Raw genomic sequence first — 56886 nt, 5'->3', positions numbered from 1 at the left:
CCAGGGGGCGCTCCGCCGCGTCACGCCGGTCAGCTGGAGAGCCCGGCGGCGCGTGCCAGGAAGGACAGCACTCCGAAGACGATGCCGATGACACCGGTGATCAGGCCCGCGGTGGCGAAGCCGCGGCCGCCGAGCTGCGCGGAGGCGGCCCGGCCGCGGACGCCGAAGACGATCGCGAGGATCGACGGGACGAGGAGCGGGTTGATCAGGATGCTGGCGATGCCGAGGACGAGGCTCGCGATCGCGAGGGAGTTGCGGCGTGCGGGGGCGGCGCCGTAGCCGGCGGCCGGGCCGTAGCCGGGGGCCGGTCCGGAGCCCGGGGTGACCGGGTACTGCGGCGCGGCGCCGTAGCCGGGAGCGGCTCCGTACTCGGGCGCGGCTCCGTAGCCGGGGGTGGCGGGCTGCTCGGGCTCGGGCGTCCCGTAGGCGGGAGCGGGCGGCACGGCGGGGCGCGAGCGATCCGTCCAGGCCGCTCCGTCCCAGTAGAGCTCGGCACCGAGGTCGGCGGGGTGCGGGTACCAGCCGGGCGCGGGAAGAGGGGCGGAGTCGTCGGGCATGCGCTGATTCTAGGACGGCGGCGCGGAGCAGTGCGGCCGGGCGGCGGGACCGGGAGCGCCGTCCCGCCGGGTCGCCGCGGGGCGCGGGACCGCGGCGCAGGGCAGGATGGAGCCGTCGAGCGGGCTCGCCGCGCGGTCGCCGGAGGAGGAGCCATGGGCTGGAGCATCGTCGAGGTCGAGTGGGCGGACCCCCGGGCCGAGAGCCTGCGGGCGGCGCAGCGGGTCGAGCTGGACGAGCGCTACGGCTCGGACGACCACGAGCCGGGGACGCCGCCGTCCGCCGACGACGTGCCGGTGTTCCTCGTCGCCGTCGACGAGGGCGGCGCCGCCGTGGCCTGCGGCGGGCTGCGCCCGCTGCCGGACTCGGTGCTCGGGCCGGACGTCGTCGAGGTGAAGCGGATGTTCGTCGACCGGTCCGCCCGCGGCTCCGGAGTCGCCGCGGCCGTGCTCGCCGCGCTGGAGGACAGGGCCCGCGAGCGCGGGGCGGTCCGCCTGGTGCTGGAGACGGGCACGCTGCAGCCGGACGCGATCCGGTTCTACACGCGGCAGGGCTACGCGCCGATCCCGCTGTTCGGCTCCTACCTCGGCTCGGAGCACTCGGTCTGCTTCGGGCGCTCGCTGCGGCCGGCGCGCGTCGAGGCGTCGGCGGACGTCGATCCGCGCGCCGAGGTCGGCGACGGGACGCTGGTCTGGCACCTGGCCCAGGTGCGCGAGCGGGCCCGGGTGGGCCGGGACTGCGTGATCGGCCGGGGCGCGTATCTCGGCCCGGGTGTCGTGGTGGGCGACCGCTGCAAGATCCAGAACCACGCGCTCGTCTACGAGCCGGCCGTGCTCGGCGACGGGGTGTTCGTCGGCCCCGCCGTGGTGTTCACGAACGACCTGCGGCCCCGCGCCGTCACTCCGGACGGGGCACTGAAGTCGGCGGACGACTGGCACGCCGTCGGGGTCGTGGTGGAGGAGGGCGCGGCGATCGGCGCCCGAGCCGTCTGCGTCGCTCCGGTGCGCATCGGCGCCTGGGCGATGGTCGCGGCCGGCGCCGTGGTGGCCGCCGACGTGCCGCCCTTCGCCCTCGTGGTCGGCGTGCCCGGCCGGCGGGTCGGCTGGGTCGGGCGGGCCGGTGCGCGACTCGAGGCGGCCGGTGACGGTCCGGACGGCGCTCTCTGGCGCTGCCCGGAGACCGGCGAGGAGTATGTCGAGCGCGACGGGGTGCTGAGCCGGGTCTGAGTCCCGGGCCTGCCCGGCACCGGGCCCGGCCCGCACGGCGTCCGGCGCCGCGGCCCGCTCAGCCGCGGTGCGGGGTGAGCCCGCTCCGCTCGGGGACGGGGTCGCGGTGCCGGACCAGGGCGGGCGGGGTGCTGTGCCCGGCGTGCGGGGCGGCGCGGAAGGCGGGCGGGGCGTCGTGCGCGGAGGTCGTCGTGCTCGGCGCGGCGATCGGGAGGCGCGGAGACGGTGCCGCCGCCGTCGAGGTGCCGGCCGGGGCGCCCCGTCGTCCCGCGCGCCGGCCGTCGACGGCGCGGGCGATCGAGATCGCGCCGAAGAGCAGCACCACGCCGCCGACGGCGACCATGATCACCGCGCGGAGCCGGTCCGAGATCTGCTCGACCGCCTTGCCGGGCGTCTGCACCTCGAGCGCGGTGAAGAGGTAGCGGTCGTCCGCGCCGTTGATGGTCTGCATGCTGCGCAGCGTGTCGACGAGCCGGTCGCCGAGCGCCGTCGTCGTGGCGAGCGAGCCGTCGGCCGTCGGGGCGTCGGCGGTCACGCTCAGCAGCAGCCCCTGGCCGGCCCAGGCCGACCGCTCGACGGCGAACTGGGTGCTGAGACCCTGCGCGGCGATCGCTTCGGCGGTGTCGTCGCTGTTCATCACGGTGACGAGCACCTGGGCGGCGAGCGAGTTGTCCGAGGAGCGCAGGTACGGGTTGTCGGAGTTCAGCGCGGCGAGGGCCGGGTCGGCCTCCAGCTCCGCGGTGGAGGGCAGCTTCGGATTGACCAGCGCGTAGGTCGCGGTCGAGGCGTAGGTGCGCGGTGAGAGCACGAGGACGTACGCCATGGCGGCGACGGTGAGCACGAGGACGACGCCGGCGAGGAGCCGGTGGCGCCAGAGGGTGCGGAGAACGGAGACGGGGTCCATCAGGACAGCCTTTCTGGGACGTGATCGATCGCGCCGCGGGCGGGGACGGTGGTGTCCGCGCTCAGGGCGGAGGGGAGTCCGAGCTCGGCGCGGACCAGGAGCCAGCAGCTCCCGGACAGGCCGAGCACGAACGGGTACAGCAGGGCGAACACCGGGAAGCCCAGTGAGTCGAAGGTGGCGGAGGCGACCGCGGCGACCGTCGCGGAAGCGGCGACGCTCCCGGTCAGGGCGCGCAGGCGCGGGTCCCGGGCGAACTGGGCGGCGATCAGCCCGAAGAGGGCCGGGACGCCGAAGTAGGCGAGCACCGCGACGGCGCCGAGGAGGCCGAGCGTGATGGCGGCGCCGAGGTACTGGTTGTCGAGGATGAGCAGGGCGCTGTCCGGGAGGTAGGTGCCCGGGCCGGTGCCCAGCAGGGGCTGGTGCGCGACGAGGGCCGCCACGCGCGGGTAGTTGTCGAGGCGGTTGGTGATCGAGGAGTCGCTGGTGCCCGCGCCGATCGAGCCGGTGAGGGTGCCGAGCAGGCCCGGGGTGGTCACGAAGAACGCGGCGACGGCGACGGGCGCGATCACGTAGCCCCACCTCCTGGCGTAGGCGGGCAGGAAGACAGCGCAGACCACAGCGCCCACCACCAGGGAGAGCACTCCCGACCGCGAGACCGTCAGCGCCAGGGCGACGACCAGCAGCACGCAGGAGGCGGCGCGGAGGAACCGCGGGGTCGTCCGGTCGTACAGCAGCCGCCAGACGGCGAGCGGCAGCAGCATCGCCGAGACGACCGCCAGCTCGATCGGGTGGAAGGTGGTGCCCGCCACCCGGGTGAGCCCGTCCCGGTCCTGGAACGGCGTGCTGCCGCCGTTGTCGACGAAGCCGACCATGACGCTCCGGATCCACTCGACCGGGTCGACGTGGGTGGTGAACTGGATGATCGCCACGATCGCGCAGATCGACGCCGCGTTCACGAGCGAGCCGAGCAGCACCCGCGCGTCCTCGAGGGTGCGCACGCTCTGGGTGGTGACCAGGGCGATCCCGGCGGAGGCGAGCAGCAGCAGCAGCCAGCGGTCGGCGCTGAGCTGCCCCTCGCCGGTGCGCGGGATGGTGTCGTTGACGGCGTAGCGGACGTAGGACGCGATGCTCACGAGCAGCAGCAGGGTGAGCGCGGCCCGCCCCGGGTGGCGCATCGGGATCGGGTCGTGCAGCCCCAGCAGGGCCGACGCCGCCCACGCGCCGGTGAGCAGCAGTGCGAGCACCATCGCGACCGAGCCGGACGCGCCCAGGGGAGCGAGCACCTGATCCGCGGGGAAGAGGAACAGCGCGTAGGCGACCAGGCGCAGCAGCGTCGGGGGCCCGGTCCGCTCGATCATCACGGCCACGGGTCAGGCCCCCGACTGCGCGGAGGAGGCCCGGCGGGTGGTCTCGTCGCGGGTCCAGCCCGCCGCCTGCCGCTCCGGCAGCCGGCTGGCGAGGGCGAAGCAGAGGTAGACGGCGGCGTCGGCGAGCTCGAGCGGACCCTGGGCGGCCCGCAGCACCTGAACGGCGGTGCGGGACGAGCGGCGCTCGCCGCCGGGGGTCGCCGCCGCCAGCTGCGCGCTGCCGCGCTGGGTGCGGCGCAGGACGCCGAGCAGGCTGGTCGCGCTCCGGGGCACCTGCACCACCGCGGGGGCGGTGGCGACGACGGCGCGCTCGGCGACGGAGAACCGGCCGTCGACGAACTCGTCGTCGGCGATCAGCGCGGGGAAGGTCCCGATCCGCTCGTGCCCCGGGCCGCTGACGGCGTAGCCGCCGGCCCCCCAGAGCGCGGTGTGCAGCGAGGCCGTGCGCGAGCGGGCGCGGTAGTAGGCGCGGACCAGCGGGTCGGCTCCGGTCGCGTCGTAGACCGCCGTCGGCCGGGCGGCGAGCAGCCCGCCGCGGGTGACCGCGTCGAAGACGTTCCAGACCGCGTCCGCCGTGACACCGACGTCCGCGTCGAGGTAGAGGCGCGGCCAGGTGGCGGCCACCGCGTCGCCCGCGTTCAGGGCCGCGGTCTTGGACGCCTCGGCGATCTCGACCACGGTGACGCCGGCGAAGCCGCGCGCGATCTCGGCGGTGGCGTCGGTGCAGGCGTTGCAGACGACGATCACCTCGAGGGCGCCGCTCGCGGCCGCGGCGGCCAGCGGCGCCAGAGTGCGGGCGATCACCGCCTCCTCGTCGTGCGCGGGGACGACGACCGAGCCGCTCGGGTGCGGTGCGGCGAGCGGGCGGGCGAGCGCGCCGGAGGGGAGCGAGGCGAGCCGGGCACCGACCGCGAGCGCGAGGGCCGCGTGCCGGTGCTCGCGGCCTCGGGCGCCGGGGAGGGCGCTGCGGGCGGACTCCGCCGCCAGCACGACGAGGCGGAAGGTGCTCGAGTACAGCGCGCCGTGGAACTTCTGCACGTAGCGCACCCGGTTCACGGCGAGCAGCGCGGCGAGGGCGGTGGAGGAGCCGGAGCCGCCGCCGTCGTGCACGACCTGCGCGGCGGGCTCGAACCAGGCCTCGGCGCCGAGGTCGCGGGCGCGGCGGAAGTAGTCCGTCTCCTCGGAGTAGAGGAAGAACCGCTCGTCCCAGTCGCCGAGGCGGGCGGCGACCAGCGCGTCGATCAGCATCGCGGCGCCGGTCGCCCAGTCGATCCGGTGGGCGTGGCGGTAGCTCTCCGGATCGCTGTCGGTCTCGCTGGAGAACGCGGGGCGGTCGAGGACCTTGTCGCCGAGCAGTGCGTCGCCGAGGGCGCGCAGCCGGGTCGGCTCGCGGCGGAGCGAGCGCGACGGGGCGCCCGCGGCGTCGAGCAGGAGCGGCACGACGATGCCCGCGGAGGAGGAGTCCATCCGCGCCAGCAGCGTCGAGACCGCGCCGGGCAGCACGACCAGATCGGGGTTCAGCACGAGCAGCGCGCCCGCGTCGCCCGCGTGCCGCCGGGCGATGTTGATCGCGGCGGCGTAGCCGACGTTGGCGCCCGCGTCGACGGCGACGACGTCGGAGTGCGCCGCCGCGAGGGCGAGCGAGCCGTCGTCGGAGGCGTTGTCGACGACGACCACGCGGATCCGGACGCCGGTCGCGGCCTCCGCACGCAGGCTCGTCAGCAGGCGCTCCATCGTCGCGGCCGAGCGGTAGCTGACGACGAGGGCGGCGACGTCGGCGCGCTCGCCGGCTCCGACGAAGCGGGCGCTCCCGCCGGGCAGGATCACGGGCAGCACGGGGGACGGCGCGGCGGGCTGCGCGGCCCTGCCGAGCACGGGGCCTCGGTGCGGGGTGGTCGAGCTGTGCCGGCGCAGGCTCGCGTAGGCGAGCGGGCCCTCGACGAGGTAGCGGCGCGCGAGGCGGCGCGGCTCGAGCGCGAGGCGCCAGAGCCACTCCACGCCGCGGTCGGCGACCCACTGCGGCGCCCGGCGGACGGAGCCGCCGAGGAAGTCGACGGCCGCGCCGAAGGCCAGCAGCACGTGCGCGCCGGTGCGCGGGCCGTGCTCGTCGATCCAGAGCTCCTGGCGGGGCTTGCCGAGTCCGACGATGAGGAGGTCGACCCGCGCACCGCGGATCGACTCGACCAGCGCGGCGTTGGCGGCGGGGTCGGCGAGCTCGGCCCGGGACGGCGACCAGAGTCCGGCCATCACCAGGTCGGGCCGCTCCTCGGACAGGCGGGCGCGCAGCCGGGACTGCGCGGCCTCGGAGCCGCCGAGCACGCCGACGCGCACGCCGTCGGTCGCGGCGCGGTCCAGCAGCGGACCGATCAGGTCGCTGCCGGCCAGGCGCGGCCAGGAGACGCCGGTGAGCCGCTCGGCCTGCTTGGCGATCGGGCTGCCGTCGATGAGCGAGAGCCACTCGACCGGGCGGGCCGGGACGTCCAGCGGCGCGTCGGTCCACTCGGTCTCGCCCTCGGCCACCGGGACCAGGACGAGTGTCGGCGCCTCGGCGACCGGCAGGGCGCGGCGCTCGAGCACGTGCTGCCAGCGTCCGCCGTGGCCGAAGTGGTTGACGTGGTCGACGTTCACGGAGAGGACGCCCAGCGGTGCGTCGTGCAGGGCGGCGGCGCGGTCCGCGATGGTGCGGACCGCCTCCTCGTGCCGGGCGAGATCGACGGGGCTGCCGCCGAGGACGACCCGGCGGTGGGTTTCGAGGGTCATGGGTCAGCTCTCCGATCGAGCGGGGGCGAGTGAGGGGACGAGTGCGGGGGCGGGGGCCGCGGCCGCGGTGCGTGCCGGGCCGGCGAGGGTCGTCCGGGCGAGCTCGTCGAGGACGACGCGCTCGACGACCTCCTGGGCGACGCCCCAGCCGTGCCGGACGCCGGTGGCGACCTCGCGGCCGGGACGGGCGGCGTCGACCGCGCGGCCGAGCGCCTCCGCGATGCCCGCCGGAGTCGGGCGGGCCCAGCTCGCGCCGGGGTGCGGCAGGTCCGCGCGGGCGTCGACGGCGTCGTTCACCACGGCGACGGCGCCGCAGGCGAGCAGCTCCTCCGCCACCAGCGAGATGTTGGTGAAGGAGAGGGCGATGCCGGCCGAGCAGCGGTTGTAGAGGGCGGCGAGCTCGCTCGGCGCGAGGGTGCCGTGCTCGATCACCGGCACGTCCCACGCTCCGGGCGCCGTGCCGTAGACGTGGATCGGCACCTCGGGGTGCTCGGCGTGGAAGAGCGCGAGCGCCCGCCGGCCGAGCAGGTAGCCGCGCCGGTCGGCGGCGGGCTTGGCGTAGAACACCACGCCCGAGCGCTCGCCGTCGGGGTTGTCCAGCGTGTAGGTGGTGGTGTCGCAGCCGAACGGGGCGAGGTCGCTCGCGACGCCGAGCGCGTCGAGGTGCGAGCGCACCATCTCGCCGAGGGCGATGGTGCGGAATCCGAATCGGTAGCTGTCCTCCGCCAGGGCCGCGAGGGTCCCGCGCGGGTGGAAGAACGGCTCGTAGTCCTGCACGAAGTACAGCCGGGCCATCGGCGCCGTCCCGCGAGTGGCGAGCACGTGCGCGGTCTCCCAGGAGGTCGCCACGGCCGCGTCGACGCCGGTGACGCCGTCGTCGGCGCTGCGGATGTCCACGTCGAGCCACGGCCAGCCGGCGCGGATGATCGCGGCGCGGGTCTCGAAGTCGGCCCCGTGCCGGTCGTAGAGGAAGAGGGTGCAGCGGTGGCCGCGCTCGACCAGGCCCTGCACCATCCGGAACAGGGTGGTGTGGCCGCCGGAGCCGCGGTCGGGCGGGGTGCAGATCCAGCCGATCGATGCGGGGCCCTCGGCGCGGACAGGGGCGCCGGGCAGGTGGAGGAGACCGGAGTCGGCGATGTCGCCGGGGAGCAGCGGCATGTCGAGCTCGCGGACGCCGACGCGGTCGCCGAGCGAGCGGACGGCGCGCTGCAGCAGATCGCGGCCGCCGGTGCTGCGCAGGCGCCGGACGAGCTCGCGGGGGACGCGGGAGGCGCGCATCAGAAGCTCCCCTCGTGGTGCCAGCGGCGCCAGGACCGGTCGGTGCGCAGGCGCCGCAGCACCCGCTCCAGCAGGAAGCGCGGGGAGAAGCGGTCGCTCGGCGCGCTCAGCAGCCGCGACTGCAGGCGCTCCCACTCGGGCAGCCGGGCCGCGTCGCCGTAGACCTGGTGCGCGAAGCCGAGGTGCTCCTCGAGGTCCGCCGCGGTGGCGCCGCCGCTGTCGAAGCGCTGCGCGCCCTTGACGAGGGCGTCGCGGGCGAGGGCCCGCCGGGCGAGGTGCTCGAGCTCGTCGCGCCGGTCGAGCGGTCCGCCGGGATCGGCGAAGAAGGTCTCGAAGGCGAGCAGGCGCTCGCGCAGGTCGTGCAGCGGCGTCACGGTGTCCGAGCGGCTGCCCGCGTGCTCGCGGTGCCAGGCCTGGTCGACGCCCTGGATGTAGGCGACGTCGGACGCGGCCGAGAGGCGCAGCCAGAGCTCCATGTCGTAGGTGTGCGGCAGCGGCCGGGGCCAGCCGACGCGGTCGAGGACCGAGCGGCGCACGAGCACCTCGGGCGAGGTGATCACGTTGAGCCCGGTGCGGCAGCGCTCGTGCAGCCAGTCGCCGCCGGACCAGAGCAGCCACGACGTCGGAGTCGTCCGCGCGGTCGGCAGCACCGACCCGTCCGGGAAGTGCACGGGGTGGCCGTAGACCAGCCCGACCGACGGGTGCGCGCGGGCGACGGCGACCGCGCGGGCCAGGGCGCCCGGCGCGATCACGTCGTCGGCGTCGAGGTACCAGGAGAACTCGCCGGTCGCCACGGCCAGCGCGGCGAGCACGCTGCCCACGGGCCCGAGGTTCCGCGGGTCCGCCAGCACCAGGACGCGGTCGTCGCCGGCCGCGATCGAGCGGGCGACCGCGAGCGAGTCGTCGGTGGAGCGGTCGTCGACGATCACCAGCTGCACGCGGACGCCCGTCTGGCCGAGGGCGCTCGCCGCGGCGGCGGGCAGGAACTGCGCGTAGTCGTGCAGCGGGATGAGGACCGAGACGGTGGCGTCGGAGGTGTCGATCTCCTCGACCGGCACCGTGCGACTGCGCCGGGTCCCCGCGGCGACGGCGGTCGTCACGACAGCACCCCCGCCGGGCTCGGGGCGGCGGAGGTCGTGCTCCGCAGCGCGGCGATCAGCGACTCCGCCACGTACTCCTGCTGCGCCGCCGTGATGCCGGGGAACAGCGGCAGCGTCAGCAGCTGCCCGGCGAACGCCTCGGCGCGCGGCAGCGAGCGCGGGCGGCCGGAGGCGGGGAGGAACGGGGCCAGCAGGTGCACCGGTGTCGGGTAGTGCACGCCGGTCGCGACGCCGGCCTCCGCGAGCGCGGCGCGCAGGCGCTCCCGCTCCGGGGTGCGCACGACGTAGAGGTGGTGCACGTGCTCGTTGCCCGGCGCGGTGCGGGGGAGGACCAGCCCGTCGATGCCGTCGAGGAGCTCGGCGTAGCGGGCGGCGGCGTCCCGGCGCTGCTGGTTCCACTCGTCCAGGTGCGCGAGCTTCGCGCTCAGCACGACCGCCTGCAGCGAGTCGAGCCGCGAGTTCGTGCCGACGACGTCGTGCCGGTAGGCGCTGAGGCCGCCGTGGTTGCCGAGCCGGCGCACGGCCGCGGCGAGCTCGTCGTCGTCGGTCATCACTCCGCCCGCGTCGCCGTAGGCGCCCAGGTTCTTGCCCGGGTAGAAGCTGGTGCCGGCGATGGCGCCGAGCGAGCCCGCGCGGGCGCCGAAGCGCCGGGCGCCCTGGGCCTGCGCCGCGTCCTCGACGATCCGCACGCCCTCGCCGAGAGCGGCGGACAGCCGCTCCACCGGGGCGCACTGCCCGTAGAGGTGCACCGCCATCACCGCGCGGGTGCGGGGAGTGACGGCCTGCGCGGCCGAGTCGACGTCGATCAGGTAGTCGTCGTCGCAGTCGACGAACACCGGCCGGGCGCCGGCGCGGACGACGGCCTCGGCGGTCGCCACGAAGGTGTTCGCGGGGACGAGCACCTCGTCGCCGGGTGCGAGGTCGAGCGCCAGGAGGGCGAGCTCGAGCGCGTCCGTCCCGTTGCCGACTCCGATGGTGTGCCGCACGTCGCAGTACGCGGCGAACTCCTCCTCGAAGCGGGACACGTCCGGACCGCGGACGAACGACGAGTCCGCGAGCACGCGGTCGAAGCCCTCCCGGATCACGTCGGCGACGACGAGGTGCTGGAGGTGCAGATCGGCGAGCGGGACGATCGGCTCGGTGGTCATGACGGGTTCCTTCGGTCGGAGGTGAGCTCGCGGACCCGGCGCAGCAGCCAGGTCCGCAGGAGGAGGAGGTAGAGGACGCCGCCGGTCGCGCCGCCCCCGAGGAGGGCGAGCCAGTCGGCGTCGAGGCCGACGGCGGCGAGGCCGATCGGGACGAGCAGCGCGGCACCGGCCGCGGCCGCCGCGGCGAGCGCCGGCGGCAGCAGGGAGCGGCCGACGGCGCGCAGGTCGACGTCGATCGAGCGCAGCAGCCAGGCGAAGACGGGACCGACCACGAGCGCGGCCACCCCGATCTGCGCCCAGGCCGCGCCGACGAAGCCGCCGCCCAGCACCGCCGGGACGAGCGCGAGCGTGAGCGCCGCGAACCAGACGCCCTGCACGATCGCGACGCGACCGGAGCCGCCCTTCGCGAGTGCCGCCGAGCTGAAGAGATCGGCGACCACCCGCAGCGCACCGACGACGCCGAGCAGTCCCAGCGCCGCCGCGGCGGGAGTCCAGCGCTCGCCGTAGACGACGTGCACGAGCGGGGCGGCCAGGGCGGCGAGCAGCGCGCCGAGCGGAGCGGCGAGCGCCCAGGTCAGCCCGGTCGCCGCGGCGACGGGCAGGGGGCGGCCGTCCTCGTGCGCGCGGGAGAACGCGGGCAGCGCGACGGAGCGGACCACCTGGCCCACCGCGGTCATCGGCCAGGTCGAGATGTTGAACGCGAGGACGTAGTAGCCCAGCGCCACCGGATCGATCAGCCCGGCGATCACCACCTTGTCGGTGCCGAGCACGCCCCAGGAGATCAGGTTGGCGATCGCCACCGGCAGGCCGAAGCGCAGCGCGGAGGGGGCGATCGAGCGGTCCCAGCCCAGGCGCGGCCGCTCGCGGGCGGCGACGAAGAGCAGCACCATCGTGCAGGTCTGCGCCACGACGCGGGCGACGGCGAGCGCCAGTACCCCGGTGCCGGCGGCGAGCAGCGCGAGGGTGATCGCGGTGGAGACGACGAAGTCGACGGCGGCGATCAGGAAGAGCGGCCGCTGGGCGAAGCGGCGCTGCAGCGCGGCGTAGGGGACCACTCCGGCCCCGGCCAGCGGCAGGGTGATCGCGAGGACCGCCAGCACGCCGGCCGTCTCGGGCGAGCCCGTCGCCGCGGCGATCATCGGCGCCGAGGCCGCCATCGCCGCGCCGAGAGTCCCGCCGAGGACCAGGCCGAGCACGGCCACGGTCGGCGCGCGCCGCTCGGGCTCGCTCGAGCGGATCAGATCGGTGCTGAGTCCGAAGTCGGACAGCGCCATCAGCACCGACTGCACGGTGAGCGCGAGCGCGTAGACGCCGAACGCCTCGGGCGCGAGAAGCCGGGCCAGCACGACGCCCAGGGCGAGGCTGCCGAGCCGGAGCGCGATCGTGCTGAGCGCGCTCCAGCCGAGGGCCGATGCGATGCGGCTCCGGCCCGCGGAGACCGGAGGGGACTCGACGGCGGTCACGAGAGCGGCCTCCGCGCGCGCTCGCCGGCGCGGACGAACCGCCGCCACTCGGCCGTGTCGACGACCGCCGGCCAGCACTCGGCGGCGATCGAGGCGAAGCGGGCGCCCTCGGCCTGATCCTCGGGGCGTGCCGAGGCGCGGCTGCGCAGCGCCCGGCCCATCGCCTCGTGGGCGAGGGCGCGGCCGGCGTTCGCGCGGCGGTCCCCGCCCTGCGCCCGGCGGCCGGAGGAGTCGTGCCCGGCGCTGGTGAAGAAGTGCTCGATGGTGCCCCGGCGCTCGCGCAGCTCCGCCAGCGGGTCGATGGTCGGCTGCGGGTGGCAGCGGGTCTGGACGACGCCACTGACCCGGCCGATCCCGCCGAGCGCCGCGAGCCGCAGCCCGTAGTCGAGGTCGGCGGTGCGGGGGAGGTCCTCGGCGTAGCCGCCGAGAGCGTCGGCGAGGGAGCGGCGGACCAGCACGGCGTGGTCGACCAGGAGGTCGGAGCCGTGCCGGCTCGTGCGCTCGATCCAGTCGGCCCCGCTCCACAGCGTCCACTCCACGCGCCCGGTGGCCGCGGTCGCGGGCCGGACCGAGATCTCGGCGTCGCCGTGCACGGCGCCCACCCACGGGTGCGCGGCCAGCAGGGCCGCCGCCCGCTCGAGCGCCCCGGCGGTGAGCGCGTCGGTGCTCGGCAGCACCAGCACGGACTCGCCGCGGACGAGCGCGAGCCCGGCGTTGCGGGCGGCGATCGCGCCGAGGCCGGCGGGCACCTCGAGCACGCGCACGCGCTCGTCGTCGACGACCGGATCCGCGTCCGTCACGACGACGACGTCCAGCCGGACGCCGCGCTGCGCGAGGACGCTCGCCAGCGCGGCGAGGGGAGATGCGCCGTCGACGGCCGCGATCACGACCGAGACGAGCGGCGCCGGGCCGGAGAGGGGGAGCACCGGCGACCGGTGCCCGCGGACGGCGCTCATGCGGACGCTCCTTCGAGGGTGCTGTCCGCGCGCCGGACGGCGTCGGGCTCGATCCGCGGAGCCGCGGGCACGCCCAGCCAGATCTCGCCGGCCGGCTGATCGCGCAGCAGCACCGCGCCCATGCCGAGCGTCGCCCGGCGGCCGATCCGCGAGCGCTCGCGGACGGAGGCGCCCATGCCCAGGTACGCCTCCTCACCCACCCGCACCCCGCCGCCGAGGGTGACCCCGGCGCAGAGGGTGGCGAACGAGCCGATGCGGTCGCCGTGGGTGAGGGTCACGTTCGGCATGGCCACCACGTGCCGGCCGATCGCCACATCGGCGGTCAGCACGACGCCGGCGAGCAGGATGCTCCCCGCACCGATCCGGCAGTCGTCCGGGACGTGGATGGCGGGGTGCACGATCCGGGCGTAGCGATGGTCGTGCACGCCGATCGCGCGGAGGCGGTCGACGATGCGCGCCCGGCCGCTGCCGTGGCCGACGCAGACGGCGATCTCGGCGCGGGGGTGCTCGGCGATCGCGTCGAGGCCGCCGATCACGGGGACTCCCGAGATCTCGGTGCCCCAGCGCGCGGCGCCGTCGTCGACCACGCCGATGACGCGGTGGCTGCCGCTCACGGAGAGGAGGGCGAGGGTCTCCCGCGCCAGTCCGCTCGCGCCGACCAGGATCAGCTCACGCACGGAGGACCGCCGTCTCGTGCTCGCGGGCCAGGCGCGACGGGGCCAGAACGGCCTCGATCACCCGGTCCTGGTCCTGCTCGGTGAGGGCGTGGAAGAGCGGCAGGATCAGCGTCCGGTCGGTCAGTCGCTCGGTGACGGGCAGTCGGTCCGCGTTCGGGTGGGCGCGGTACGGCGGCTGGCGGTGGGCCGCCATGATGCCGCGGCGGGCCGAGACGTCGCGCGAGGCGAGCTCGGCCATCAGGCCGTCGCGCTCGAGCGGGTAGTCGTCGCCGACCTCGATCCAGAACGACTGGAAGTTGCTCGTGCCGTGCTCCGGGTCGGTCACCGTGCGCAGCCCCGGGACGTCGGCGAAGGCCGCCGCGTACCGGGCCGCGAGCGCCCGGCGGCGCTCGATCAGCGCCGGCAGCCGGCCGAGCTGCACGAGGCCGAGGGCGGCCTGCAGATCGGTCATCCGGAAGTTGAAGCCGACCTCGTCGTAGTGCTCCGGTGCGGCGAGCACGCTGCCGTGCCGGTCCGCCGCGGAGACGGACATCGAGTGCTCGCGGAGGCGGCGGGCGCGGGCCGCGAGGTCCGCGTCGTCCGTCGTGAGCATCCCGCCCTCACCGGTGGTGAGGAGCTTGCGCGGGTGGAACGACCAGGCGGTCAGCGCCGCGCCGGCGCCGACGGAGCGGCCGCGGTACCGCGAGCCCGCGCCGCAGGCGGCGTCCTCGAGCACGAGGATCCCGAGCGGGTCGCAGAGCGCGCGGATCGGCTCGAGGTCGACGGGCACGCCGCCCTGGTCGACCGCGATCACCGCGCGGGTGGCCGGGGTCAGCGCCGCGGCGATCGTCTCCGCGGTGACGTTGCCCGTGACCGGGTCGACATCCGCGAAGACGGGCCGGCCGCCGGCGTGCACGACCGCGTTGGCGGTCGCGATGAAGGAGAAGGAGGGGACCACGACGTCGTCCCCGGCGCTCACGCCGCCGACCACGAGCCCGAGGTGCAGGGCCGTGGTGCAGCTGGACAGCGCGACCGCGTGGCCGACGCCCATCGCCTCGGCGAACTCCGCCTCGAAGCGCGCGACCCGGGGGCCCTGCGCGATCCAGCCGGAGGCGATCACCTCGGCGAGCGCGTCGCTCTCCTCGGTTCCCAGCCAGGGGCGCATCACGTCGATGCGCCCGGTGCTGGCCGCGCCGGTACTCGCCGCGCTCATCGGGTCGCTCCGCTCAGGACGGGGGCGTCGAGTCGCTCGGCGCGCCACCACTCGACCAGCGAGCGCAGACCGCTCTCCAGGTCGTACGCGGTGACGAAGCCGAGCTCGTCGCGCGCCGCCCGCGTGTCGGCCAGGCGGCGGGTGACGCCGTTGACCGAGCGCGCCGGTGCGAAGACGACGTCGAGGTCGGACTCCATGACGTGCAGCAGCGTGCGGGCGAGCTCCAGCAGGCTGGTCTCCACCCCCGTGCCGATGTTGAACGCGCCGTCACGGCCCGCCGTCGCCGCGACCACGTTGGCCCGCGCGACGTCGTCCACGTGCACGAAGTCCATCGTCTGCGCGCCGTCGCCCATGATCAGCGGCGGGACGCCCGCCTCGATCCGCTCCATCCAGCGCACGAGCACCTCGGTGTAGAGGCCGTGCACGTCCATCCGCGGTCCGTAGACGTTGAAGTAGCGCAGCGCCGTCGAGCGCAGGCCGTTCATCGCGCCGAAGCTGGTGAGCATGCCCTCCGAGAAGGCCTTCGCCGCGCCGTAGATCGTGTCGTTGGCGTAGGGGTTGTTGCTCTCGGGAGTGGGGAACTGCGTCGCGAGTCCGTAGACGGAGGCGCTGGACGCGGCCACCACCCGGCCCACGCCGTGCGCCGCCGCCGCCTCGAAGACGGTGAAGGAGCCCTAGGCGAGGACGTCGAAGGCCAGGCGCGGGTCCTCCGCGCACTGGGTGATCCGGATCGCCGCCTGGTGGAAGACGACGTCCTTGCCGCGGACGACCGAGTCGACCGTCGCGCGGTCGCGGATGTCGCCCTCGATCAGCCGGACCCGGCCGTCCGCGAGCGCGTGCTCGAGGTTCTGCCGGCGCCCGCGGACGAGGTTGTCGAGGACGTCGACCCGGCTGACGCCGGTGTCGAGGAGGCGGTCGACGATCGTCGAGCCGATGGTGCCGGCACCGCCGGTCACCAGGACCTCGGCGCCCTCGAGCGAGACGGGGGAGGGGGTCAGCTCAGCCACGACGCCTCCTCCAGGCGGACCGCCGGAGCGGTGGTGCGGCTGACCTGGCCGGCGTCGAGCAGCCGGTCGCTGACCTGCTCCAGGACGCTGAGGACGCGCAGGGCGGCGCGGCCGTCGGTGCGGGGCGCGCGGCGCTCCGAGATCGAGGTCGCGAACTCCGTGACCATGTCGGCGAGCGGCTCGCGCTCGGGCAGGGCGGGCGACCAGGTGTCGCCGAGGCGGTAGGAGATCGCCGCGTCGTGGCGGGAGGTCCCGCCGCGGAGCGAGGTGCCGAGGTCGACGCCGCGGTCGAAGACGCTGAGGCGCTGCTGCGGGTTCACGTCGTCCCAGACCAGCGTGCGCCGCGAGCCGCCGATCACCATCCGGCGGATCTTGGTCGGGCTGAGCCAGTTCACGTGCACGTTGGCGATCGCGCCCTGGCCGAGCGGGACGGTCAGGTAGCCGACGCAGGCGCGGCCGGAGCCGAGCGGGTCGGAGCCCTGGGCGGCCACGTTCCCGGGGCGCAGGCCTCCGGGGATGATGAAGTCGAGGATCGACAGGTCGTGCGGGGCGAGGTCCCAGAACACGTCGACGTCGGGCTGGATCAGACCGAGGTTGATCCGCACCGCGTCGACGAAGAGCACGTCGCCGAGCGAGCCGGCGGCGATCAGCTCCTTCATCTTCAGCACGGCGGGCGTGTAGCAGTAGGTGTGGTCGGCCATCAGCACGACGCCCGCGCGCTCGGCGGCGTTCACCATGTCGATCCCGAGCACGCTCGAGTCGGCGAGCGGCTTCTCCACCAGCACGTGCAGCCCCGCGGCGATCGCCGCCATGGCGATCGCGTGGTGGGTGCGCGCCGGCGTGGCGATGGCGATGGCGTCGAGTCCCGGCAGGTCGAGGACGTCCGAGAGCGAGCGCAGCACCGGCACGGAGCCGTTGGCGCGGGAGACGGCCTCCGCGCGGACCGGGTCGAGGTCGCAGATCGCGACCAGGTCCCAGTCGGCGCTGGCGGAGAAGTTCCGGGCGAGGTTCGGGCCCCAGTAGCCGGCGCCGACGAGCGCGACGCGGAGCCTCCGGGAGGGGATGGTGGTGGTCATGGCGGATTCCTTCGGGTGAGGAGGGCGGCATGCGGGCACGCCGAGGGGACCGGGCGCTCCGACCAGGGAGAAGGAGCGCGCGGACGGGTGGGGACGGCGCGTCAGGGCGCGCCGAGGGAGGGGACGGCGGGGAGAGCGCCGGAGGAGGAGAGGGAGAGGAGAGGAGGGGAGCGGTCGTGCGTCAGTACGCGCCGACCGGGCGCAGCATCACGCGCAGGGTCCGCCAGAGGATGAGCAGGTCGCCGGCCAGCGACCAGTTCTCGACGTAGTAGAGGTCGAGTCGGATCCCGTCCTCCCAGTCGAGCTCGGAGCGGCCGCCGGTCTGCCAGAGGCCGGTGATGCCGGGCTTGATGTAGAGACGGCGGTTCACGACGTCGTCGTAGCGCTCCACCTCGCTGAGCAGCGGCGGGCGAGGGCCGACCAGGCTCATGCTGCCGCGCAGCACATTCCAGAACTGGGGCAGCTCGTCGAGCGAGTACCGCCGCAGGACGCGGCCGAGCGGGGTCACCCGCGGATCGTCGCGCAGCTTGAACAGCAGGCCGGAGCCCTCGTTCGCCGCACTCAGCTCCGCCAGCCGCGACTCCGCGTCGATGCTCATCGAGCGGAACTTCAGCATGGTGAAGAGGTGCCCGGCGCGGCCGACCCGCTGCTGCCGGAACAGGGCGGGCCCGGTGCTGTCGCGCCGGATCATCACCGCGAGCACGGCCAGCAGCGGCGAGAGCACCAGCAGCGCGAGGGCCGAGACGCTCACGTCCAGCACGCGCTTGAGCGCGTGGCGCGGACCGGAGTAGCGCGGCGGCTCGACCCGCATCAGCGGGAGACCGTCCACCGGGCGCCAGTGGATGCGCGGTCCGGCGACGCTGCTGAGCCCCGGTGCGAGCACCAGCTCGACCGCGAACGGCTCGAGCGCCCAGCAGAGCCGGCGGAGGTAGGCGTCGCCGCCGTCCACCTGCCCGGCCACGACCACCGCGTCGGCGCGCTGCTCGACGACCGCCTGGGCGATCGTGTCGATCGCTCCGACGACCGGGATCGAGCGGCCTCGGACGGTGATCGAGCGCCGCGGGTCGGCGAGGCGAGTGCGCTCACCGCCGGTCGAGAGCGCGACGCCGACGACGTCGTACTCGACGCGGCCGCGCCGTCGGTCGATCTGGGTGACGATGTGCGTCACGTCACCGGCGCTGCCGACGACGATCACCCGGGACAGGGCACGACCGGCCCGTCGCTCCCGGGCCAGGTGCCCGCGGCTGAGGGCGTGCGCCGCCAGCATCCCGCCGAGCCCGACGGGCAGGGCGATCAGCACGTGCACGCGTGGCAGGTCGACGTGGGTGAGGACCGAGGCGACGGAGGCGAGGCCGAACGTCGCGACCGTCGCCGAGAGCAGACGGCGGAACTCGTCCGCTCCCGCTCCGATGCGGTGCGCGAGGCGCCGCTGGGCGAGGAGGACGGAGCAGACCCAGAGGGCGCCGAGGACGGCGGCGACCACGAGGTCGGCCGAGCGCGCCTCGGCGGATCGCGCTTCGGCGGTCGAGCGCAGGCCGGCGGCCAGCGACACGGCCCCGAGCACGACCAAGACGTCCGCGGCCAGGACCCTCCGCGAGAATCGGCGTCGCCAGCTCGAAGCCTCCGCCGGCGGTGCCGGAACGAGGACGAGGGCGCGCGGATCGCGCTGAGGAGTCGGGGCCGCGGTGGAGACGGCGGTCACCGCGGTCTCCTGCTCTCACCGCCGCTCGTATGCCGGGTCGCCGGGGGGAGGCGACGGGGTCTCGAGGAGGGAGGGAGCCGTGTGGGCGCGCTGAAGGCGCGCACCAGTGGTGCATACAAAGGATCAACCTGCATTTCGGGTTTACAGGGAAGGGGGGTACTGCAGGGCGGGCTCGGAGGACGTCGCGGTTTCGGGGCCGCGATGCATCGTCGCCACGTCGGCACCGCTGTGACCGTCGTGCTCCCAGGATGAGCAGATCGGTCGAGGCGGGGCCTCGCGTCGGGGCGGCGCGGCACGACAGGGTTCGTGCGCTCCGGTCCCGGTGGTCGGGTGGTTCTCCGCCGAACATAGCGGTCCTGGCAACCCAGTGCGTGGCCCCAGTAAGGGGGTCGCACAGGGAGTGACATCCTCGATCTTCTCCCGGGCGTTCCTCAGCGATCCTCCTAGAATCGTCCCGGTGCCGGGAGTGCGATCGGGTCGCGCCCCGGTGCCAGGGGAGCACTGCCGCCCCCGATCGCCAGGAATCGAGACGGGGCGCGGGAATCCCTGCGCGGCCCGGGAGGTCACCTCCCGGGCCGCGTCGCCGCGTCGGGGCGGCCGCGCCGACGACTAAAGTCGAGGGGTCCCCCAGCCCCAGAGGAGCACCCGCGCGTGTCGAACGCATCGTCGAACGTCCCCGAATCGTCCCGTCCCGCCGCCGACGCCGCCGTCGTCACCGAGGCCGGCACGGGGTTCACGCACTTCACCGACCGGGCGGTGGTCGCGATCCGCGTCAACGGCGAGCTGAAGGACCTGGCCGCCGACGTCGTCCCCGGCGACAGCATCGAGCCCGTCCTGATCTCCTCGCCCGACGGCCTGAGCATCCTCCGCCACTCCGCCGCGCACGTGCTCGCGCAGGCCGTGCAGCAGAGCAACCCGGAGGCGAAGCTCGGCATCGGCCCGCCCGTCACCGACGGCTTCTACTACGACTTCGACGTCACCGAGCCCTTCACGCCCGAGGCGATGAAGGCGCTCGAGAAGGCGATGGACCGCATCATCCGCCAGGGCCAGCGCTTCGTGCGCCGCGTCGTCACCGAGGACGAGGCGCGCGCCGAGCTGGCCGCCGAGCCGTACAAGCTCGAGCTGATCGGCCTCAAGGGCGCGGGCGCCGACGGCGAGTCGGTCGAGGTCGGCGGCGCCGAGCTCACCATCTACGACAACGTCGACCCCCGCACCGGCGAGACGGTCTGGAAGGACCTCTGCCGCGGCCCGCACCTGCCCAACACCCGGATGATCGGCAACGGCTACGCGCTGACCCGCAACGCCGCGGCCTACTGGCGCGGCTCGGAGAAGAACCCGCAGCTGCAGCGCGTCTACGGCACCGCGTGGCCCACGAAGGACGAGCTGCGCGCGCACCAGGCCCGCCTCGAGGAGGCCGCCCGCCGCGACCACCGCAAGCTCGGCCACGAGCTCGACCTCTTCTCGTTCCCGGACGAGATCGGCTCCGGCCTCGCGGTCTTCCACCCCAAGGGCGGCATCATCCGCTACGAGATCGAGCAGTACATGCGCGAGCAGCTGCTCGCCCACGACTACGAGCTCGTCTACACGCCGCACATCACCAAGGGCGACCTCTTCATGACCAGCGGCCACCTGCAGTGGTACGCCGAGGGCATGTTCCCCCCGATGCACCTCGACGAGCTGCAGGACGAGGACGGCACCGTCACCCGCCAGGGCCAGGACTACTACCTGAAGCCCATGAACTGCCCGTTCCACAACCTGATCTTCCGCTCGCGCGGGCGCAGCTACCGCGAGCTGCCGCTGCGCCTGGCCGAGTTCGGCACCGTGTACCGCTACGAGAAGAGCGGCACTCTGCAGGGCCTCACCCGCGTCCGCGGGCTGACGCAGGACGACGCGCACATCTACGTCACGCAGGAGGACGTGTCGGCCGAGCTGACCCGGAACCTCGAGTTCGTGCTCCAGGTCCTGCGCGACTACGGCCTCGACGACTTCTACCTCGAGCTCTCCACCAACGAGGAGGGCAACCCGAAGTTCGTCGGCGACCCCGAGCAGTGGGAGTCGGCGATCGATTCGCTGCGCGCCGTCGCCGTCGAGTCCGGCCTCGAGCTGGTCCCCGACCCGGGTGGAGCCGCGTTCTACGGCCCGAAGATCTCGGTCCAGGCCCGCGACGCCATCGGCCGCACCTGGCAGATGTCGACCATCCAGCTCGACTTCAACCAGCCCGAGCGCTTCGAGCTCGAGTACACCGCCTCCGACGGCTCGAAGAAGCGCCCGGTGATGATCCACCGTGCCCTCTTCGGCTCGATCGAGCGCTTCTTCGCCATCCTCACCGAGCACTACGCCGGAGCGTTCCCGGTCTGGCTCTCGCCGGTGCAGGTCGTCGGCATCCCGATCGCCGACGAGTACCTGCCCTACCTCGAGGACGTCGTCGGTCAGCTGAAGAAGGCCGGAGTCCGCGCCGAGATCGACTACTCCAGCGACCGGATGCAGAAGAAGATCCGCAACGCGACCCTGCAGAAGGTCCCGTTCCAGCTGATCGTCGGCGAGAAGGACCGCGACGCCGGAGCGGTCAGCTTCCGCTTCCGCGACGGCACCCAGGAGAACGGCATCCCCGTCGCCGACGCCGTCGCCCGGATCCGCGAGGCCATCGCGACCAAGGCCCAGGTCTAGCGGTGGGGGAGCCGTTCGACGACGCCGTCCCCGAGGGCGCCGAGTCCTCCGCGCACCTCGCCGGCGTCCCCGACGAGTTCCAGCGCCTGTGGACCCCGCACCGGATGGTCTACATCCAGAAGGGCCAGCCCGGCGATGACGACTGCCCGTTCTGCGTCGCGCCGACGCTGAGCGACGAGGAGGCGCTGATCGTCGCGCGCGGCGAGCACGCCTTCGTCCTGCTGAACCTGTTCCCGTACAACTCCGGCCACCTCCTGGTCTGCCCGTACCGGCACATCCCGCTCTACGACGAGGCCACTCCCGAGGAAGTGGCCGAGATCGGCGCGCTCACCCAGACGGCGATGCGCGTCCTCCGCGAGGTCTCGAACAACGACGGCTTCAACCTCGGCATGAACCAGGGCGCCGTCGCCGGCGCCGGCATCGCCGCCCACCTGCACCAGCACGTCGTGCCGCGCTGGGCGACCGACGCCAACTTCTTCCCGATCATCGCCCGCACCAAGGCCCTGCCCCAGCTCCTCGGCGACGTCCGCGCGAGCCTCGCCGCGGCCTGGCCCCGCCCCTAGCCCCGCCGCCTCTCGAGTAGTCGCGCAGCGGCCACCTATGTTGGTCGAGTAGCCCCGCAGGGGCGTATCGAGACCCACCGTCGTCAGCAGGCCGAGTCTGCAGACTCCAGTCCCGACGCCGGTGGATCTCGATACGCCCGCTCCGCGGGCTGCTCGATCAGCATGGACCGCCTCATGCCGCCCTCCTTGCCGGCCGCGCAGCCGCGTCTCGAGACCCGCCCCGCCCGCATGTCCAGCGCCGATGTCGGGCAGCCCCGTCTCGTAGACTGGACGCTGCCGTCGGCGGAAGTCGCCGCACAGAACAGGACTCGCGAACATGACCGACACCACCCCCACGTCCTCCTCCGCCTCGGAGCAGTTCGGCTCGAGCCGCGTCAAGCGCGGGCTCGCCGAGATGCTCAAGGGCGGCGTCATCATGGACGTCGTCAACGCCGAGCAGGCGCGCATCGCCGAGGACGCCGGAGCCGTCGCCGTGATGGCGCTCGAGCGCGTCCCCGCCGACATCCGCTCGCAGGGCGGCGTCGCGCGGATGAGCGACCCCGACCTCATCGACGGGATCGTCGCCGCCGTCTCCATCCCCGTGATGGCCAAGGCCCGCATCGGCCACTTCGTCGAGGCGCAGATCCTGCAGGAGCTCGGCGTCGACTACATCGACGAGTCCGAGGTCCTCTCGCCCGCCGACTACGTGAACCACATCGACAAGTGGAAGTTCACCGTCCCCTTCGTCTGCGGTGCCACCAACCTCGGCGAGGCCCTGCGCCGCATCACCGAGGGTGCGGCCATGATCCGCTCCAAGGGCGAGGCCGGCACCGGCGACGTCTCCGAGGCCACCAAGCACATCCGCACCATCTCGGCCGAGGTCAACCGCCTGAAGTCGCTGACCAAGGACGAGCTCTACGTCGCCGCCAAGGAGCTGCAGGCGCCCTACGAGCTGGTCGCCGAGATCGCGCAGACCGGAAAGCTCCCCGTCGTGCTCTTCACCGCCGGCGGCGTCGCCACCCCGGCCGACGCCGCGCTGATGATGCAGCTCGGTGCCGACGGCGTCTTCGTCGGCTCCGGCGTCTTCAAGTCGGGCGAGCCCGCGAAGCGCGCCGCTGCGATCGTCAAGGCGACGACGTTCTTCGACGACGCGAAGGTCGTCGCCGAGGCGTCCCGCGGTCTCGGCGAGGCGATGGTCGGCATCAACGTGGCCGACGTGCCCGCGCCGCACCGGCTCTCCGAGCGTGGCTGGTAGCGAGAGCGCGCCCGTCGCGGGCGAGGACGAGACCCGGGAGTCCCTCGCGGGGCTCCGGGTCGGCGTCCTCGCCCTGCAGGGCGACTTCCGCGAGCACGCGCACGTGCTGCGCGAGCTCGGCGCCGAGGTGGTGCTGGTGCGCCGCCCGGCTGAGCTCGACTCCGTCGCGGGTCTCGTGATCCCCGGCGGCGAGTCCACGGTGATGGACAAGCTCTCGCGCCTGTTCGGCCTCGCCGAGCCGGTGAAGGCCGCGATCGCGGCGGGTCTGCCCGTCTACGGCACCTGCGCCGGGCTGATCATGCTCGCCGACCGCGTGCTCGACCGCATCGACGGCCAGAGCAGCTTCGGCGGCCTGGACGTGACGGTCCGCCGGAACGCCTTCGGCAACCAGCTGGACTCCTTCGAGACCGATCTCGACATCGACGGCATCGGCGATCCGCCGATGCACGCGGTCTTCATCCGCGCCCCCGTCGTCGAGGAGCTGGGGGAGCGGGCGCACGCCCTCGCCGCCCTCGCCGACGGCCGGGTCGTCGCCGTCGAGCAGGGCGCCCTGCTGGGCACCTCGTTCCACCCCGAGATCACCGGCGACTACCGGTTCCACGAGCTGTTCCTGCGCAAGGTCGCGGCCACCCGCTTCGGCGCCGACGCCTAGGGGCGCGCCGGTCTCCTCGGCCGCGGACCCGCTCGCACGGAGAGCGGGCCCGCAGGGACCGCTCAGACCTCGACGGTCGTGTTCCTCGCCGTGAGGTCGGATCCTCGGGTGTCCGCGGCGTCTCCGGAGGAGTCTTCCCGCGTCGCTGCCCGGGCGGAGTGGCGGCCCGACGATGCACTCGACGGCGGGACGGACGCGGGGGCGCCGGGTGCGGCGGCGGTGGCGATCACCGGGCTCGTCGAGGCGACCGCCGCTGAGGAGCGCCGCGCGACTCGGGGCGACGCCTTGCGGTCGACGCCGCTCTCGCAGCCGTCCGGATCTGACGTGCCTCGACAGATGTGGTCGGGGTGGTCGTGGTGGCGGCCGATCATCGTGGTGCTCCTCGTCGTGAGTCGTCTGCAGCGCGGTGCGAGCGCTCCGGGCCACCGAGAGCCTGACGGCTGAGAGCCTGCACCGACGAACCCGTGGCGTGGCCGATGTGCGCTGGCGGGATCCGACATACCGATGTGCGCCTTCTCCTCTCCTGCGACCGTCGGCGGCTCCTCCTGAGGGTCGCCGTCGATCGCGTCGGCACGGCACAGTAGGGGGATGCCCGAACTCCCCGAAGTGCACGCGCTCGCCCGCGACCTCGACGAGCGCCTCGGCGGCCGCGTGCTGGAGCGACTCGACGTGTTCGCGATCTCCGCGCTGAAGACCGTCGCGATCCCGCCGTCCTCGCTCGCGGGGGAGACGGTGCACGGGGTGAGCCGGCACGGCAAGTTCCTCGATCTCGCGATCGGCGACGTGCACGTGCTGCTGCACCTGGCCCGCGCGGGCTGGGTGCGCTGGCGCCCCGAGCGGCCGACCGCGCCGGTGAAGCCGGGCCGCGGCCCGCTCGCCGCGCGCCTGATCCTCGACGACGGCTCCGGCTTCGACATCACCGAGGCCGGCACGAAGAAGAGCCTCGCGATCTCGATCGTGACGGACCCGCGGGACGTGCCGGGCGTGGCCAGGCTCGGTCCCGACCCGCTCGACCCGGAGTTCACCCGCGACATCCTCGGTGCGATCCTGGCCACAGCGGGCCGCGCCCAGCTCAAGGGCGTGCTGCGCGACCAGTCGAGGATCGCGGGCATCGGCAACGCCTACTCCGACGAGATCCTGCACGTCGCGAAGATGTCGCCGTTCAAGCCGGCGACGCTCAGGCCGGAGGAGCTCGACCGCCTGTACACCGCGCTGCACTACACGCTCGAGGAGGCGCTCGGTCGGGCCGAGGGCCTGCACGCCGCCGATCTCAAGCGCGAGAAGAAGCTCGGGATGCGCGTGCACGGCCGCACCGGCGAGGCCTGCCCGGTCTGCGGCGACACGATCCGCCAGGTGATCTACTCCGACTCGACGCTGCAGTACTGCCCCACCTGCCAGACCGGCGGGAAGCCGCTGGCCGACCGCGTCCTCTCCCGCCTGCTGAAGTAGCGCGCCATCGGCTCGGCGCGCTCGCCGCCGAGGACGTCCTCCTCGGCTCGGCTCGGAGCGGAGGAGCTCCGGTCAGACGTCGATGGTGCTGGTGGCGGACGGCAGACCCCATCCTCGGGTCGCGGAGGGATCCGGGCCCGGGAAGACCGGCCCTCGCACGATGGCGATCGTCGCGGAGAACGCGCCCGTCGGACTGGCACTGAGGCGTGTCACCGGGGGCCTGGAGGAGAAGGAGACCCAGATGAGAGTGGTGCCGAAGGGGTAGCTCTCGATGGCCGGGTACGATCCGGCGGGGAACAGGAAGCGCCCGGAGCGGGGTCCCTCGGCTACGACGCCGGTCCCCCAGGACTCGACGTCGTGTTCGACCGTGATCCTGACCTCGACGTCCTCCGCGAGCACGATCTGCCCGGTGGCGGTCCGGTCCCCGTTCACGATGACCCTGGTCTGGAAGCTGCGGGGGTAGACCCTCGACAGGATGAGGCCGGCGAAGGTCCCGGTGCCGACCGGTGCGGGTGACGCGGTGGCGCCGGGAGCCGCGACAGCGGCGGCGACGACCGGGGTGGTCCATGCGGCGGCGACGGCGGTGCGGCGCGCGATGCCCGGGGGCTGAGACGAGCGGAGACCGTCGTCGTGGTGGTGGTCCTGCGTCATGGTGTGTCCTCGTCCTCATTCGAATCGCGGGGCCGCGCGGAGCGTTCCTGCGCCTGCATCACCTTCCCGATGGGAGAGGGCGAGCGGCGAATCTCTGGCATCGATCGTGCCGCCTGGCGGGATCCGCCGCGGGCGCGGTCTCGGCGGCGACTCCGGCCGTTCGCCCACAGCCTCTTCGTGGAGGACCGGACCTCCTCCGATCGACGCCGCAGGACCGCTCGCTCGGCCCGACCTGCCAGACCGGCGGGAAGCTCCTGGCCGACCGGGTCCTCTCCCGCCTGCTGAAGTAGCGCGAGGTCAGTTCGGCACGCTCGCCGTGGAGGACGACGCTCCGAACTGCTGGGCGGCGCCGGGGTCGGGCCCGAGGTAGACGGGACCGCGCGTGACGGTGGCCGACACGGTGAATCTGCCTTTCGGCTCTGCGCTGAGGTTCGACGTGTACGTCTCATTGAAGGAGACCGAGGCGGTCTGGCCGCCGATCAGGTAGGTCCGGTCCACGCGGTAGGGGCCGACGGGGACGACCAGGCGGGCGGCACGGGGGCCGATCGCCATGAGCCCGGAATCCCAGTGCGAGACGTCCTGGTCGGTCGCGATGTCGACCCACGTCTCCTCGTTCAGCTGGACGGTCGACCCGGTGGTTCCGATCATGTTGATGTAGGCGGTGACGCCGAAGGTGCCGACGACGTATGTCGAGACCTTCACCCCGACGAAGGTGGAGGCGGTCACCGGCGCAGGTGACGCCGAGGCTCCGGGTGCCGCGACCGCGGCGGCGACCACCGGGGTCGTCCACGCGGCCATGACCGCGGTCCGCCGCGCGACTCCGGGCGAAGGGGGCGATCGGAGCTCGTCGTCGTGCGGGGGGTGCTCGTCGGGTGTCATCGGTCCTCGTTCTCGCTCGCGGCGACCGGACGGCAGAGAGCTGCCCGGCTCGCCGGCCACTCTGCCGACGAGGGGCCGTGAGCGCCGAATCGGTGGCGCAGATCGTGCCGGTGGCTCGATCGGACGATCCCGAGCGCGCGGATCCTGCACGTCGGTGCCAGGGGCCGCGGGGCGGACCTCGGGCTCGTGGAACATCCCCCGGCTCGCTGGATCGGTCCGTTCGGACGTGCCGGACGCAGCTCCGCGTGCCGGAGAGCCGCGCGGCTGATCTCCGGCGCGCGGAACACTCTCCGGCGTGCGGAATCGACCGGTTCCAGCCTGCCGACACCTCTCAGAACGTGAGGACGGCCACCGCGGACGGGCGGCCGTGGATGCCGGTCGCGTACGGGTCGGGACCTCGGTAGGTGGGTCCCCGGGTCACCTTCGCCTCCACCGCGAATCGTCCCCGCGGATCAGCGGCGAGCTCGCACACGGTCTGAGGCCCCGGGTACGGGGCGGTGACCACCACGCTCCTGGTGCGGACCGTGTAGCTCTCGACGGTGGGGTAGACCCCGGCGGGGATCGTGATCGTGCCGGCCCGAGGCCCCTCGGGAACGATCCCGTCCGGCCAGACGGCGACGTCGTGGTCCGGTGAGTCGACGCGCACGACCGCGTCCTGGGGGAGGACGACCGGGGTCCCCGGAGTCCCGGTCCCGTTGAGGTACACCTCGACGCGGAAGGCCCGCGGGGACTCGCCGCCGAGGGAGGCGAGCCAGACGCCGAGGAAGGTGCCGTCCTCCTTCGGCGGCGTGGAGGCGGAGGCCGCAGGGGCGGCCGTGGCGCCCGCGATCACCGGGACCGTCCAGGCGACCGCGAGCGCCGACCGGCGCCCGATCCCCGGTGGACGATCCCCGTCCAGTCCGGTCGTGTCGTCCCTCTGCGGGTCGTTCGTCATCGCGGTCCTCGTTCTCGTCTCGGCCGCGCGGCCCTGCGTCCTGGTGGGTCCTCGTCCTCGTTCGAACCGCAGGCGCCGCGCGGAGCGTTCCAGCGCCGGCATCACCTTCTCGGTGTGAGGGGACGAGGGGCGAATCTCTGGCACCGATCGTGCCGCCTGGCGGGATTGCCGCGGAGCGCGGCCTCGGCGGCGACTCCGGCCGTCCGCCCACAGCCTCCTGGCGGAGGACGGAATCCGATCCGATCGACGCCGCAGAGCTGCCCGCTCCGCTCGACCTTCCGGACCTTCCGGACCTTCCGGACCGGCGACGCGTCGGAGGCCGACCGCGTCCTCTCCCCGCTGCTGCGCTGACCGCCGGCGATCGTCAGACCGTGATCATGATGGTCTGCGACGGAAGCCCGTATCCCTGCGTGACGGACGGGTCGGGACCGGGGTAGACCGGTCCGCTCACCACAGCGACGGTCACGGGGAACGAGCCGGTCGGAGAGGCAGTGAGTCCGGAGGTCAGCTGTCCGAGCGGGGACGCGACCGAGATGCGTCGTCCGGCGATGTCGTAGATGGCGTCGACCGAGTACGAGCCCGCAGGGACGAGCAGGCGGCCCGCTCGGGGGCTCTCTGCCACGATCCCGGATCCCCAGTACGCGACGTCGTGCCCCGCCGTGATCCGGATCTCCGCGGCGCGCTCGAGCACGATCGGCGTCAAGGACGTCTGAGGGACATTGAGGAGGACCGCCGTCACGAAGACACCGGAGCGGTAGCCCTGAAGAGTCACACCCAGGAACGCTCCGTCTCCCACCGGGGCGGGGGACGCCGAGGCGCCGGGAGCGGCGACCGCGGCGGCGACCACCGGGGTCGTCCACGCGGCCGTGACAGCGGTCCGCCGTGCGATGCCCGGCGGAGGGGAGGATCGGCGCTCGTCGTCGTGCGGGTGGCGCTCATCGGGTGGCATCGGTGTCCTCGTTCTCGTTCGCGTCGACTGGACGGCAGGGTGCGACCCGGCTCGCCGGCCACTCTGCCGACGAGGAGCGGGCGGCGCCGCATCGCTGGCGCAGATCGTGCCGGTGGCTCGATCGGACGATCCCGAGCGCACGGATCCCGCTCGTCGGATCGTCACCGGTCCGCTGGACGACGGGCTTCCGTAGAGGTCCCCGACGATCGGGTCCGTGCCGGAGGGCCGCGCGATCGACCTCCGGCTCGTGGAACCCCCTCCGGCTCGCAGAACCGCCCGGTTCCGACGAGCCGGACGCGCTTCCCGGTGCCGAAGCCGCCCTGGCATGCGTCCTCGGGCCCTCGGGCGCGGCTCGGACCGCCCCGCCCGGCGCTCGATTACACTGGACCAGCCATCAGCGGCGCCCGAGGGAGTCGCACGAACGAGATTTCCGAGGGAGCACCGTGTCCGGGCATTCCAAGTGGGCCACGACCAAGCACCAGAAGGCGATCAAGGACTCGCGCCGCGCGAAGTCCTTCGCCAAGCTGATCAAGAACATCGAGGTGGCCGCCAAGATCGGCGGCGCCGACATGTCCGGCAATCCGACGCTCGTCGACGCCGTGCAGAAGGCGAAGAAGACCTCGGTGCCGAACGACAACATCGACCGCGCGATCAAGCGCGGCGCGGGCCTCACCGGCGAGGTCATCGACTACACGACGATCATGTACGAGGCCTACGGCCCGAACGGCATCGCGCTGCTCGTCGAGTGCCTCACCGACAACAAGAACCGCGCCGCGGCGGACGTCCGCACCGCGATGACCCGCAACGGCGGCACCATGGCCGACCCGGGCAGCGTCGCCTACAACTTCGCGCGCAAGGGCGTCATCACCGTCCCGCACGGCGACGGCGTGACCGAGGACGACGTGCTCGGCGCGGTCCTCGACTTCGGCGTCGACGACGTCATCGACCACGGCGAGTCCTTCGAGGTCCGCACCGAGGCCGCCGAGCTGGTCCCGGCGCGCACGGCGCTCCAGGAGGCCGGCATCGACTACGACGCCGCCGACGTCGAGTTCGTCGCGTCGCTGCAGGTCGAGGCCGACGCCGAGACGGCGCGCAAGGTCTTCCGCCTGATCGACGCCCTCGAGGACTCGGACGACGTGCAGAACGTCTACACGAACCTCGACATCACGGCCGAGGTCCGGGCCGAGCTCGAGAACGACGAGGAGTGACCCGGTGACCCCGGCTCGTCCCGGGCGGGCGCGCTGATGCGCGTCCTCGGGATCGACCCGGGGCTCACCCGGTGCGGCGTCGGCATCGTCGACGTCGGCCGCGACCGGCGCGCGACGCTCGTGCACGTGAGCGTCCTCCGGACCCCCGCCGACGCGCCGCTCGAGCGCCGGCTGCTCGCCCTCGGCGACGGGATCGAGGCGCTGCTCGACGAGCACCGGCCCGAGGCCGTGGCGATCGAGCGCGTCTTCGCCCAGAACAACGTCAGCACGGTGATGGGCATCGCCCAGATCAGCGGCGTCGCCCTGGTGGCGGCCGCCCGTCGCGACCTCGTCGTCGGCATGCACACGCCCAGCGAGGTCAAGGCCGCGGTCACCGGCTACGGAGCGGCCGACAAGCGCCAGGTCACGACGATGATCCAGCGCATCCTCCGGCTGGACGCCCCGCCGAAGCCGGCCGATGCGGCCGACGCCCTCGCCCTCGCCGTCTGCCACGCCTGGCGCGGGCCGATCGCCGCGGGCCCCGCCGCCGCCGAGGGGGAGACCGCGGCCCAGCGGGCCTGGCGCGCCGCGGAGGCCGCCACTCGAACGCCTGTTCGAGCCTCTAGACTGACGCGGTGATCTCCTCCCTCCGCGGCACCGTCCTCTCCGCTCGCGGGAGCCTCGCCGTCGTCGACGTCCACGGCGTCGGCTACGCGGTCAACGTCACGCCGCAGCACGCGCTCGAGCTGCGGGTCGGCGACGAGACCGTGCTGACGACGACGCTGATCGTCCGCGAGGACTCGCTGACCCTCTACGGCTTCCCGGACGAGGAGCAGCTCGAGATCTTCGAGCTGCTGATCGGCGTCACCGGCGTCGGCCCCAAGTCCGCGCTCGGCGTGCTCGGCTCGGTGGAGCCCGAGCGCATCGCCCAGGCCGTCGCCGACGAGGACGACGCCGTCTTCCGCAAGGTCTCCGGCATCGGTCCCAAGACCGCGAAGCTCATCATCCTGTCGCTCGCGGGCAAGCTCGCCGTCCGCCCGCGCGCCGCCCGCGGCTCCGGGCCGGGCGCGACGGCCGCGCAGAGCGTGCTCTCGGCCCTCGTCGGCCTCGGCTGGCCCGAGCGCGTCGCCGCCGAGGTCGTCGACGAGATCCTGCTCGACGCCCAGGCGTCCGACGCGGCGAGCGTGCAGTCGCTGCTCCGCCTCGCCCTGGCCCGGCTCGGTCCGGCGGCGCGCTCGTGAGCGGCGACGACGTGATGGGCCCCGAGGTCGCCTCCGAGGCCGAGATCGCCTTCGAGGGCGCGCTCCGCCCGAAGAACCTCGGTGAGTTCGTCGGCCAGCGCAAGGTCCGCGGCCAGCTCGAGCTGCTGCTCAAGGCGGCGGCGATGCAGGGCCGCACGCCCGACCACATCCTGCTGGCCGGCCCGCCCGGCCTCGGCAAGACCACCCTCGCGATGATCGTGGCGGAGGAGAGCTCCTCGCCGCTGCGGATGTCCAGCGGCCCCGCGATCCAGCACGCCGGTGATCTGGCCGCCGTGCTCTCCTCGCTGCTGCCCGGCGAGATCCTCTTCATCGACGAGATCCACCGGATGGCGCGCTCCGCGGAGGAGATGCTCTACCTCGCGATGGAGGACTTCCGGATCGACATCATGGTCGGCAAGGGCGCCGGCGCGACCTCCGTCCCGCTGGATCTCGCGCCGTTCACCCTCGTCGGCGCGACCACGCGCTCGGGCCTCCTGCCGAATCCGCTTCGCGACCGGTTCGGCTTCACCGCCCACCTCGAGTTCTACGCCGAGGACGAGCTGCGCCAGGTGCTCACACGCGCCGCGCGGCTGCTCGACCTCGACATCGACGGCGAGGCGGTCGCCGAGATCGCCGGCCGCTGCCGGGGCACCCCGCGCATCGCGAACCGCCTGCTGCGCCGGGTCCGCGACTTCGCGCTCGTGCACGGCGGTCGCGCCGACGTCACCGCGGTCCGCGCCGCACTCGACCTCTACGACGTCGACGAGCTCGGCCTCGACCGCCTCGACCGCGCCGTGATGGACATCGTGCTCACCCGCTTCGACGGCGGACCGGTCGGACTCAACACGCTCGCGGTCTCCGTCGGCGAGGAGGCGGAGACGGTCGAGGCGGTCGTCGAGCCGTTCCTCGTCCGGATCGGGCTGCTCACCCGCACGCCGCGCGGCCGCGTCGCGACCCCGGCCGCGTACCGGCACTTCGGCGTGGATCCACGCGGGGGAGCCGCCTCGGCCTCCCAGCGGCCCCTGTTCGGAGATGACCTATAATCTTCAAGGCCCGACGGGCCGCTCGATCCGCATGCGCCACCCCTTGTGTGCGCGGCGGATCACCCTCAACTCCGGAAGGCTCACCCATGGATCCGACGATCATCCTGCTCGTCCTGCTTCTCGCCGTGATGATCATCTTCATGTTCCGCAACAACAAGAAGCGGCAGCGCGACGCGGAGAAGATGAAGTCCGGGCTGGTCCCCGGTGTCGAGCTGATGACCGGCTCCGGCCTGTTCGGCACCGTCGTCTCGATCGACGACGACGAGAACAAGATCGTCATCGAGTCGACCCCCGGGACGCTCCTGACGATCCACCGCCAGGCCATCGCCCGCCTCATCGACCCGACCGAGAACGCGGTCGTCGCCGACGAGGACGAGGCCGAGTCCGTGGCGGCCGTCGAGTCGCCCGCGTTCGGCGAGCGCGACGCCGCGCACACCGCCGACCCGCTGGTCGACCCGGTCGAGCGCGACCGCAGGCCCGACGCGCAGTAGTCTCCAGGGCGGGCAGGGTGCATCGGCACCCCGCCCGCCCTTCCACGTCCGGGGTGCGCCCCGGATCGAAGACCGTCGATCGGACGACAGGCACGGCCCCCGGGGTCGGCGCCTGCGCGAGGATCGACGTCGACCGCAGAGCCAGCGTCGGCCGGAGAGCCGGCGCCGACCGAAGAAGAAGGTGAGCCCTGGGTGGCCGCATCAACCCCCGTCCGGAAGGCCCGGCGCTCGCTGAGCTGGCTCGGCGTCCTGATCCTCGCGCTCGTCGGCCTCAACGCCGCCGCCGTCGCCTTCGGCGGCGGCTCCTGGACGCCGAAGCTCGCGCTCGACCTCGAGGGCGGCACCCAGATCGTGCTCCAGCCCCAGCTCTCGGACGGCCAGACCGTCTCGTCCGAGCAGCTGACGCAGGCCGTCTCGATCATCCGCCAGCGGATCGACGCCGCGGGCGTCTCCGAGTCCGAGATCACGACCCAGGGCTCGAGCAACATCGTCGTCTCGATCCCGGGCACGCCGGACGACGCGACGCTGCAGCGCATCGAGGCCTCGGCGAAGCTCGACTTCCGCCCGGTGCTCGTCGCCAGCCAGGCGACCAACAGCTCGGTCGGCGGCGATTCGACCGCGTCGCCCACGCCGACCCCGGTCGACCCCTCGCTCGCCACCGAGCCGACGGCCGCGCCGACCAGCGCGAGCGACCTCGCCTACATCACGCCGGCGCTCGAGGCGCAGTACACCTCCTTCGACTGCGCGTTCCTGAACGACCAGGACCCGAACCTCGCGCCGGCCGATCAGCCCCTGATCACCTGCGACGACAACGACACGGCGAAGTACATCCTCGGCCCGGTCGAGATCACCGGCGAGGACATCTCCGACGCCTCGAACGGCCTGATGACGACGTCCTCCGGCGCCAGCACCGGCACCTGGGCCGTCAACCTCTCCTTCGACGACCAGGGCACCCAGGCCTTCGGTGACGTCACCTCGCGCCTCGTCGGCCTGCAGGGCGCGCAGAACCAGTTCGCGATCGTCCTCGACGGGCGCGTCATCTCGGCGCCCTCCACCAACGCGGCGATCACCGACGGCAACGCGCAGATCTCCGGCTCCTTCACCCAGGAGTCGTCGAAGACCCTCGCCGACCAGCTGAAGTACGGCGCCCTGCCGATCGGCTTCCAGGTGCAGAGCTCGGACAGCATCTCCGCGACGCTCGGCTCGACTCAGCTCGCCAGCGGCCTGCTCGCGGGCCTGATCGGCCTCATCCTCGTCGTCGTCTACTCGATCGCCCAGTACCGCGTGCTCGGCGCGGTGACCATCGCGTCGCTGATGGTGGCGGCGATCGTCACCTACCTCGTCGTGACGCTGCTCTCCTGGCGGGAGGGACTCCGCCTCTCGCTCGCGGGCGTCGCGGGTCTGATCGTCGCCATCGGCATCACGGCGGACTCCTTCATCGTCTACTTCGAGCGGATCCGCGACGAGCTGCGCGACGGCCGCGGGCTCGAGTCCTCGGTCGAGGCCGGCTGGCGGCGCGCGCTGCGCACGATCTTCGCCTCCGACATGGTGAACCTGCTCGCCGCCGTCGTGCTCTTCGCCCTCGCGGTCGGCAGCGTCCGCGGCTTCGCGCTCACCCTCGGCATCACGACGCTGATCGACCTCGTGGTGGTGATCCTCTTCACCCACCCGATGCTGCAGCTGCTCGCGACGACCAAGTTCTTCTCCGAGGGGCACAAGGCCTCCGGGCTGGATCCGCGTGCACTCGGCGCGGTCTACCGCGGCCGAGCGGCGTTCCGCCCGCAGGACGCCGTGCTCGCCGGCAAGGGCGCCTCGGGCAAGGGCTCCTCCGCCGCCCGCGAGGCCGCCCGCCGCCAGACCATCGCCGAGCGCAAGGCCGCCGAGGCGGCCGCCGCGCGCAGCTCCTCGAACGACTCGAACGGGAAGGACGCGTGATGGCCAGCTTCTCGCAGTTCGGAAACGACCTCTACACCGGCAAGCGCTCGGTCGACTTCGTCGGCCGCCGGCGCACCTGGTACCTCATCTCGATCGCGATCATCCTGCTCACCGTGCTCGGCACGGCGGCCCGCGGTGGCTTCAACTTCAGCATCGAGTTCACCGGCGGCTCGGAGTTCACGGTCACCTCACCGGAGAACCTGGACCAGACCGCGGCGACGGACGCCGTCACCTCGGTCTCGTCCGACGCGGTCCCGCGCGTCTCGATCGTCGGCGACGACTCGATCCGGGTGCAGACCAGCCAGCTGTCGACCGACGAGTCGACCCAGGTCCGCAACGCCCTGTCCGAGGCCTACTCCGTCCCGACGGAGCAGGTCGCGTCGTCCTTCATCGGCGCCGCCTGGGGCTCGGACGTCACGCAGCAGGCCGTCCGCGGCCTGATCATCTTCGTGATCCTGGCCGCCCTGGCGATGTGGGCGTACTTCCGGACCTGGAAGATGTCCCTCGCCGCGATCGTCGCGCTCCTGCACGACCTCGTGATCGTGGCCGGCGTCTACGGCATCACCGGGACGGAGGTCTCGCCGGCGGCGGTCATCGGACTGCTCACGATCCTCGGCTACTCGCTCTACGACACGGTCGTCGTCTTCGACAAGATCCGCGAGAACACCGCGGAGGCGCTCGGCAGCACCACCAAGACCTTCTCCGAGACGGTCAACCTCGCCGAGAACCAGACGCTGGTGCGCTCGATCAACACCTCGATCGTCGCCGCCCTGCCGGTGGCCGCGATCCTCGTGATCGGCGCCTTCGTCCTCGGTGCCGGCACGCTGCGCGACATCTCGCTCGCGCTGCTGATCGGCATCATCGTCGGCACCTACTCGACGATCTTCGTCGCGGCCCCGCTCTACGCCCAGCTGCGCAGCGGTGAGGCCGAGATCGGCAAGCACGACAAGCGGGTCGTCTCGGCCCGCGAGCGCGCCGCGACCCCTGTCGTCCAGGGCTGATCGTGGCCGACTACGCACAGGTCACCGCCGCGGACGCGATCGGCCTCGTCGAGCGCGACGAGGTCTGGCTGCTCGACGTGCGCGAGCCCCACGAGTGGGCGCTCGGGCACGCCGCAGCGGCGCACCACATCCCGATGGGCAGCATCGGCGAGCGGCAGGACGAGCTCCCTCGGGACGCGGCGATCCTCGTCGTCTGCCACTCCGGCGTCCGCTCGGCCATGGTCGTCCAGGCGCTCGATGGCGCCGGCTACGAGACGGCGAACGTCGAGGCCGGGATGACCGCCTGGGCGGCCGCAGGCGGCGACGTCGTCGACGACGAGGGACGTCCGGGCCGGATCGACTGATCGCGGGCCTGTCCGCTCCCGGCGGACCGGTCACGAGGCGCCCCGCGACGGGCGATAATGAGGCGATGGAGATCTCCGCGTGAGCGACACCACGACCACGTCCTCGACCGCCGCCCTGCGCCGGCTGGTCCCGCGGATCTTCTCGCGCGCACAGCCCTCCGGGGCGGTCGACACGCTCGTCCGGACGGTGCGCACGCACCACCCCAAGAGCGACATCGCACTGATCGAGCGGGCCTACTCGGTCGCCGAGCGCGCGCACGCGAATCAGAAGCGCCGCAGCGGCGAGCCGTACATCACGCATCCGCTGGCCGTCGCGCAGATCCTCGCCGACCTCGGCATCGGCTCGAAGACCATCGCCGCCGCGCTGCTGCACGACACGGTGGAGGACACCGACTACAAGCTCGACGAGCTCCGAGCCGACTTCGGCGACGAGGTCGCGATGCTGGTGGACGGCGTCACCAAGCTCGACAAGGTCAAGTACGGCGACAGCGCGCAGGCCGAGACCGTCCGCAAGATGATCGTGGCGATGTCGAAGGACATCCGCGTTCTGATCATCAAGCTGGCCGACCGCCTGCACAACGCGCGCACCTGGGGCTTCGTCCCCGCCGAGTCCGCGGCCCGGAAGGCGACCGAGACCCTCGAGATCTACGCGCCGCTGGCGAACCGCCTCGGCATCCAGGCGATCAAGTGGGAGCTCGAGGACCTGTCCTTCGCGGTGCTCTATCCGAAGATCTACAACGAGATCGAGAGCCTCGTGAAGGTGCGGACCCCGCAGCGCGAGGAATTCGTCCAGAGCATCATCGACCTCATCGGCGAGGACCTGCGGGCGGGCAAGATCCGCGGCCGCGTCGTCGGCCGGCCGAAGCAGTACTACTCGATCTACCAGAAGATGGTGGTCCGCGGCCGCGACTTCGACGAGATCTACGACCTGGTCGGTATCCGCGTGCTGGTCAACTCCGTGCGCGACTGCTACGCCGTGCTCGGCTCGATCCACGCGCGCTGGAGCCCGATGCCCGGGCGCTTCAAGGACTACATCGCCACGCCCAAGTTCAACCTGTACCAGTCGCTGCACACCACGGTGATCGGGCCGAAGGGCCGCGCGGTCGAGATCCAGATCCGCACCAACGAGATGCACCAGCACGCCGAGTTCGGTATCGCGGCGCACTGGAAGTACAAGGAGCAGATGGCGACGGGCAAGGTCGCCTCCGGTTCGAACGACACCGACCTCGCCTGGCTCGCGCACCTCTCCGACTGGCAGTCCGAGACGACCGACCCGAACGAGTTCCTCGACTCCCTCCGCTTCGAGATCGGGGCGAAGGAGGTCTACGTCTTCACGCCCAAGGGCCGCGTCATCGGCCTGCCGACCGGCGCGACCCCGGTCGACTTCGCCTACGCCGTGCACACCGAGGTCGGCCACCGCACCATGGGCGCCAAGGTCAACGGGCGCCTCGTGCCGCTCGAGTCCTCGCTGACCACGGGCGACGTGGTCGAGGTCTTCACCTCGAAGAACCCCGACTCCGGCCCCAGCCAGGACTGGCTGAACTTCGTGCAGAGCCCGCGGGCCCGCAACAAGATCCGCCAGTGGTTCACCAAGGAGCGCCGCGACGAGGCGATCGAGCAGGGCAAGGACTCCATCGCGCGGGCCATGCGCAAGCAGAACCTGCCGCTGCAGAAGCTGATGAGCCAGGACACCTTCACCGAGGTGGCCAGCCAGCTGCGCTACAACGACGTCGAGGCGCTCTACGCCGCGGTCGGCGAGGGGCACGTCTCCACCCAGTCGGTGCTGGAGAAGGTCGTCGCTACCATCCAGGGCGACCCGGAGTCGGACGAGCACGAGGTCACCCTCCCGCGCTCCCCGCGTCCGCGCAGCCGCAGCAGCGAGTCCGGGGTCCTGGTCAAGGGCGCGCCGGACATCCTGGTCAAGCTGGCGAAGTGCTGCACCCCGGTTCCGGGCGATCAGATCGTCGGCTTCGTCACCCGTGGCGCCGGCGTCTCGGTGCACCAGGCCAACTGCCACAACGTGCAGGAGCTGCTCAAGGAGCCCGAGCGGATCGTCGACGTCGAGTGGGCGCCGTCCTCGAAGAGCATCTTCCTGGTGCAGATCCAGGTCGAGGCGCTCGACCGGTCCGGCCTGCTCAGCGACGTCACGCGCGTGCTCTCCGAGCACCACGTGAACATCCTGTCGGCCACGGTCTCCACCTCCAGCGACCGACTGGCGATCAGCCGGTTCGTGTTCGAGATGGGCGACACGACGCACCTCGACCGGGTGCTCAACGCCGTCCGCAGGATCGACGCCGTCTACGACGTCTACCGGGTGAACGCGGGCTGATCGCCGGCGCGGCCGGCGCAGTACCCGGGCTCAGGGTCGGGTCAGCCGAGCGCCGCGGTCAGGCGGAGCAGGGCGATCCGGCGGCTCGAGACGGGAGGGCCGCTGTCCAGTCGCTCGAGTACCCGCTCGAGCGAGACACCGGTGACGGCCGCCAGGCTGCGCAGGAGATCGTCGTCGCAGGTGCTGCGGGTGCGCGCCAGATCGATCAGGGTGCGCTCGGGGGTCGTGACGGAGCAGCCGCCGAGGAGCACGACGTCCTCGTCGGTGAGCCGGACCTCGTGGAAGCGCACCCGCGCGAGCATCGGCGGGTGCAGGCGGTTCCGTCGGTCGATGGAGGCGCTGTGCACCGGGGGAGCGGCGGGCATCGCGCCGTGCACCCAGGCCGCCGACAGCCGGTCCGCCACCGCTTTCGCCGGGACCACCGCCCGCAGCGCCGCGCCGCGCTCGGCCGGACCGACCGGCAGATCGGCGAGGAGGAAGCCCTCGTCGAGCGCGACGACCTCGCCGTCGAGACGGGCGGCGCAGAGCTCCGCGAGCGGCAGCTGCCCCGGGAGCAGCACGGAGGGGAGGAGGCGCGTCATCCGCCCATGCTGGCCGAGCCGCCGTCCCCGCGGGACACCCGGGACACATCTGTGGACGGATCCGCCCGAGCCAGCGCCGTGCGGTTCCCGCCGGCGACAGTCGGGTCTCGAGACGCCGCCTCCGGCGGCTACTCGACCAGCATGCTGGTCACGAGGGACGCGGGGTCCGGCCCCGTGGATCCGAGGTCCCCGCCCTCATGCTGATCGAGTAGCCCGCGCAGCGGGCGTATCGAGATCCACCTCGCTCGAGGAGTGGTTCTCGACACCCCGCCGCCGGCGGCCGGTCGACCAGCACGCGAGCCGGCCGGGATCAGCCCAGGGCGTCCAGCCACACCTTGCGGGCGTCGAGGGCCTCCTGCGCCTGGGCGATGGCGGCGCGGTCACCGCGGGCCTTCGCCTCGTCGAGCTCGTCCTGCAGCTTCTGGATCGCGGCGGTCAGCTGCGAGGCCAGGCCCTCCGAGCGCGCCTTGCGCTCGGGGTTGCTGCGGTTCCAGTGCTCCTCGTCGAGCTTGCGCACGTGCGCCTCGACCTTGCGGAGGCGGTCCTCGACGGTGCGCACCTGCTCGCGCGGCACGCGGCCGACGGCGTCCCAGCGCTCCTGCACGGAGAGCAGAACGCGCTTGGCCTTCTCGCGGTCCTGCTCCTGCAGGAGCGGCTCCGCCTCCTCGAGGAGGGCGAGCTTGAGGTCGAGGTTCTCGGTGTACTCGACGCTCTCCTGCGCGACGACCTCGGCCTTCGCGCCGTAGATCGCGTCGCCGGCGGCCTTGAAGCGCGCCCAGAGGGCGTCGTCGAACCGCTTGCCCGCGCGACCGGCCACTCGCCAGCGCTCGAGGAGGGCCCGGTACTCCGGGATCGCCTCGGCACCGCGCGAGACCAGGGCGTCGGCCTGATCGATCAGCGACTGCTTGGCCTGCTTGGCCTCGCGGTGCGCCGAGTCGAGGTCGGCGAAGAACGCCTTGCGGTTCTGCTCGATCGTCGTGCGCGCCCCGCGGAAGCGGCGCCACAGCTCGTTGGCGTCGTTCTTGGGGAGGCGCGGACCCTGCTGCTGGTGGCTCTGCCAGCGGGCGAAGAGGTCGTCGATCGCAGCGCTGGCCTGCTTCCACTGCGTCTTCGCCGGGTCGACGGCGGCCAGCGCCTCGGCCTCGGCGACGATCGCCTCGCGGTGCGCGATCGCGTCGCTGAGGGCGGCCTTCGTCTCGGCGGCCTGCTGCTCGGTCAGATCCTCGACGGAACCGCTGAGCGCGCTGACGCGGGCCTGCAGGGCGTTGAGGTCGCCGACGGCGTGCGCCTGCGAGATGGCCGCGGTGAGCGTCTGCACTCCGCGCGACACGTCGTTCGCCGGAGCGCCGCGCTTGGCCCGCTGCTCGAGCAGGGAGACCTGGCCGGCGAGCTCGGTGTACTTGCGCTCGTAGTAGGCGAGGGCCTCCTCGGGAGTCGCGTCGGGGTACTGGCCCACCTCGCGCTCCTCGTCGCCGACGCGGACGTAGACCGTGCCGTCGTCGGCCACGCGGCCCCACGGCTGCCGGGCGCCCGCCTGCGGGCGGGGAGCCGTCGGAACGGCGGGAGGCACCGCGCCCTCGGGAGTCGTCGCCTCCTCGGAGGTCGAGGCCTCGTCGGAGGTCACCGCCTCGTCGGAGGTCGCTGCCTCCTCGGGTGCCGCCACGTCGTCGGAGGTCGCCGCCTCGGCCGTCTCGGATCCGGGCGTCGCCGCCTCGGGGGAGCCCTCTCCCGTCTCGGGAGCGTCCGTCTCGGCCGGGGCGTCGGCGCCCTCGGGGGCGCCGGTGCTCTCGGGAGCGTCCGTCGTCTCGGAGGACGCGCTGTCGTCGGGTGACACGGTGCCGGGGGTGGACACGGTGTCGATGTCGCCGTCTGGAGTCAGCATCGGGTGCCGCCTTTCGCTGTCGTCCCGCCCCTCGGCCTCGGTGCTCGACAGCCGGAGGCCGACGACCGCGCTCAGCCGCGAACGGGCAGTGACGACAAGCCTATTGCACTCCTCGCGCCCCCGTTCGTCCGCGGTCCCGCGGGTCGCGCGCGCCGCTCGCCGGCGGCGCGCGAGGGCTACTGCAGCGAGATGCCGCCGATCGCGACCGGCTCGGCGGGAGCGCCGTCGCCGGAGCCGTCCGCAGTGCCCTTCGCGACCACGTCGGCGATCAGCGCATCGAGACCCGAGGTGACCTGCCCGACCACCGTGTAGCCGCCCGCCGCGTCCTCGGGGAGCTGGGTGTCCTGGTAGACGACGAAGAACTGGCTGCCCTGGCTGTAGCCGTTGCCGCCCTGGCGGGCCATGGCGATCGTGCCCGCGGGGTAGACGCCGTCCGCGGGCGCGTTCTCGACGGGTCCGTAGCTGTAGCCGGGGCCGCCGGTGCCGTCGCCGCTCGGGTCGCCGCACTGCAGGACGTAGAGGCCCTCGGTGGTGAGCCGGTGGCAGGAGACGCCGTCGTAGAAGCCCGACTGCGACAGGGAGAGGAAGGAGGAGACGGCCTGCGGGGCGGCGGCGCCGGCCAGGGTGATCCCCAGCTCGTCGCTGTTGATCGACATCGTGCCGGTCCAGTCGCGGCCCTCGGCGAGGTCGGCGGAGGGGACGTCACCGGTGTTCTGGCCGGTCGCCTCGGGGGTCGGCGTGGGGGTCACGCTCTCGGAGGAGGTCGGCTCGGCGACCGGGGTGCCCGGGCCGCCGGAGAAGTAGAGGAGCTGCGCGACGACCGCGAGGGCGATCACGACGACGCCCGCGACGGCCGCGATCACGTTGTCGCGGACCCGGCGCTTGGCGCGCGTGCGGTGCAGGGTCTGCCGCGCCTGGTAGGCCCTCAGTCGGGTGCGCGCCTCGCGATCGTTCGTCCTGCCCTGGGCCACGTGTTCCTCCGCCGTCGTGCGTCGCGCCTGCGTCCGGCGCGGCCCCGCGCGAGCGCGGAGCGCGTCGAGCCTACGAGAATCGCCGCGCCCTCGCCGGACGCCGCGGCGCCGGGTGCCGGGTGGGCGCCGGGGCCGACTGTCGGAGGCCGTCGTTACGCTGGTGCGATGACCATGCAGCAGGCCGGACTCCGCTCCGGGGCGACCCCGCTCGCCGTGCGCATGCGTCCCCGCAGCCTCGAGGAGGTCGCGGGGCAGCGGCACCTGCTGACGCCCGGTTCGCCGCTGGTGGCCCTCGCGGCCGACACCACGGGGGAGCGCGGCGCCGTCTCCGTCATCCTCTGGGGCCCGCCGGGCACCGGCAAGACGACGCTCGCCCAGGCCGTCGCGCACTCCAGCGGCCGGCGCTTCGTCGAGCTCTCCGCCGTCACGGCCGGCGTGAAGGACGTCCGCCAGGTGATGGAGGAGGCGCTCTCCACCCGCGACCTCTACGGCACGTCGACCGTCCTCTTCCTCGACGAGATCCACCGCTTCACCAAGGCGCAGCAGGACGCGCTGCTGCCCGGCGTCGAGAACGGCTGGGTGATCCTCATCGCGGCGACGACCGAGAACCCGTCCTTCTCGGTGATCGCCCCGCTGCTCTCGCGCTCCCTGCTGCTCACGCTGAACACCCTCGACGACGAGGACCTCGGGCTGCTCGTCGACCGGGCCCTGCACGACGAGCGCGGACTCCGCGACTCGGTGCGGCTCGACGACGAGGCCCGCGCGAGCATCGTCCGGCTGGCCTCCGGGGACGCCCGACGTGCGCTCACGGCGCTCGAGGCCGCCGCCACCTCCGCGAGGTCGGAGGCGCGCGAGGCGGATCGCGTCGCGCGGGCGACCGCGGTGGAGGGGGACGACGAGGACGACGACGAGGAGGAGCCCGCTGAGCCCGCCGAGGCGGAGGAGCCCGAGCTCCCGCTGATCACGGTGGAGGTGGTCGCCCGCGCCGTCGACCGCGCGCTGCTGCGCTACGACCGCAACGGCGACGAGCACTACGACGTCATCAGCGCGTTCATCAAGTCGATCCGCGGCTCGGACGTCGACGCGGCGCTGCACTACCTGGCCCGGATGATCGAGGCGGGGGAGGACCCGCGCTTCATCGCCCGCCGGATCATCGTCTCGGCCTCCGAGGACATCGGGATGGCCGACCCGCAGGCGCTCGTCGTCGCGATCGCCGCGGCCGACGCCGTCCAGTTCATCGGCATGCCGGAGGGGCGCATCCCGCTCGCGCAGGCCGTCGTCCACCTGGCCACCGCGCCCAAGTCGAACGCCTCCTACACGGCCATCGACAGGGCGATCGCCGATGTCCGCGCGGGCAAGGCCGGCCGGGTGCCGCCGCACCTGCGCGACGCGCACTATCCGGGCGCCAAGCGGCTCGGCCACGGCAAGGGCTACCGCTACCCGCACGACGCCGAGCTCGGCGTCCTCGAGCAGCAGTACCTGCCGGACGAGCTCCGCGGCGCGCGCTACTACGCGCCGACCGAGCACGGCAACGAGCGCGACGTGTCGGCCCGGCTGGCGAAGCTGCTCCGGATCATCCGAGGCCGCGGCTGACGGTCCGGGACGGCGGACCCGGAACCGCGCGTGACGCGGGCTCCCGCGCCTGGTAGTCTTGCGAGGTTGCCCACCGCTCTGTAGCCGAGCGGAGCAGCGCATCCCTCTGAATCGCGCAGTCCGCCACCGCGGTCACCCTGCCTCCCGCACCCGCGGGGGGACACGACCTCGGCGCCCGCCCTCCTCCCGGAGCCGGCGGACGAAGACTGCGACCGAACCTCTCAGACCCTGGAAGGACCACAGTGTCGACCACCTCACGTACCCGTTCGAAGACGCGCCTCTCGCGCGCCCTCGGCATCCCCCTGACCCCGAAGGCCGCCCGCTACCTCGAGAAGCGTCCCTACGCTCCCGGTGAGCACGGCCGCTCGAAGCGCAAGGCCGACTCCGACTACGCCGTCCGCCTGCGGGAGAAGCAGCGTCTGCGAGCCCAGTACGGCATCCGCGAGAAGCAGCTGCGCATCGCCTTCCAGGAGGCGCGCCGCACCCAGGGCCTGACCGGTGAGAACCTGGTCGAGCTCCTCGAGATGCGCCTCGACGCCCTCGTCCTGCGCTCGGGCTTCGCCCGCACCACCGCGCAGGCCCGCCAGTTCGTCACCCACCGCCACATCATGGTGGACGGCCAGACGGTCGACCGTCCCTCCTTCCGCGTGAAGCCGGGCCAGGTCATCCACGTCAAGACCCGCTCCGAGGGCACCGAGCCCTTCCAGGTCGCGGCCGCCGGCGGACACGTCGACGTCCTCCCCAAGACCCCGGGCTACCTCGAGGTCGAGATCGACAAGCTCCAGGCGACGCTCCTGCGCCGCCCGAAGCGCGCCGAGGTCCCCGTGACCTGCGAAGTCCAGCTCGTCGTCGAGTACTACGCGGCCCGCTAGTCAGCGCACCCCCGTTGGAAAGGCCCCGGCTCCTGCCGGGGCCTTTCCTCGTTCCCGGGCCTCGGCGAGCGACCGGCGGTCCGCAGTCGTGTCCTTCCGGCTCGTGATCCGTGCTCCGGCTCGCCGGATACGCCCGTTCCGGCGTGCCGGAGCTGATTCCCCGTGCCGGAGGTCAGCCGAACTCGGGTTCGGCTCGCGATCCGAGCTCGGGCTGGCGGGATCCGCGTGTTCCGGCGTGCCGGGGGTGGTTCCGCGTGCCGGAGGTGCGGCTGAGGCCGGGGGAGCCGGGGCCGCCGTGCGCCGTCGGTAGGCTGGGGTGCCGCATCCGGCGGCGCCGAAACGGAGGTCATCGTGTCCGGTGGAGACATCGCAGGGCTCATCGCCGCGGGGGTGTTCGCGATCCTGGTCGCGGTCGCCGCGATCCCGCTCTGGAAGCTCGGTCGGGTCTTCGACAGCACGAGCGAGGCCATCAAGCAGGCCAGCGACGGCCTGACCCCGATCCTCGACGAGTCGGCGTCGACGCTGCGCGAGGCGAACCAGCAGCTGGCCCGCGTCGACACCATCACGAAGGACGTGGCCGAGGTCACCGGCAACGTCAACGCGCTCGTCGCCCTGACCGCCGCGACGATCGGCGGACCGCTGATCAAGCTCGCCGGCTTCACCGCCGGAGTCCGCGCCGTCCTCGTCGCCGGCCGCACCGCCGACAAGGCGGGTGCCGCGGTCGGACGCGGCGCCGCGCGCCGCTCTCGGCGCACCCGCAGGTCGTCCTCCAGGTAGCCCCCTGCCCGCGCCCTACAATCGAGGGGGTCGCCGCGCCCTCGGGCCGGCTGCCGTGAGCAGGAAACGCTGTGGGAGGAATCGCTGTGAAGAACATCGTGCTGATCGTCATCGGGATCGGTCTCGGATTCGCGGTCGCGCACCAGGTCGCGCGCACCGAGGCGGGCGCCCGCCTCTTCGAGGACCTCAACCGCACGGCGAAGGAGCTCGGCGACGCCGTCTCCGAGGGCTACCACCAGCGCGAGGCCGAGCTCAAGGCCGCCATCGGCGAGGGCTGACGCCCTGCCCGTCCCGGCGCACCCGACAGACCCGCACCACCCGCTGAAACCGCACCACCCGACAGACACCCGCGTCGACCCGGTCGACCGAAACGTAACGGAACCCATGCAGACCGCAGACATCCGCAACCGCTGGCTCGACTTCTTCGGAAGCCGCGGGCACACCGTGGTCCCCTCCGCCTCCCTCGTCAGCGACGACCCGAGCCTCCTCTTCACCGTCGCCGGCATGGTGCCCTTCGTGCCCTACCTCACCGGGGTCGTCCCCGCGCCGTTCGACCGCGCGACGAGCGTGCAGAAGTGCATCCGCACGAACGACATCGAGGAGGTCGGCAAGACCCCTCGCCACGGCACGTTCTTCCAGATGAACGGCAACTTCTCCTTCGGCGACTACTTCAAGGAGGGGGCGATCGGCTACGCCTGGGAGCTCCTCACCGGCAGTGAGAGCGACGGCAACCTCGGCTTCGACGAGAAGGACCTCTGGGTCACCGTCTACAAGGACGACGACGAGGCCATCGCGCTCTGGAAGAAGATCGCCGGACTGCCCGACGAGCGGATCCAGCGCCTCGACAAGGACACCAACTACTGGTCCACCGGCCAGCCCGGCCCCGCCGGGCCCTGCTCGGAGATCTTCTTCGACCGCGGGCCCGCCTACGGCATCGACGGCGGCCCGGCCACCGACGACGACCGCTACGTCGAGATCTGGAACCTCGTCTTCATGCAGTACCTGCGCGGGCAGGGCACGAGCAAGGTCGACTTCGACATCCTCGGCGAGCTGCCGAGCAAGAACATCGACACCGGCATGGGTCTCGAGCGCGTCGCGTTCCTCAAGCAGGGCGTCGAGAACATGTACGAGATCGACCAGGTGCGCCCGGTGCTCGACCGCGCCGCCGAGCTCTCGGGCCGCCGCTACGGCGCCGTGCACGAGGACGACGTGCGGATGCGCGTCATCGCCGACCACGTCCGCTCCTCGCTGATGCTGCTCTCCGACGGCGTGACACCGTCCAACGAGGGCCGCGGCTACATCCTGCGCCGCCTGATGCGCCGCACCGTGCGGGCGATGCGCCTGCTCGGAGTCGACACCGCGACGTTCCCCGAGCTGTTCACCGCCTCGCGCGACGCGATGGCCTCGGCCTACCCCGAGGTCTCCACCGAGTTCGAGCGCCTCTCGACCAGCGCGTACGGCGAGGAGGAGGCGTTCCTGCGCACGCTCGCGGCCGGCACCGAGATCCTCGACCTCGCGGTGCTGAAGACCAAGAAGGCGGAAGCGGCGACCCTGCCCGGCGACACCGCCTTCCTCCTGCACGACACGTTCGGCTTCCCGATCGACCTGACCCTCGAGATCGCCGAGGAGTCGGGGCTCAGCGTCGACCGCGAGGCGTTCGACTCGCTGATGACGGCGCAGCGCACCCGCGCGAAGGCCGACGCGAAGTCGAAGAAGAACGCCCTGGCCGACCTCTCGGTCTACGCCGACTTCCGCGCCAAGGGCGAGACGCTCTTCACGGGCTACGACGTCCTCGACACGGAGTCCCGGATCCTCGGCCTCATCGTCGGCGGCCACGCGGTCCAGAAGGCGGTCGCCGGCGACATCGCCGAGGTGATCCTCGAGGCGACCTCGCTGTACGCGGAGTCGGGCGGCCAGGAGGCCGACGCCGGCCGCATCGTCGGCAACGGCTTCGACCTCGAGGTCCTCGACGTGCAGAAGCCGGTCAAGGGCCTGATCAGCCACAAGGTCCAGGTCGCCAGCGGCGAGGTCGGGCTCGGCGACGCCGCCACCTCCGTCGTCGACCGCGACTGGCGCCGCGGTGCGCGTCAGGCGCACTCCGGCACCCACCTCATCCACGCGGCGCTCCGCCAGGTCCTCGGCCCGCAGGCGCACCAGTCCGGCTCGTTCAACAAGGCCGGCTACCTGCGCCTCGACTTCTCCTGGAACCAGGCGCTCTCGCTCGAGACCCGCAGCGAGATCGAGGACATCGCCAACGGCGCGATCCGCGACAACCTCGAGGTCGTCACCCGCGAGCTCCCGCTCGACGAGGCCAAGGCGCTCGGCGCGATGGCGCTCTTCGGCGAGAAGTACGGCGAGGTCGTCCGCGTCGTCGACATCGGCGGCCCCTGGTCGCGCGAGCTGTGCGCCGGCACCCACGTGGGCACCTCCGCGGAGATCGGGCTGATCAGCCTGATCAGCGAGTCCTCGGTCGGCTCGACCAACCGACGCGTCGAGTCGCTCGTCGGCCGCGAGGCGCTGAGCGAGCTCGTCGCCGAGCGCGCCCTGGTCAGCACCATCTCGTCCTCGCTCAAGACCCCGCGCGAGCAGCTGCCCGACCGGATCGCCGAGCTCGTCGCGAGCCTCAAGGCCGCCGAGAAGCGGATCGCGACCTTCGAGGCCCGCGCCCTCGCCGAGCGGGTCCCCGCGATCGCCGCCACGAAGCGCTCGATCAACGGCGTCACGATCGTCGCCGAGAACGTCGGCACGGCCGGCTCCGGTGACGAGCTCCGCTCGCTCGTCATCTCGGTGCGCGAGCGCCTCGGCCAGGACGCGGCGGTCGTCGCCCTCGCGGCCGACGTCGCCGGCAAGCCCGCCGTGATCGTGGCGACCACCCCCGCCGCCCGCGAGCTCGGCCGGAAGGCGGGCGTTCTCGCCCGTCGCGCGGCCGGTGTCCTCGGCGGCGGCGGAGGCGGCAAGGACGACCTCGCCCAGGGCGGCGGCTCGGACGTGTCCGCCATCGGCGCGGCGCTCGACGCCGTCGTCGAGGAGGCGACGCGCTAGATGGAGAGGTTCGGCGTCCGGCTCGGCATCGATGTGGGCCGCTCCCGCATCGGTGTCGCGCGCTGCGACGCCGACGGCCTCCTCGCCGTGCCGGTGGAGACCGTCGCGCGCGTCGCGGAGGCGCCGGACGGCGCCGACGTCGCCCGGATCGCGGCCCTCGCCGCCGAGTTCGGCGCGTCGGCGATCGTCGTCGGCCTCCCGCTGTCGCTGTCGGGCGCCGAGACGGCCTCGACGGACGACGCCCGCGCCTTCGCGGCGCGTCTCGCCTCCGCCGTCCCGACCGCCCCGGTGCGGCTCGTGGACGAGCGGCTCTCGACGGTGAGCGCCCAGAGCGCACTGCACCGCTCGGGACGCAGCACCCGCGGCTCCCGCGCCGTGATCGACCAGGTCGCCGCCGTGGTGATCCTGCAGCACGCCATCGATTCCGAGCGCTCGTCCGGTACCCCCGCCGGATCCGCGCTCGAACCGAACGAAGGACGACCCAGCCGTGACCGACGTCCCCCCGAGCCGCCGCGCCGCCCGCGCCGCGGAGGCCGATCAGCAGAGTCAGCTCCCGCACGACCCGGAGCAGCACCCCGCTTCTGAGACGGAGCCGACGGCGCCCGACTCGATCGACCACCTGTTCGCCGGCCCCGAGGTCGGCGCCCCGCGCGACCGCGGAGAAGCCGTCGCCGCCGCGCACCCCGACGCCGCCCCCTCCACCCGCCGCCGCCGCGCGAAGCGCGAGAACAGGCCGCGACGCAGCCGTCGCGGGCTGATCGGCGGGCTCCTCGCCTTCGGCGTCTTCGTGGCCCTGGTCGCGATCGCGGTGACGATCTTCGTCGAGCCCGTCCGCGCGCTGTTCGCGGAGCCGGAGCCGACCGACTTCACCGGCACCGGCACCAGCGAGGTGGTCTTCACCATCCACCAGGGCGACGGCGGCAGCACCATCGCCGAGAACCTCGTCGCGGACGGCGTCATCAAGTCCTACACGCCGTTCTACGAGCTGCTCCTCGCGGAGAACCCCGAGCCCGTCTTCCAGCCCGGTGCCTACTCGCTGAAGGCGGAGATGAGCGCGAAGGCTGCGCTGTCGGCGCTGCTCGACTCCGACTCGACGCGGCTGGCGAACACCTTCGTCATCCCGGAGGGCACCTCGCTCAAGGGCGCGCTGCCGCTGATCGCGGACGGCTCGGGCGTCGCCCTCGCCGACCTCGAGGCCGCGGCCGCGGACTGGGGCTCCTACGGGCTCCCCGCCGAGGCGACGAGCCTCGAGGGCTTCCTCTTCCCGGCGACCTACGACATCGACCCGGGCACCTCGGCGCACGACATCCTGCAGACGCTCGTGAACCGGATGTACCAGTCGCTCGACGCGGCGGGCGTGCCGCTCGAGAACCGCTACCGGACCGTCGTCTTCGCCTCGCTCGTGCAGCGCGAGGCCCGCGTCGCGGACGACTTCCCGAAGGTCGCGCGGGTGTTCCAGAACCGCCTCGACCAGGGCTGGCGCCTGCAGTCGGACGCGACCGTCGCCTACGGCACCGGAGCCACCGACCGGGTGACCACGACCGACGCCGAGCGCAACGACGCGAGCAACGTCTACAACACCTACCAGCGCGACGGCCTGCCGCCCGCGCCGATCTCGAACCCGGGCGACGTCGCCATCCAGGCGGTGCTGCAGCCCGCGGACGGCACCTGGCTCTACTTCGTCACGGTGAACCTCGAGACCGGCGAGACGGTGTACTCGACCACCGATGCGGAGCACAACGCCGCGGTGGCGCAGTGGCAGGCGTGGATGCGGGACCACCCGGAGTACCAGTGACCGCGGAGCCGGCGCCGGGCGGGCGCCGACTGGCGGTCCTCGGCTCGCCGATCGCGCACTCGCGCTCGCCCGAGCTGCACGCGGCGGCCTACCGGGTGCTCGGGCTCGACTGGAGCTACACGGCGGTCGAGGCGACGGAGGCGACGCTCGCCGCCGTCGTCGCCGATCCGGTCGCGCTCTGGCACGGCCTGTCGCTGACGATGCCGCTCAAGCACGCGGTGCGGCCGCTGCTCGACGAGGAGGACCTGGTCGCGCGGGCGACCGGCGCCGTCAACACGGTGCTGCTCGATCGCTCCGCCGGCGCACCCCGCCTGCGCGGCTTCAACACCGACGTGGCCGGGATCGTCCGGGCGCTCGGCGAGGCGGGCGTGCACTCGGCCGAGCGGGTCGAGATCCTCGGGGGAGGGGCGACCGCCGCCTCCGCCCTCGCCGCGGCGGCCGAGCTGGGCGCGGCGCGGGTCACCGTCACACTCCGCTCGCCGGAGAAGGCCGCCCCGCTCGCCGCGATCGCGGAGGCGGTCGGCGTCGCCCTCGACGTCCGCCCGTTCTCCGACTGGGACGGTGCGGACGCGGCGCCGCTGCTCGTCTCGACGCTGCCGGGCGGCGCCTCCGCCGAGCTGGCCGTGCCGGATGCGGTGGTCGCGGCCTCGACGCTCTTCGACGTGGCCTACTCGCCCTGGCCGAGCCCGCTCGCGCTGCGCTGGGGCGCGGCCGGCTCGCCCGTGGTGTCGGGACTCGGCATGCTCCTGCACCAGGCGCTGCTGCAGGTGCGGGTGTTCGTCGGCGGCGATCCGGCCGTGCCGCTGCCGGACGAGGACGCCGTGCTCGCGGCGATGCGCGCGACGCTCCCGGCGGACTCCGCCGCCTGACTCCGCGGGCCGCCGGGCGCGAGCGCGGTCGGGCGCGTGTGCGAGAATCGGAGGATGCTCCGTTGGCTCACGGCCGGGGAATCCCACGGCCCCGAACTCGTCGCCGTCCTCGAAGGACTGCCGGCGGGTGTCCCCGTCTCCCTCGACGACGTCCGCGCCGACCTCGCCCGGCGCAAGCTCGGCTACGGTCGCGGCGCCCGGATGAAGTTCGAGCAGGACGAGCTGAACGTCTCGTCCGGCATCCGCCACGGCGGCACGACGGGCGGCCCGATCGCGCTGCGCATCGGCAACACCGAGTGGGCGCGCTGGGTCGACGTGATGGCGGCCGAGCCGCGCGATCCCGAGACGCTGCCCAAGGGCCGCGGCGCCGCGCTCACCCGCCCGCGCCCGGGTCACGCCGACCTGGTCGGCATGCAGAAGTACGGCTTCGAGGAGTCGCGCAACGTCCTCGAGCGCGCCTCGGCCCGCGAGACGGCCGCCCGCGTCGCGCTCGGCGCCGTCGCCCGCCGCTTCCTCGGCGAGCTCGGCATCACCCTCGTCAGCCACACCCTCGCCATCGGCCCGGTCCGCGTGCCGGAGGGCTCGGCCCTGCCGACCCCCGCCGACGTCGACGCGCTGGACGCCGATCCGCTGCGCTGCCACGACGCCGCGACCAGCGCCCTGATGGTGGCCGAGGTCGACCGCGCGCACGAGGACGGCGACACCCTCGGCGGCGTCGTCGAGGTCCTCGCCTACGATCTCCCGCCGGGACTCGGCTCCTACGTGCACTGGGACCGCCGGCTCGACGCGCAGCTGGCCGCCGCGCTGATGGGCATCCAGGCGATCAAGGGCGTCGAGGTCGGCGACGGCTTCCTGACCACCACCCGCCGCGGCTCCGAGGCGCACGACGAGCTCTTCGTCGCCGAGGGCGGCATCGGCCGCTCGAGCGACCGCGCCGGCGGCACCGAGGGCGGCATGAGCACGGGCACCGTCCTGCGGGTCCGCGCCGGCATGAAGCCGATCGCCACCGTCCCGCATGCGCTGCGCACGGTCGACGTCGCGACCGGCGAGGCCGCGGGCGCGCACCACCAGCGCTCCGACGTCTGCGCGGTGCCCGCCTCGGGCGTCGTCGCGGAGGCGATGGTCGCGCTGGTGCTCGCGAACGCCGTGCTGGAGAAGTTCGGCGGCGACAGCGTCACCGAGACCCGCCGCAATCTGCAGGGCTACCTCGACGCGATCCCGGAGGAGCTGCGCACCCTCGCCGCCAGCGATCCGGCGCTCGGTCTCGTCTGATGCCCGAGCACCTACCTGGGCGGGCCCGCTGATGGCGGGTCACGATACCGGCGCGGCCCGCGCCCGCGTCGTCCTGATCGGCCCGATGGGGGCCGGCAAGACGACGATCGGCAAGCGGGTCGCGAAAACCCTCGCGGCCGAGTTCGTCGACTCCGACGCCGAGTTCGTGCGCCGGCACGGACCGATCGCCGCCTACTTCGACCTCCACGGCGAGGCCTCCTTCCGCGTGGAGGAGCGCCGCGTCGTCGAGCAGGCCGTCCGGCGCGCCGTCGTGCTCAGCCTGGGCGGGGGAGCGGTGCTCGACGAGGGCACGCGTACCGACCTGGCCGGCGTCCCCGTCGTGCTGCTGACCACGACCGCCGAGGCCGTGCGCGACCGGCTCGGCTCCGGCCGCCCGCTGGTGCGCGGCGGCGTCGCGGACTGGACGCGCATCTTCGAGTCGCGACGTGCGGTCTACGAGTCGCTCGCCGACACCGTCGTCGACTCCTCGCGCCGCCCGATCACGACCCTGGCCGCCGAGGTGACCGCCTGGGTGCGCGAGCGCGAGGCGACCGTCGGCGAGCCCGCTGCCGGCACCACCGAGTCCACCGGCACCACCGAGTCCACCAGCACCACAGAACCGGCGGCCCCCACCGGCCGCCCGACCGGAAGAAGAGCATGAACGACGGCGCCACCGCCCTCACCGTCACCGGAGAGAACGGCTACGACATCACGGTCGGCCGCGGCCTCCTCGACGGCCTCGCCGACGCGATCGGCCCGCGAGCGGCCAAGGTGCTGATCGTGCACCCGCCGACCCTCGCGGTCCTCGCCGCCGAGATCCGGGAGAGCCTCCTCGACCGCTACGAGGTGCTGCTCGCCGAGGTGCCCGACGCCGAGGCCGCCAAGCGCGTCGAGGTCGCCGCCTTCTGCTGGCAGGTGATGGGGCAGTCCGACTTCACCCGGACCGACGCGGTCGTCGGCTTCGGCGGCGGCGCGATCACCGACCTGGCCGGCTTCGTCGCCGCGACCTGGCTCCGCGGGGTCGACCTCGTGCAGGTGCCGACCACGGTGCTCGGCATGGTCGACGCGGCCGTCGGCGGCAAGACCGGCATCAACACGGCCGAGGGCAAGAACCTCGTCGGCGCCTTCCACGCGCCGCGCGCCGTCGTCGCCGACCTCGACGTGCTGACGAGCCTGCCGCGCAACGAGATCCTGGCCGGCTTCGGCGAGATCGTGAAGTACGGCATGATCGCCGAGCCGCGCATCCTCGACATCATCGAGTCGGACGTGGACCTCGCGACCGACCCGACGTCGGAGGAGTTCCGCAGCCTGGTCGAGCTGTCGATCGGCATCAAGGCGCGCGTGGTGAGCGAGGACTTCACCGAGAAGGGCCTACGCGAGATCCTGAACTACGGGCACACCCTCGGCCACGCCGTCGAGCACGCCGAGCGCTACCAGTGGCGGCACGGCGCGGCGGTCTCGGTCGGCATGATGTTCGCGGCGGAGCTGTCCCGGCTCACCGGCTCGCTCAGCGACGCCGTCGTCGATCGCCAGCGCAGCGTCCTCGAGTCGCTGACGCTGCCGACGAGCTACCCGCTCGGCCGGTGGGAGACGCTGCTCGCGGCGATGCAGCGCGACAAGAAGTCGCGCGCGGGCATGCTCCGCTTCGTGGTGCTCGACGACCTCGCGCGCCCGAGCATCCTGCAGGGACCGGAGACGTCGCTGCTGTTCGCGGCCTACCAGGAGATCGGCGCGTAGCGGCACCTGGCGGTTCAGCCCCGCCGGTCGTCCGGCCCGCGGCCGCCGGTGAGCGCGGCCTCGCGGGCACGGGCGTGCTCCTCCGCGCTGATCGTTCCGGCGGCGCGCAGCCGGTCGAGCTCGGCCAGGCGATCGGTGAGCGAGGAGCCCTCCGGGCCGATGCCGTGGCGGAGGTAGCGGGCGGCCATGTCCGTCTGCATCGTGGTCGGGTCCATGCCAAGCTGCTTGGCGCGGCGGGCGTGGCGGACGATCAGGACGATGACCAGGACGAAGACGGCGACGATGACGATCGGGACGATCACGAAGACGGCGGAGTACCACGGCGGGATGATCATGTCCGGGACTGTCGGAGCGAAGAAGTCCGAGCGGGCCGCCGCGGAGACGATCCCGGAGTGAGCGGTGCTGAGGGTCATGCGATCTCCTCGGTCGTGGGCGTCCCTCCAGTCTGCTTCGGGTGCTCCGACGACGCATCGTCCGGCCGGGGGAGCCGCCCGGCCGCTCGCGGGCCGGACCGACTACACTCGATGGGTTGGCCGGATCGGCCGATCAGCAGACTTCCACGAAACGGATCCCCCTTCGCATGGCCTCTACCACCGACATCAAGAACGGCACCGTCCTCAGCATCGACGGTCAGCTCTGGAACGTCATCGACTTCCAGCACGTGAAGCCGGGCAAGGGCGGCGCGTTCGTGCGCACCAAGATGAAGAACGTGCTGACGGGCAAGGTCGTCGACAAGACCTTCAACGCCGGCGCCAAGATCGACACGGCCAACGTCGACCGTCGCGACTTCCAGTACCTCTACCGCGACGGCGCGGACTTCGTCTTCATGGACACCTCGGACTACGACCAGATCACGGTCCCCGAGGCCGTCGTCGGCGACGCCGCGAACTTCATGCTCGAGAACCAGAACCTCACCCTCGCCCTGCACGACGGTGACCCGCTCTACGTCGAGCTCCCCGCCTCCGTCGTGCTCGAGATCACCTACACCGAGCCGGGCCTGCAGGGCGACCGCTCGACCGGCGGCACCAAGCCCGCGACCGTCGAGACCGGCTACCAGATCCAGGTCCCGCTCTTCCTCGAGCAGGGCACCAAGGTCAAGGTCGACACCCGCACGGGCGACTACCTCGGCCGCGTCAGCTGAGCCGGGCCTTCTGTGAGCGCTCGGACGAAGGCGCGCAAGCGCGCCCTCGACATCATCTACAACGCCGACGTGCGGCAGATCTCCTTCTCGGAGTCGCTGCGCTCCGAGGCGGAGCGCGCGGCCAACGAGCCGGCGCGTGAGGCCTCCTGGCTGTACGCCCGCGAGATCGTCGACGGCGTCATCGACAACGCCGACGAGATCGACGCGCTGATCGCGCAGCTCGCCAAGGGCTGGACGCTGTCGCGCATGCCGCTGGTCGACCGCGCGATCCTCCGCATCGGCGTGTGGGAGATCCTGCACAACGACGCGGTCCCGGACGGCGTCGCGATCTCCGAGGCCGTCGAGGCGGCGACCGTGCTGTCCACCGACGACTCGGCCGGCTTCATCAACGGCCTGCTCGCCTCCGTCGCCGAGTCGCACGCGACGGCCTGACTCGGGGTCCCCCTTCTCGCTGATCGAGTAGCCCGCGGAGCGGGTGTATCGAGATCCACCGTCGCCGAGGGGTGCGGCTGCAGACCGGCGTTCTGATGACGGTGGGTCTCGATACGCCGTTCTGCGAACGGCTACTCGACCAGCATGCTCGGGGCGGGCGCGGCGCCCTGCGCCGCTCCGCGTCCGCGGCAGGCGGACCCCTATACTCGGGGAGGCATTTCCTTTAAGGCCGTCCAGAGAGACGGGGAAGGAGGTCGGTGTGACGGCACGAATCGTGCTCAGCAGCGCTGACATCACGCGCGCTCTCACGCGCATCGCTCACGAGATCCTCGAGTCGAATCGCGGCTCGGAGTCGCTGGTGATCCTCGGGATCCCGACCCGCGGAGTCGCGCTCGCGCGGCGCATCGCCGACACGATCGCAAGGATCGAGCCCGGGGCCGACCCGGTGTTCTCCGGCTCGCTCGACGTGACGATGTACCGCGACGATCTCGCCCACCACCCGACGCGGACGCCCGCGCGCACCGCCGTCCCGGCGAGCATCGACGGCCGCACCGTCGTCCTGGTCGACGACGTGCTCTTCTCCGGCCGCACCATCCGCGCGGCCCTCGACGCGCTCAGCGACATCGGCCGCCCGCGCGCCGTCCGTCTCGCCGCCCTGGTCGACCGCGGTCACCGCGAGCTGCCGATCCGCGCGGACTTCGTCGGCAAGAACCTGCCCAGCAGCCTCAGCGAGCGGATCAACGTCCGCCTGGTCGAGACCGACGGCGAGGACCTCGTCGCGATCGAGTCCGCACCGGACGGGGGCACCCGATGAGGCACCTGCTGTCCACCCGCGACCTCGACCGCGCCACCGCGATCGGCCTCCTCGACATCGCCGAGGACATGTCGGACGTGCAGAACCGCGAGGTCAAGAAGCTGCCGACCCTGCGCGGGAAGACCGTGGTCAACCTCTTCTTCGAGGACTCCACCCGCACCCGCATCTCGTTCGAGGCCGCGGCGAAGCGGCTCTCGGCCGACGTCATCAACTTCAGCGCCAAGGGCTCCAGCGTCTCCAAGGGCGAGAGCCTCAAGGACACCGCGCAGACCCTCGCGGCGATGGGCGCGGACGGCGTCGTCATCCGCCACCACGCCTCCGGAGCGCCGGCGGTGCTCGCGGCCAGCGGCTGGATTGACGCCGCCATCCTCAACGCCGGCGACGGCACCCACGAGCACCCCACCCAGGCGCTGCTCGACGCCTTCACCATCCGCCGCCGGCTGCACGGCGCCGCCGCCTCCCGCGGCAAGAGCCTCGACGGCGTCGCCGTCACGATCGTCGGCGACATCCTGCACTCGCGGGTCGCCCGCTCGAACGTCTGGCTGCTGACCGCGCTCGGCGCGGAGGTCACCCTCGTCGCCCCGCCCACGCTCGTCCCCGTCGACACGCTCGACTGGCCGGCGACGATCCGCTTCGACCTCGACGACGCGATCGACTCCGGACTGCCCGACGTGGTGATGCTGCTGCGCATCCAGCTCGAGCGGATGTCGAGCGGGTTCTTCCCCAACGGCCGCGAGTACGCGCGGATCTGGGGCCTGGACGACGAGCGGCTCGCCCGCCTCGGCCCGGATACCATCGTGATGCACCCCGGACCCATGAACAGGGGCGTCGAGATCTCCTCGGCCGCCGCCGATTCGAGCCGCTCCACGGTGCTCGAGCAGGTCGCGAACGGGGTGTCCGTGCGGATGGCGGCGATGTACCTGCTGCTGTCCGGTGAAAGGGAGGTCCTGTGATGACCGGTACGAGGATCCTCCTCTCGGGAGCGACGCTCGCCGACGAGACGACGGCCGACGTCCTGATCGACGGCGGGACGATCGTCGAGATCGGCACCGACGTCGACTCGAGCGGCGCGCGCGTGATCGACGCCGACGGGCTCCTGGCGCTGCCGGGTCTCGTCGACCTGCACACCCACCTCCGCGAGCCCGGCT

53 protein-coding genes and 2 pseudogenes (2 of these 55 running past the window's edge) are annotated in these 56886 nt (G+C 73.2%); 32 read left to right on the top strand and 23 right to left on the bottom strand.

The window, feature by feature from the left end:
* A protein-coding gene (locus tag MT351_RS14575; RefSeq protein WP_308197765.1) for an MFS transporter crosses the window boundary here: on the bottom strand, window positions 1-24 show its start. Its footprint begins 1164 nt before the window's first position; 24 of the gene's 1188 nt are visible here — the first part of the coding sequence; the start codon lies at window positions 22-24; its stop codon lies beyond the left edge, outside the window.
* A 5-nt stretch (window positions 25-29) separates the two neighbouring features.
* A complete protein-coding gene (locus MT351_RS14570; protein ID WP_243582525.1) occupies window positions 30-557 on the bottom strand; it encodes a DUF4190 domain-containing protein in 528 nt (175 codons plus the stop codon).
* A gap of 153 nt (window positions 558-710) precedes the next feature.
* Here MT351_RS14570 and MT351_RS14565 point away from each other — a divergent pair.
* Window positions 711-1103 (top strand): annotated as a pseudogene (locus tag MT351_RS14565) (GNAT family N-acetyltransferase); the annotation flags it as partial.
* A gap of 72 nt (window positions 1104-1175) precedes the next feature.
* Complete coding sequence (locus tag MT351_RS14560; RefSeq protein ID WP_243582551.1) at window positions 1176-1781, top strand: acyltransferase; 606 nt, start codon at window positions 1176-1178, stop codon at window positions 1779-1781.
* Window positions 1782-1839: 58 nt separating this feature from the next.
* Here MT351_RS14560 and MT351_RS14555 read toward each other — a convergent pair whose 3' ends face one another.
* The 13 genes and pseudogenes from MT351_RS14555 to MT351_RS14495 form a co-directional block, all read right to left on the bottom strand.
* On the bottom strand, window positions 1840-2685 hold the full coding sequence (locus MT351_RS14555; RefSeq protein WP_243582524.1) for a chain-length determining protein: 846 nt from the start codon (window positions 2683-2685) through the stop codon (window positions 1840-1842).
* The gene (locus MT351_RS14550) at window positions 2685-4043 is read right to left on the bottom strand and encodes an O-antigen ligase (protein ID WP_243582522.1); all 1359 of its coding nucleotides are present in this window, start codon (window positions 4041-4043) and stop codon (window positions 2685-2687) included. Before MT351_RS14550 ends, MT351_RS14555 begins: the two co-directional genes overlap by 1 nt.
* Window positions 4044-4055: 12 nt before the next feature.
* Entirely contained in the window at window positions 4056-6812 is a 2757-nt protein-coding gene (locus MT351_RS14545; RefSeq protein ID WP_243582521.1) for a WecB/TagA/CpsF family glycosyltransferase, read from the bottom strand.
* Between the two features lie 3 nt (window positions 6813-6815).
* A complete protein-coding gene (locus tag MT351_RS14540; RefSeq protein ID WP_243582520.1) occupies window positions 6816-8090 on the bottom strand; it encodes a glycosyltransferase family 1 protein in 1275 nt (424 codons plus the stop codon).
* Complete coding sequence (locus tag MT351_RS14535; RefSeq protein ID WP_243582519.1) at window positions 8090-9190, bottom strand: glycosyltransferase family A protein; 1101 nt, start codon at window positions 9188-9190, stop codon at window positions 8090-8092. The genes MT351_RS14540 and MT351_RS14535 overlap by 1 nt, the downstream gene beginning before the upstream one ends.
* Window positions 9187-10338: a DegT/DnrJ/EryC1/StrS aminotransferase family protein gene (locus MT351_RS14530; protein ID WP_243582518.1), complete on the bottom strand. Its 1152-nt coding sequence runs from the start codon at window positions 10336-10338 to the stop codon at window positions 9187-9189. Before MT351_RS14530 ends, MT351_RS14535 begins: the two co-directional genes overlap by 4 nt.
* Window positions 10335-11801, bottom strand: coding sequence for an oligosaccharide flippase family protein (locus tag MT351_RS14525; RefSeq protein WP_243582516.1), 1467 nt, complete (start codon window positions 11799-11801; stop codon window positions 10335-10337). The genes MT351_RS14530 and MT351_RS14525 overlap by 4 nt, the downstream gene beginning before the upstream one ends.
* Window positions 11798-12757, bottom strand: a complete 960-nt coding sequence (locus tag MT351_RS14520; RefSeq protein WP_243582514.1) for a glycosyltransferase family 2 protein — start codon at window positions 12755-12757, stop codon at window positions 11798-11800. The genes MT351_RS14525 and MT351_RS14520 overlap by 4 nt, the downstream gene beginning before the upstream one ends.
* Window positions 12754-13434 (bottom strand): NeuD/PglB/VioB family sugar acetyltransferase, encoded by a 681-nt coding sequence (locus MT351_RS14515; RefSeq protein ID WP_243582512.1) that lies wholly within the window; start codon window positions 13432-13434, stop codon window positions 12754-12756. Before MT351_RS14515 ends, MT351_RS14520 begins: the two co-directional genes overlap by 4 nt.
* Window positions 13427-14626 carry a DegT/DnrJ/EryC1/StrS aminotransferase family protein gene (locus MT351_RS14510; RefSeq protein WP_123735856.1) on the bottom strand — a complete coding sequence of 400 codons (1200 nt, stop codon included), beginning with the start codon at window positions 14624-14626 and terminating at the stop codon, window positions 13427-13429. Before MT351_RS14510 ends, MT351_RS14515 begins: the two co-directional genes overlap by 8 nt.
* Window positions 14623-15624, bottom strand: a pseudogene (locus MT351_RS14505) (NAD-dependent epimerase/dehydratase family protein). The gene MT351_RS14510 and the pseudogene MT351_RS14505 overlap by 4 nt, the downstream one beginning before the upstream one ends.
* Window positions 15621-16709, bottom strand: coding sequence for a Gfo/Idh/MocA family protein (locus tag MT351_RS14500; protein ID WP_123733029.1), 1089 nt, complete (start codon window positions 16707-16709; stop codon window positions 15621-15623). Before MT351_RS14500 ends, MT351_RS14505 begins: the two are co-directional and overlap by 4 nt.
* Window positions 16710-16890: 181 nt before the next feature.
* Window positions 16891-18411: a sugar transferase gene (locus tag MT351_RS14495; RefSeq protein WP_243582510.1), complete on the bottom strand. Its 1521-nt coding sequence runs from the start codon at window positions 18409-18411 to the stop codon at window positions 16891-16893.
* Window positions 18412-19062: 651 nt separating this feature from the next.
* Between MT351_RS14495 and thrS the strand changes: the two genes are divergently transcribed.
* The 5 genes from thrS (at window position 19063) to MT351_RS14470 (ending at window position 24976) form a co-directional block, all read left to right on the top strand.
* A complete protein-coding gene (gene thrS, locus MT351_RS14490; protein ID WP_374204778.1) occupies window positions 19063-21078 on the top strand; it encodes a threonine--tRNA ligase in 2016 nt (671 codons plus the stop codon).
* A 2-nt stretch (window positions 21079-21080) separates the two neighbouring features.
* Window positions 21081-21641 (top strand): HIT domain-containing protein, encoded by a 561-nt coding sequence (locus MT351_RS14485; protein WP_243582508.1) that lies wholly within the window; start codon window positions 21081-21083, stop codon window positions 21639-21641.
* 316 nt (window positions 21642-21957) lie between these two features.
* On the top strand, window positions 21958-22875 hold the full coding sequence (gene pdxS, locus MT351_RS14480) for a pyridoxal 5'-phosphate synthase lyase subunit PdxS (protein ID WP_123446185.1): 918 nt from the start codon (window positions 21958-21960) through the stop codon (window positions 22873-22875).
* Window positions 22876-22948: 73 nt separating this feature from the next.
* Entirely contained in the window at window positions 22949-23527 is a 579-nt protein-coding gene (gene pdxT / locus MT351_RS14475) for a pyridoxal 5'-phosphate synthase glutaminase subunit PdxT (RefSeq protein WP_243582549.1), read from the top strand.
* A gap of 588 nt (window positions 23528-24115) precedes the next feature.
* The gene (locus MT351_RS14470; protein WP_243582507.1) at window positions 24116-24976 is read left to right on the top strand and encodes an Fpg/Nei family DNA glycosylase; all 861 of its coding nucleotides are present in this window, start codon (window positions 24116-24118) and stop codon (window positions 24974-24976) included.
* A 72-nt stretch (window positions 24977-25048) separates the two neighbouring features.
* On the opposite strand, the gene MT351_RS14465 is transcribed toward MT351_RS14470, so the two are convergent.
* The 4 genes from MT351_RS14465 to MT351_RS14450 all read right to left on the bottom strand — a co-directional run bounded on the left by MT351_RS14465 (window position 25049) and on the right by MT351_RS14450 (window position 28389).
* Entirely contained in the window at window positions 25049-25627 is a 579-nt protein-coding gene (locus MT351_RS14465; RefSeq protein ID WP_243582505.1) for a hypothetical protein, read from the bottom strand.
* A 297-nt stretch (window positions 25628-25924) separates the two neighbouring features.
* Window positions 25925-26425 carry a hypothetical protein gene (locus tag MT351_RS14460; protein ID WP_243582504.1) on the bottom strand — a complete coding sequence of 167 codons (501 nt, stop codon included), beginning with the start codon at window positions 26423-26425 and terminating at the stop codon, window positions 25925-25927.
* A 412-nt stretch (window positions 26426-26837) separates the two neighbouring features.
* Entirely contained in the window at window positions 26838-27440 is a 603-nt protein-coding gene (locus tag MT351_RS14455; RefSeq protein WP_243582503.1) for a hypothetical protein, read from the bottom strand.
* 364 nt (window positions 27441-27804) lie between these two features.
* Window positions 27805-28389 carry a hypothetical protein gene (locus tag MT351_RS14450; protein WP_243582501.1) on the bottom strand — a complete coding sequence of 195 codons (585 nt, stop codon included), beginning with the start codon at window positions 28387-28389 and terminating at the stop codon, window positions 27805-27807.
* 443 nt (window positions 28390-28832) lie between these two features.
* Here MT351_RS14450 and MT351_RS14445 point away from each other — a divergent pair, with 443 nt between their 5' ends.
* From MT351_RS14445 to MT351_RS14405, 9 genes are all read left to right on the top strand, one after another.
* On the top strand, window positions 28833-29597 hold the full coding sequence (locus MT351_RS14445; protein WP_123735846.1) for a YebC/PmpR family DNA-binding transcriptional regulator: 765 nt from the start codon (window positions 28833-28835) through the stop codon (window positions 29595-29597).
* Between the two features lie 36 nt (window positions 29598-29633).
* Entirely contained in the window at window positions 29634-30215 is a 582-nt protein-coding gene (gene ruvC, locus MT351_RS14440; protein WP_123735845.1) for a crossover junction endodeoxyribonuclease RuvC, read from the top strand.
* The gene (gene ruvA / locus MT351_RS14435) at window positions 30212-30817 is read left to right on the top strand and encodes a Holliday junction branch migration protein RuvA (RefSeq protein WP_123446195.1); all 606 of its coding nucleotides are present in this window, start codon (window positions 30212-30214) and stop codon (window positions 30815-30817) included. The genes ruvC and ruvA overlap by 4 nt, the downstream gene beginning before the upstream one ends.
* A 14-nt stretch (window positions 30818-30831) precedes the next feature.
* Complete coding sequence (gene ruvB / locus MT351_RS14430; RefSeq protein ID WP_123446196.1) at window positions 30832-31860, top strand: Holliday junction branch migration DNA helicase RuvB; 1029 nt, start codon at window positions 30832-30834, stop codon at window positions 31858-31860.
* Window positions 31861-31946: 86 nt separating this feature from the next.
* Window positions 31947-32351, top strand: a complete 405-nt coding sequence (gene yajC / locus MT351_RS14425; protein ID WP_123735844.1) for a preprotein translocase subunit YajC — start codon at window positions 31947-31949, stop codon at window positions 32349-32351.
* A gap of 192 nt (window positions 32352-32543) precedes the next feature.
* Window positions 32544-34286 carry a protein translocase subunit SecD gene (secD, locus tag MT351_RS14420; protein WP_123733042.1) on the top strand — a complete coding sequence of 581 codons (1743 nt, stop codon included), beginning with the start codon at window positions 32544-32546 and terminating at the stop codon, window positions 34284-34286.
* The gene (secF, locus tag MT351_RS14415) at window positions 34286-35287 is read left to right on the top strand and encodes a protein translocase subunit SecF (RefSeq protein WP_243582499.1); all 1002 of its coding nucleotides are present in this window, start codon (window positions 34286-34288) and stop codon (window positions 35285-35287) included. Before secD ends, secF begins: the two co-directional genes overlap by 1 nt.
* A 2-nt stretch (window positions 35288-35289) precedes the next feature.
* Window positions 35290-35631 carry a rhodanese-like domain-containing protein gene (locus MT351_RS14410; protein ID WP_243582498.1) on the top strand — a complete coding sequence of 114 codons (342 nt, stop codon included), beginning with the start codon at window positions 35290-35292 and terminating at the stop codon, window positions 35629-35631.
* Window positions 35632-35710: 79 nt separating this feature from the next.
* Window positions 35711-37960 carry a bifunctional (p)ppGpp synthetase/guanosine-3',5'-bis(diphosphate) 3'-pyrophosphohydrolase gene (locus MT351_RS14405; RefSeq protein ID WP_123446201.1) on the top strand — a complete coding sequence of 750 codons (2250 nt, stop codon included), beginning with the start codon at window positions 35711-35713 and terminating at the stop codon, window positions 37958-37960.
* 41 nt (window positions 37961-38001) lie between these two features.
* Here MT351_RS14405 and MT351_RS14400 read toward each other — a convergent pair whose 3' ends face one another.
* The 3 genes from MT351_RS14400 to MT351_RS14390 all read right to left on the bottom strand — a co-directional run bounded on the left by MT351_RS14400 (window position 38002) and on the right by MT351_RS14390 (window position 41394).
* Window positions 38002-38541, bottom strand: a complete 540-nt coding sequence (locus MT351_RS14400) for a type IV toxin-antitoxin system AbiEi family antitoxin (protein ID WP_243582496.1) — start codon at window positions 38539-38541, stop codon at window positions 38002-38004.
* A 310-nt stretch (window positions 38542-38851) separates the two neighbouring features.
* On the bottom strand, window positions 38852-40423 hold the full coding sequence (locus MT351_RS14395; RefSeq protein WP_308197761.1) for a DUF349 domain-containing protein: 1572 nt from the start codon (window positions 40421-40423) through the stop codon (window positions 38852-38854).
* A gap of 176 nt (window positions 40424-40599) precedes the next feature.
* A complete protein-coding gene (locus MT351_RS14390) occupies window positions 40600-41394 on the bottom strand; it encodes a peptidylprolyl isomerase (protein WP_243582494.1) in 795 nt (264 codons plus the stop codon).
* Between the two features lie 165 nt (window positions 41395-41559).
* Here MT351_RS14390 and MT351_RS14385 point away from each other — a divergent pair, with 165 nt between their 5' ends.
* The 11 genes from MT351_RS14385 to aroB all read left to right on the top strand — a co-directional run bounded on the left by MT351_RS14385 (window position 41560) and on the right by aroB (window position 53351).
* A complete protein-coding gene (locus MT351_RS14385) occupies window positions 41560-42987 on the top strand; it encodes a replication-associated recombination protein A (RefSeq protein ID WP_243582492.1) in 1428 nt (475 codons plus the stop codon).
* Between the two features lie 242 nt (window positions 42988-43229).
* Window positions 43230-43859, top strand: a complete 630-nt coding sequence (rpsD, locus tag MT351_RS14380; protein ID WP_123446206.1) for a 30S ribosomal protein S4 — start codon at window positions 43230-43232, stop codon at window positions 43857-43859.
* Between the two features lie 351 nt (window positions 43860-44210).
* Window positions 44211-44636 carry a DUF948 domain-containing protein gene (locus tag MT351_RS14375; RefSeq protein ID WP_123446207.1) on the top strand — a complete coding sequence of 142 codons (426 nt, stop codon included), beginning with the start codon at window positions 44211-44213 and terminating at the stop codon, window positions 44634-44636.
* A gap of 86 nt (window positions 44637-44722) precedes the next feature.
* Window positions 44723-44914 (top strand): hypothetical protein, encoded by a 192-nt coding sequence (locus MT351_RS14370; RefSeq protein ID WP_123446208.1) that lies wholly within the window; start codon window positions 44723-44725, stop codon window positions 44912-44914.
* Window positions 44915-45020: 106 nt separating this feature from the next.
* A complete protein-coding gene (gene alaS, locus MT351_RS14365) occupies window positions 45021-47678 on the top strand; it encodes an alanine--tRNA ligase (RefSeq protein ID WP_243582491.1) in 2658 nt (885 codons plus the stop codon).
* Window positions 47679-48263: a Holliday junction resolvase RuvX gene (gene ruvX, locus MT351_RS14360; RefSeq protein ID WP_123704408.1), complete on the top strand. Its 585-nt coding sequence runs from the start codon at window positions 47679-47681 to the stop codon at window positions 48261-48263.
* Entirely contained in the window at window positions 48166-49473 is a 1308-nt protein-coding gene (gene mltG / locus MT351_RS14355) for an endolytic transglycosylase MltG (RefSeq protein WP_243582490.1), read from the top strand. The genes ruvX and mltG overlap by 98 nt, the downstream gene beginning before the upstream one ends.
* On the top strand, window positions 49470-50342 hold the full coding sequence (locus MT351_RS14350) for a shikimate dehydrogenase (RefSeq protein WP_243582488.1): 873 nt from the start codon (window positions 49470-49472) through the stop codon (window positions 50340-50342). Before mltG ends, MT351_RS14350 begins: the two co-directional genes overlap by 4 nt.
* 54 nt (window positions 50343-50396) lie before the next feature.
* Window positions 50397-51614, top strand: coding sequence for a chorismate synthase (aroC, locus tag MT351_RS14345; protein WP_123735836.1), 1218 nt, complete (start codon window positions 50397-50399; stop codon window positions 51612-51614).
* Window positions 51615-51645: 31 nt separating this feature from the next.
* Window positions 51646-52275, top strand: coding sequence for a shikimate kinase (locus MT351_RS14340; protein WP_243582486.1), 630 nt, complete (start codon window positions 51646-51648; stop codon window positions 52273-52275).
* Window positions 52272-53351, top strand: a complete 1080-nt coding sequence (gene aroB / locus MT351_RS14335; protein WP_123446214.1) for a 3-dehydroquinate synthase — start codon at window positions 52272-52274, stop codon at window positions 53349-53351. The genes MT351_RS14340 and aroB overlap by 4 nt, the downstream gene beginning before the upstream one ends.
* A gap of 14 nt (window positions 53352-53365) precedes the next feature.
* Here aroB and MT351_RS14330 read toward each other — a convergent pair whose 3' ends face one another.
* A complete protein-coding gene (locus MT351_RS14330; protein ID WP_243582484.1) occupies window positions 53366-53764 on the bottom strand; it encodes a hypothetical protein in 399 nt (132 codons plus the stop codon).
* A 167-nt stretch (window positions 53765-53931) separates the two neighbouring features.
* Here MT351_RS14330 and efp point away from each other — a divergent pair, with 167 nt between their 5' ends.
* From efp to MT351_RS14305, 5 genes are all read left to right on the top strand, one after another.
* Window positions 53932-54492 carry an elongation factor P gene (gene efp, locus MT351_RS14325; protein WP_123446216.1) on the top strand — a complete coding sequence of 187 codons (561 nt, stop codon included), beginning with the start codon at window positions 53932-53934 and terminating at the stop codon, window positions 54490-54492.
* A gap of 12 nt (window positions 54493-54504) precedes the next feature.
* Window positions 54505-54924, top strand: coding sequence for a transcription antitermination factor NusB (gene nusB, locus MT351_RS14320; protein WP_123735832.1), 420 nt, complete (start codon window positions 54505-54507; stop codon window positions 54922-54924).
* A gap of 259 nt (window positions 54925-55183) precedes the next feature.
* Entirely contained in the window at window positions 55184-55738 is a 555-nt protein-coding gene (gene pyrR, locus MT351_RS14315; RefSeq protein WP_243582483.1) for a bifunctional pyr operon transcriptional regulator/uracil phosphoribosyltransferase PyrR, read from the top strand.
* Window positions 55735-56691 carry an aspartate carbamoyltransferase catalytic subunit gene (locus MT351_RS14310; RefSeq protein WP_243582482.1) on the top strand — a complete coding sequence of 319 codons (957 nt, stop codon included), beginning with the start codon at window positions 55735-55737 and terminating at the stop codon, window positions 56689-56691. The genes pyrR and MT351_RS14310 overlap by 4 nt, the downstream gene beginning before the upstream one ends.
* Window positions 56691-56886, top strand: the 5' end (the start) of a protein-coding gene (locus MT351_RS14305; RefSeq protein ID WP_243582481.1) for a dihydroorotase. The gene runs 1157 nt beyond the window's last position; only the first 196 of its 1353 coding nucleotides appear in the window; it begins with the start codon at window positions 56691-56693; its stop codon lies beyond the right edge, outside the window. The genes MT351_RS14310 and MT351_RS14305 overlap by 1 nt, the downstream gene beginning before the upstream one ends.

This window comes from Rathayibacter sp. VKM Ac-2926 (assembly GCF_022815565.1).
GTDB classification, from domain to species: Bacteria; Actinomycetota; Actinomycetes; order Actinomycetales; family Microbacteriaceae; genus Rathayibacter; species Rathayibacter festucae.
This window is presented reverse-complemented; position numbering and strand designations above follow the sequence as displayed.

What these genes read in the sequence shown, in the direction of transcription:
- MT351_RS14570 (WP_243582525.1), bottom strand. Translation starts at nt 557, where the DNA reads ATGCCCGACGACTCCGCCCCTCTTCCCGCGCCCGGCTGGTACCCGCAC.
- MT351_RS14555 (WP_243582524.1), bottom strand. Translation starts at nt 2,685, where the DNA reads ATGGACCCCGTCTCCGTTCTCCGCACCCTCTGGCGCCACCGGCTCCTC.
- MT351_RS14550 (WP_243582522.1), bottom strand. Translation starts at nt 4,043, where the DNA reads ATGATCGAGCGGACCGGGCCCCCGACGCTGCTGCGCCTGGTCGCCTAC.
- MT351_RS14545 (WP_243582521.1), bottom strand. Translation starts at nt 6,812, where the DNA reads ATGACCCTCGAAACCCACCGCCGGGTCGTCCTCGGCGGCAGCCCCGTC.
- MT351_RS14540 (WP_243582520.1), bottom strand. Translation starts at nt 8,090, where the DNA reads ATGCGCGCCTCCCGCGTCCCCCGCGAGCTCGTCCGGCGCCTGCGCAGC.
- MT351_RS14530 (WP_243582518.1), bottom strand. Translation starts at nt 10,338, where the DNA reads ATGACCACCGAGCCGATCGTCCCGCTCGCCGATCTGCACCTCCAGCAC.
- MT351_RS14520 (WP_243582514.1), bottom strand. Translation starts at nt 12,757, where the DNA reads ATGAGCGCCGTCCGCGGGCACCGGTCGCCGGTGCTCCCCCTCTCCGGC.
- MT351_RS14510 (WP_123735856.1), bottom strand. Translation starts at nt 14,626, where the DNA reads ATGAGCGCGGCGAGTACCGGCGCGGCCAGCACCGGGCGCATCGACGTG.
- MT351_RS14500 (WP_123733029.1), bottom strand. Translation starts at nt 16,709, where the DNA reads ATGACCACCACCATCCCCTCCCGGAGGCTCCGCGTCGCGCTCGTCGGC.
- pdxS (WP_123446185.1), top strand. Translation starts at nt 21,958, where the DNA reads ATGACCGACACCACCCCCACGTCCTCCTCCGCCTCGGAGCAGTTCGGC.
- MT351_RS14470 (WP_243582507.1), top strand. Translation starts at nt 24,116, where the DNA reads ATGCCCGAACTCCCCGAAGTGCACGCGCTCGCCCGCGACCTCGACGAG.
- MT351_RS14465 (WP_243582505.1), bottom strand. Translation starts at nt 25,627, where the DNA reads ATGACGCAGGACCACCACCACGACGACGGTCTCCGCTCGTCTCAGCCC.
- MT351_RS14460 (WP_243582504.1), bottom strand. Translation starts at nt 26,425, where the DNA reads ATGGCCGCGTGGACGACCCCGGTGGTCGCCGCCGCGGTCGCGGCACCC.
- MT351_RS14455 (WP_243582503.1), bottom strand. Translation starts at nt 27,440, where the DNA reads ATGACGAACGACCCGCAGAGGGACGACACGACCGGACTGGACGGGGAT.
- MT351_RS14450 (WP_243582501.1), bottom strand. Translation starts at nt 28,389, where the DNA reads ATGCCACCCGATGAGCGCCACCCGCACGACGACGAGCGCCGATCCTCC.
- ruvC (WP_123735845.1), top strand. Translation starts at nt 29,634, where the DNA reads ATGCGCGTCCTCGGGATCGACCCGGGGCTCACCCGGTGCGGCGTCGGC.
- ruvB (WP_123446196.1), top strand. Translation starts at nt 30,832, where the DNA reads ATGGGCCCCGAGGTCGCCTCCGAGGCCGAGATCGCCTTCGAGGGCGCG.
- yajC (WP_123735844.1), top strand. Translation starts at nt 31,947, where the DNA reads ATGGATCCGACGATCATCCTGCTCGTCCTGCTTCTCGCCGTGATGATC.
- secF (WP_243582499.1), top strand. Translation starts at nt 34,286, where the DNA reads ATGGCCAGCTTCTCGCAGTTCGGAAACGACCTCTACACCGGCAAGCGC.
- MT351_RS14400 (WP_243582496.1), bottom strand. Translation starts at nt 38,541, where the DNA reads ATGACGCGCCTCCTCCCCTCCGTGCTGCTCCCGGGGCAGCTGCCGCTC.
- MT351_RS14395 (WP_308197761.1), bottom strand. Translation starts at nt 40,423, where the DNA reads ATGCTGACTCCAGACGGCGACATCGACACCGTGTCCACCCCCGGCACC.
- MT351_RS14385 (WP_243582492.1), top strand. Translation starts at nt 41,560, where the DNA reads ATGACCATGCAGCAGGCCGGACTCCGCTCCGGGGCGACCCCGCTCGCC.
- alaS (WP_243582491.1), top strand. Translation starts at nt 45,021, where the DNA reads ATGCAGACCGCAGACATCCGCAACCGCTGGCTCGACTTCTTCGGAAGC.
- ruvX (WP_123704408.1), top strand. Translation starts at nt 47,679, where the DNA reads ATGGAGAGGTTCGGCGTCCGGCTCGGCATCGATGTGGGCCGCTCCCGC.
- aroC (WP_123735836.1), top strand. Translation starts at nt 50,397, where the DNA reads ATGCTCCGTTGGCTCACGGCCGGGGAATCCCACGGCCCCGAACTCGTC.
- MT351_RS14340 (WP_243582486.1), top strand. Translation starts at nt 51,646, where the DNA reads ATGGCGGGTCACGATACCGGCGCGGCCCGCGCCCGCGTCGTCCTGATC.
- aroB (WP_123446214.1), top strand. Translation starts at nt 52,272, where the DNA reads ATGAACGACGGCGCCACCGCCCTCACCGTCACCGGAGAGAACGGCTAC.
- MT351_RS14330 (WP_243582484.1), bottom strand. Translation starts at nt 53,764, where the DNA reads ATGACCCTCAGCACCGCTCACTCCGGGATCGTCTCCGCGGCGGCCCGC.
- efp (WP_123446216.1), top strand. Translation starts at nt 53,932, where the DNA reads ATGGCCTCTACCACCGACATCAAGAACGGCACCGTCCTCAGCATCGAC.
- MT351_RS14310 (WP_243582482.1), top strand. Translation starts at nt 55,735, where the DNA reads ATGAGGCACCTGCTGTCCACCCGCGACCTCGACCGCGCCACCGCGATC.